The sequence below is a fragment of the Streptomyces sp. B6B3 genome (genome assembly GCF_039871525.1).
Classification (GTDB): domain Bacteria; phylum Actinomycetota; class Actinomycetes; order Streptomycetales; family Streptomycetaceae; genus Streptomyces.
The window spans coordinates 1-47800 of the sequence record NZ_JBDPLU010000034.1 but is presented as its reverse complement, the minus strand read 5'-3'; the positions used below and the strand labels follow the sequence as shown (position 1 = coordinate 47800).

Sequence of the window (47800 nt, the reverse complement as noted above, 5' to 3'; positions counted from 1 at the left end):
CGGGGGGTGAGGACCCGGGTCCTCACCCCCCGCCGCCCTGTGCGTGAGCGTGCGTCGAGTCGGGTGTGGAGATGTCGTGCGGTCAGGCGGCCGCGTCGAAGCCGGAGTCGCTCGCCATCCGCTTCAGCTCGAGCAGCGCGTGCTTCTCGATCTGCCGGATGCGCTCCCGGGTGAGGCCGTGCTGCTTGCCCACCTCGGTGAGCGTGCGCTCCCGACCGTCCTCGATGCCGTACCGCGCGCGGATGATCGCCGCGGTGCGCTCGTCGAGACGGCCGATCAGGTCCTCCAGACCCTCGCGCCGCATCATCACCAGCACCGACTGCTCGGGCGTGGCCGCGGAGGTGTCCTCCAGCAGGTCGCCGAACTGGGTCTCGCCCTCGTCGTCGACCGACATGTTCAGACTGACGGGGTCGCGCGCCCAGTCCAGCACGTCCTGGACCCGCTCCGCGGACGAGCCGAGCTCGGCCGCGATCTCCCCGGGCTCCGGCTCACGGCCCCGCTCCCGGTTGAACTCCCGCTGCACGCGCCGGATCCGGCCGAGCTCCTCGACCAGGTGGACGGGGAGTCGGATGGTGCGCGACTGGTCGGCGATCGACCGGGTGATGGCCTGCCGAATCCACCAGGTCGCGTAAGTCGAGAACTTGAACCCCTTGGTGTAGTCGAACTTCTCCACCGCGCGGACCAGGCCCGCGTTCCCCTCCTGGATCAGGTCCAGCAGGGGGAGCCCACTCCGCGGATAGCGTCGGGCCACCGCCACGACGAGCCGCAGGTTGGAGCGGATGAAGACATCCTTGGCGCGCTCGCCGGCGGCCACCAGGGCCGCCAACTCCTCGCGCGTCGCCGAGGCCGCGGCGCCGTCGGGCGACAGCTCCTCCTCGCCGGCCAGGATGCGCTCCGCGTACAACCCGGTTTCGATCGCGAGGGACAGCTCGACCTCCTGCGCCGCGTCGAGCAGCGGCGTACGGGCTATCTCGTCGAGGTACATCCCCACCAGGTCGCGCTCGGTGGCGTCGCCGCCTCCGGAGCCACCGCCTGTGGTTGACCGAACACTGCCCGTCGCTTCGACACTGTCGTCAGTGCCCTGACGCCGGGCGACGGCACGGGTTGCCATACGTGCTCCCTTGCGAGTGATCGAACGTAAGTTCTCATGCGAGTCGGATCAGTGCGATCCATCTGCGATGCGGAGGCCCCCTTGCTCCCCGTATCCGTAACGAATCAACGACGGGAACTCGGACAGAATTCCCAAGCAGCGCATCTTTTTTCTGTGATGCGGTATCCTGCCCGGCCGCAGCTCGCTCGGACGCGTCTCTCATCCGTGAAGACGAACGGCGCGCGCCGATAGTTGCGTCTCGCCGGCCCGGATCGCCGCACGTCCCGGGTACCCGCCGCCTCGTGGGTGGAACGCGGCCACCCGAACGCGTCATCCCGCGCGCGCCCGCCCGCCCCGCAGGCCCATCGTGGACGCCAGGATCCGGGCCGATCATGGAAGGGGCGACGGGCCATGCGCCATCCGCGCAGCGCAGCCGGCGATCCGGCCGGCAGTCCGGCCGACCGTGGCATACCCCACGCACCCCGCGTACCCCGCCTGGCCCGGATACGCCGCGGCGCACAGATATGCCGGATACACCGGACGCACCGGACGCACCGGATATCCCGCCCGGCCGGGGCCGCCTCCCGCAGCCTCGCCCGGATACGCCCGCTCCCCGCCCCACGCGCCCCGCTCGCCGCCGCCGGAGCCCTCGCCCTGGTGCTGGCCACCACACCAGGCGCCCCCGCGCTCACCGGCGCCCCGCTCCCCGCCACGCCCTCGCCCGCCGCCTGCGCGCTCCCGGTCGCCGACGGGCACGAGGCACACGGCGGACTCAACGAGGCGATACCGCTACCCGCCGCCGGCGGCGCCCCCGCGTACGGGGGGCCGGACTCCGGATCCGCGGCCCCGTCCGGATACGCCCCCACCACCGGCACGGTCCTCGCCCTCACGCTCTTCATCGACTTCCCCGGCTCCGAGGCCACCCTCAGCACCCACGAGCGCTTCGCCGAGTTCTTCCCGGCCACCACCCACTACTTCGCCGACAGCTCCGGCGGCCATCTGCGGTACCAGCCCGTTCCCGTGCACCGCTGGCTGCGGATGTCCCAGCCGTTCGAGGCGTACGGCATAGACCGCGGCACCGGCTGGTACCCCGACGACCCCCAGGGCTACAACCGGCTGATGGGCGAGATCGTCGCCGCGCTCGCCGGCGAGGTGGACTTCGCCGCGTACGACCTGGTCAACGTGCTGGCGACCCCCGAGGCCGGCCCGCCGGCCACCGAGAAGGTGCTGTCCGTGACCTTCCCGGGCCGCCCCCTCGTCCCCACGCCCAGCGGCCCGCTGCGCAACGTCAGCTTCATCTGGAGCCACCAGCCGGGGGAGAGCCCGCACCGGGTCCTGGTGCACGAGAACGGCCACGCCTTCGGCCTTCCCGACCTCTACTGGACCGGCACCGGCAGCGCCCTCCCGCTCACCGGCCACTGGGACGTGATGGAGCAGGACTGGGGCCCGAGCAACGACCTGCTGGCCTGGCACAAGTGGAAGCTCGGCTGGCTCGACCTCACCGAGGTCGCCTGCGTGCGCTACGCGGGCGTCACCGAGTTCGTCGTCGGCCCCACCGACGGGGACGCCGCTGACGGGGGCGGGGACGACGGCGTCGCGCTGGTGGCCGTGCGCACCGGCGAGCACTCCGCCGTCGCCATCGAGGTCCGCGCCCCCGGCGGCCTGGACCAGGTGGTGTGCCGCCCCGGGGTGTTGGTCTCCTGGGTCAGCTCCGAGACCCCCAGCGGCTTCGGCCCCGTCCGGGTCGCCGACGCCACCCCCGACAGCGACGGCTGCCAGGACGACCCCCACCCCCAGGTCACGGCCGGCCTGACCGACGCCCCGTTCGTGCCGGGCGAGGTGTTCCGCGACGACGACGCCGGCGTCAGCGTCGAGGTGCTGGCCGCCGAACCGGACGGCGAATACCGGATCCGCGTCAGTCGTTGGTGAAGGCGTGCCCTGCCGGCACCCCGTGCCCTGTTGGTAGGTTTCCAGCGGCGTCGGCGCGCGCGGGGCCCGGGCGGCCGCCCGGAAGCGCGCCCGGCGATCGGGACAGGGGGCGGGGACCGATGCGGAGTGGACGGGACAGGGCGGGCGTCGGCCCGCCCCGCGAGGTGCGGCGGTGGATCGCGCGCCGGCGCAACACGGAACTGGCCCTCGTCGTCTTCGCCGTGCTCATCGTCACCTTCGGACACGCCTCCGCCGGCCTCGCCATGCGGGAGGAGATACCGACCGGGCTGCTCGCCCACAGCGTCGGCCTCGGCATCCTGGCGATCGTCGCCCACCTCGCGGTGCGCCGTTTCGCCCGGCACGCCGACCCGTTGATCCTCCCGATCACCGTCCTGCTCACCGGCCTCGGCCTGGTGCTGATGGACCGCCTCGATCACTCCTACGCCGAGCAGTATGGCTCCGCCCCCGTCGCCTCCGACCAGGTGATCTGGACCGTCGTCGGTGTGGGCCTGTTCGCCGTGACCCTGGTCGTGCTCCGCCACCACCGGGTGCTCCAGCGCTACACCTACCTCGGTATGGCCGTCGCGATGCTGCTGCTGATGGCGCCCGCGTTCTTCGGCGCCGACCTGTACGGCGCCAAGCGGTGGATCACCATCGGTCCGATGTCGATCCAGCCGGGCGAGTTCGTCAAGGTCATGATCGTCGTCTTCTTCGCCAGCTACCTGATGACCAACCGCGACGCCCTCGCCCTCGCCGGCCGCAGGTTCCTCGGCCTGGCCCTGCCGCGCGGCCGCAACGCCGGCCCGGTGCTGCTGGTCTGGGCGGTCAGCCTCATCGTCCTCTTCTACGAGCGCGACCTCGGCACGTCGTTGATCTTCTTCGGCGTCTTCATCGGCATGCTCTTCATCGCCACCCACCGCACCAGCTGGGCGATCCTCGGCGTGCTGATGTTCGTGGTCGGCGCGATCGCCGTCGCCGCCACCCAGCCCCACGTCAAGGGGCGCGTGCAGGCGTGGCTCGACCCCATGGTGGCGTTCCTGCCGCCGGACCAACAGCCACAGGGATTCGTCTCCCCACAGTCCGCGCAGACGCTGTTCAGCTTCGCCGCCGGCGACCTCACCGGCACCGGCCTCGGCGAGGGCCACTCGTACCTCATCGGCTTCGCTGGACGCAGCGACTTCATCCTCGCCACCGTCGGCGAGGAACTCGGCCTGGCCGGCGTCACCCTCGTGATCCTGCTGTACGCGCTGCTGATCGAGCGCGGGATGAGCACCGCGCTGCGCGCCAGCGACCCGTTCGGCAAGCTGCTGGCCGCCGGCCTGTCCATCGTGCTGGCGCTCCAGGTCTTCGTCGTCGCCGGCGGCGTCACCGGCCTGATTCCGCTCACCGGCAAGGCGCTGCCGTTTCTCGCCCAGGGCGGCTCCTCGAGCGTCGCGAACTTCCTGCTGGTCGCGCTGCTGATCAGGGTCAGCGACAGCGTGGGCAAGGCCTCCACCGAACCGGAAGGCAACGCTACGATCCTGACACCGGTGATCCGGGTCTCCGACGTCTCCTCCGAAGACCGCCCGGATCCCATCTCCGAGGGAGGACGCCCGTCATGAACCTCCGCGACGACGCCATATCCCTGGCCGACGAACTCGTTCGCCTGCGCCGCTCGCTGCACGCGACCCCCGAGGTCGGCCTCGACCTGCCGCGCACCCAGGAGACCGTGCTCGCGGCGCTCGACGGACTGCCCCTGGAGATCAGCACCGGCGAGGGCCTCAGCTCCGTCACCGCCGTGCTCCGCGGCGGCCAGCCCGGGCCGACCGTGCTGCTGCGCGGCGACATGGACGCGCTCCCGGTCGCCGAACGCACCGGGCTGCCGTTCGCCGCGCCCGGCGACCGGATGCACGCCTGCGGCCACGACCTGCACACGACAATGCTGGCCGGCGCCGCCCGGCTGCTCTCCGCGCACCGGGACCAGCTCGCCGGCGACGTGGTGTTCATGTTCCAGCCGGGCGAGGAGGGCTTCGACGGCGCGGGGCACATGCTCGCCGAGGGCGTGCTCGACGCGTCCGGGCAGCGCCCCGTCGCCGCCTACGCGCTGCACGTCACGTCGGGCATGCACGCCTCGGGCCTCTTCACCGGGCGCGGCGGGCCGCAGCTCGCCGCCTCCAACGTCCTCGACGTCACCGTCCGCGGCGCCGGCGGCCACGGCTCCCAGCCGCACAAGTCACTGGACCCGATCCCGGCGGCGTGCGAGATGGTCACCGCCCTCCAGACCTGGATCACCCGGACGTTCGACGTCTTCGACCCGGTCGTGCTGACCGTCGGCGACTTCCACGCCGGCACCCAGGCCAACATCATCCCGGACACCGCCCGCTTCACCGCCACGGTCCGCAGCTTCTCCGCCGCCAACGCCGAACGGCTCCGCACCGGTCTGGTCGCCGTCTGCGAGGGCATCGCCGCCGCGCACGGCCTGGCGGCCGACGCCCGCTTCCTCGACCAGTACCCGGTCACCGTCAACGACCACGCCGAGACCGCCTTCGCCGCCCAGACCGTCCGCGAGGCCCTCGGCGAGGAGCGCTTCGAGCCCATGGCGAACCCGATCCTCGGCGCCGAGGACTTCTCCCGGGTCATCGACGAGATCCCCGGGGCGATGGTCTTCCTCGGCGCGTGCCTCCCGGACCGGGACCCGGAGACCGCCCCCAGCAACCACTCGCCGCTCGCGGCCTTCGACGAGGCCGTCCTCCCGGACGGCACGGCCCTCTACGCCGAACTCGCCGCCCGCCGCCTCGCCGCCGCGGCCTGACGCCCTTCACCGAATCCAGCCCGGAATCACTCCCCGGGCTGGATCTCCACATGCGTCACGCCGGCGTCCGTCGCCTTGGGCAGCCGCACGGTCAGCACGCCGTCGTTGAGGCGCGCCGTGGCGGTATCGCCGTCCACGGGCCCCGGCAGCGCCGTCTGGAACTCGAACCGCCCGGTCCGCCGGGTCCGCCGATGCAGGATCCCGTCGGGGCCCTGCTCCCGCATCTCACCCGAGATCGTCAGCTCCCGCCGGCCGATCTGGACGTCGACGTCCTCACGCCCGACCCCGGGCAACTCCGCCTCCAGCACGTACGCGTCGTCCGTCTCCGTCAGATCGGCCAGCGGCGCCCAGGCCATCCGGCCCTCGGACTGCAGCAGCGACCCCATCTGGTTGAAGAACTCGTCGAACTCCCACAACGGATCGCGCGCCCACATCCCCCGCCGCCCATCCGCCACCGGCCGGTGCCGCCGTATCGGAAGGGTCATCGCTCCTACACCTCCTGCAATCGCTCAAACCACCACAATTCACCCCGTCCTTCCATCGTAGGAGCCCCACCGCACGGACGCCCACCGCCCCACATCCGCTAACCTGTCCTCGGCCCCGGCCTCCGTAGCTCAGGGGATAGAGCACCGCTCTCCTAAAGCGGGTGTCGCAGGTTCGAATCCTGCCGGGGGCACCGACAGCATCCACAGAACGGCTCGTGATCTTCCTGATCACGGGCCGTTCGGCGTGCTGGGGCATGGTCGAGATCCTTTCGGCTGCTTGGGTGATCTCCGGTAGCCGCTCCGCGGGGAGCCTGATACTCAGAGTCACGTCGTCGGTGTTCTGGTGCAGAGTGATGGTGAGTTGGGTGATCTCGTACAGGCGTCGCTGAAGCCGCTCCGGCGCCTCGGCCAGGTGAAGGGCCAGGTGGGGCAGCGCGTCCAGCAGGTCGGCGCTCTCGGTGCTGGGCCGGGCAGGCTCGGCGGCGTCGGCCGCGTCCAGCTCGGCGACAAGGGCGAGGGTGGCGCGGTGCTGGGCTTCGAGTTCGTTGTAGGTGGCCCGGAGGCCGTCAGCGAAGGGGTCGCCGGGCTCGCAGTCCTGGGCTTGGCGCAGGACGTTGCCTTGTCGGCGGGCGAGATCGGCGAGGGCGCGTTGGTGGCGATGTCGCTCGGCTTCTCGTTGTCTCGCCGCCCGGTCGTCCACGCTCTCGATCTCCCTCGCCAGCAGCTCTCGCCTGTGCGGGCCGAAGACGTGGTCGGCGTAGAAGGCGCTCACGGCCTCCAGGATGGCTTTCTCGCCCAGGTAGACCGTCTTGGGGTGTCCGGCGTAGACGTCGGGGCGGCCCCGGTTGTTGGCGCGTGGCCAGCAGACGTAGTAGGTGGTTCCGTTGCGGTGGTTGCCGGACATCCGTCGCTCGCAGGCACACCGCACCATGCCGCGGAGCACATAGGTTCGTTGGGTCTGCGGGTGCCGGTTGGGTTCGCCGCCGTCCCGTGAGCCGCGTTTGGCGTTGCGTTGCTGGTTGAGCTCGTCGTACATCCACTTGGGAATCAGTGGCTCGTGTACGGGCTCCGGTGACCACACCCACAGGGCGGGGTCGTTGTGCGCGCCGTGCTTGGAGCGGGTGGCGCGGCGGTTGAAGACCTGGTAGCCGGTGTACTTCGGGTTCCGCAGGATGTCGCTGACGGCGGACTTGCTCCACTTCCCGCGGGCTCGTTGCAGGCCGCCCGGAGGGACAGGAGGCAGGTAGTGGTCGAGGTCGGCGTTGAGGCGGTCAACGATGGTGGCGTAGCCAAGACCCTCGTAGTAGCGCCACTGCGCCATCTGCGTGACGGACTCGCCCCGGACGCCGTCGGGCTCCAGGCGGGTCTTGGTGGCGCCCTTGTCGGCCTTGGTGGGGTTCGGGTGGCGGTAGCGCCGGGCGATGTAGCCGTAGGGCGGCTTGCCGATGTTCCAGCCTTCCCGCACGTGGGTGCACAGCCCGCCCCAGGAGGTTTCCAGGGCGTTGAACACCTCGTACTCGGCCACCGACTGGTTGATGCGGCGCTGGAGGATCTGCTGGGCCCGCCCTCCATCGAGCTTGAACGGCTCGTTCCAGGCGAGCAGCGGGACCCCAGCTCGCTCCAACTCGCGCTCGACGGAGAGGTTTTCGAACATCCGACGCGCGACACGTGAGGTGCTCTCGCAGATCACCACATCGAATCGGCGGTTCGGGTGGACGGCCTCGGCCAGCAGATCGGCGATCCCACCGTCACGGGCGATGGGGATGTCGAACCGTTCGTGCCCGGAGCCCATCCCGCGCCGATCCAGTTCCATCCGACCGGACTCGACGTCGTAGAAGTGGGCCACGATCGCCCATGCCTCCGGCACTGTCTCCTTGCAGCGGTGCAACTGCCGGATGAGGGACTGGCGCGGGTCCTGCTGGTCCTCGGTGGACGTCCGGCCCACCCACGCCACGCGCACTTCACCGCGCAGCAGTGCGGTGGGAGCGCCGAACGGAGAGACCGCAAGGTCTGACAGACCCGACGGACCCGACACAGGCACCGCGGCGGGCGAGCCCGGCTTCGCATGGCCCGACCACCCCGGGGCGGGCGGATTGGCGGGCAGAGCTTCCTGCGGGCTGTCTTGGTGGGGTGTGGTCATGCAGCTCCCCTGTCATCGCGATCTTCGGGAGAGTCAGCGGCCGTGTCCTGGTGAGTGGCGGCCCAGTCGAGCAGATCCCGTATCACGGGCGCCAACGCGCCGCGTAGGCGTTCGCCTTCACCGCCGCCGATATAGGTCACGTTGCCGGTGAAATTTCGTCCGCGGCCACGTGCGTCCCTCGGATGGTAACGCCACTCTCCCTCCTCCCGATAGATCGTCGACGAATCTTCAGCGGATTCTCCATCCTCGCGCTTCGGAAAGCGGATCACATCTGCGTTGTGATCGCCTTCGCAGGGATCTTGGTCACGGCGAGCAGGGTCCACGGTGTGCCTCCCGCTCCACGTGCGCCAGCAGCTGAGGCGTACGTGTCAGCGTGTGGGTAGAGGATGCCTTCACCATAAAAGACCGCTCAGAGGGCCTGTTTTGGACAGGGGGCGTCGAATCTTCACATCTTTGTTGCCAGCACAGCCGCTGATCCGGCAGTCGCGTCCCGTTCATGCCACGCTATTGCGTAGAGAACCTGTCTCATGGCAATGAGTCGGACGCCACATCGGTAGGAGACAAGGCCTGCCTGACCTGCGACAAGGTGCTGCGTGACCTCTACCTCTCTGGGAGGTACACAGATAGGAACCCGGATCGGCGAACGGATCGGCTATGAGATCGGAAACCTGAGGCTCATCGCTCAACTCCTCGACGACCCAACCACGCGCCATCGAAGTCAACGCCCAAGCAGCCTACTTCAGAGTACCTCTCACGTACTTGAGTCTGGGTAGCCATAGGAAGGGGGACAAGGCCATCTGACCTGCGACAAGAGGCCGCTCACCCCCTACCTGTCTAGAGGGAAGGGGGGTGGGAAGCCCGTCAGGTAACCCAGCCCCCAACGGCATCGGCGGTCGATCTCCGCAAGTGCTCTTCAGTCTTAACGCTTGCACCGACTGATGAGTACCCACGCTGTGAGTCGAGTCTGTCGAACCACCCCTTGTGAAGTACTTAAGGATCGATTACGCAGCGCTTAAGACCGCACGTCGGGCGCACGTAAGGGCAACAAGGGAAGGTGCGCAACGACGGCTCAGCCCTTGACCCCACGAGCGAGGCGAACCTCCGCCCGGAACGCAGCGGAGCTCCTTAGATTTCCGTGATTCTCGTTGTTCTGCGGCCGTACCGTATTGGATCAATCTTCAGGTGACAACGGAAAGGTGACAGTATCGGCCGTCACAGGCGTCGTGACTTCAAGCATTCCAAGAACACGGTCCAGGACTCTCGGGCGAACCCATAGGCTCCCAATTCTGGGGCTTTGCTGTCGCGGACAGCGACGTGCCCATCATTCGTCATCTGCGTCTCTACGCAGTCGTTTCCGCCAGCGGTACTGTAGGTGGACTTCACCCAGCGGTCTTCCGGGAGGTCGTAACGCATACTATGCTCTCAGTTTCGTTCAAAGGATCGCATGATGGAGGAGATCAACTCCCGGGAATCTTCCGTCGATAGCGCCTGATCTCGCAGTCGGTCAGACGAGCGTCGGAACGGTTCCACATCGGAATCCTCCTCCAGGAAGAGCCTACCCCTCTCGTATTCCACGAGCACCAGATCCATTGCAGATGGCTCCTTGTACGTGAATAGATGGAAAGAGCTGGAGATGCAGTGGTACGGGCCGCGGCGGAAGGGAAGTACCTGGATGTTGAGGTGAGGTGGGTTGCGGACATCGAGAAGCTTCTGAAGCTGGCCGGCCATCACCTCCGGCCCACCGACCTCGCGGTGTAGCGCGGCCTCGTCGAGGATCCAGAACGCCTGTGGCGCGTTTGGGCGGCTGAGCACCTCTTGTCGCGTCATCCGGACCTGAACCGCCTCGTCGACGGTGGCGTTGCCCACGAGAGGAAAGGCGCGGATCATCGCCGCCGCATAGTCGGGCGTCTGGAGCAGACCAGGGATAAACGCCTGGCGGTGCTCGAAGATCACGCTGGCCGTCTGCTCCAGGTCGATCGCCTCCTGGAGGTTCGGCGGGATCAGATCGCCCCGCTTCTGCCACCATCCCTTCTTGCGCCCCTGGGCGTTGAGCTCGGTCAGCCCGGCGCGGAGCCGCTGGTCAGTGATGCCGCAGGCGTCCAGCCAGGTGCTCAGCTCCAGCTTGCTGAGGACTGCCTTGCCGGTCTCGATGCGCGAGATGCGCGACAAGTCCGTCTGGAGAATCTCCGAGACCGCCTCCCGGTCCAGTTCCTTCTCCTCGCGCACGCGCTTCAGCTCAAGGCCCAGTCGCTTGCGTCGCATCGTTGCCAGTGGCTTGGCCATGGTCTCCCCTCCCGGTGATGCCCAGCGCACAGTATCCCGCTCATCGCCCCACAGTAGCTACTCTCCGTCATGCGTGCGCTCTAGAACTGAGGTGCCATCAGCGATTCTCGCACATGTGCAACTTGAGGGGTTGTGATCCGGGTCGGGTGGGTGCATCGTAAGGCGAGGCAGCACAGGGGCCTTCGGCGGCGCCTGTGCGGCAACCGACCCCTGGCTCAGACAGGTTGCTGCCGGAGCCCGTACCGGCGTCACCTGAGCCAGCGGCAACCAGTCCGCTTCAGCCGGAGGAGCCCGTGGCCATGACCAGACTGATCCCGACGTGCGGGACGGTAATAACTGACCGCGACTGGACGGGCAGCGATGCATGAGCGCGGGTATGTCGTGGCGGTCGGACGGTACCGCCGGGAGCCGCGTTCGGTGACGCTGGCCAGGAGCCGAGCAGCGCAGGCATATACCGCGTATCCGTGGATCGACGTGCCGCTCGTGGCGCTGCTGGTGTCCGAGGCGGCGACGAACGCCGTGCTCCACGGCGAAGGCGCTGACTTCTACGTGCTCTGCCACTCGCCCTCACCGGTGGACCGCAGCGTGCAGGTGGAGGTGAGGGACAGCGGCACCGACTTCCCACGACGGCGGCAGGCGACCGAACTGGACGAGGGAGGCCGGGGACTCGCGCTACTGGACATGTTGGCCGCCGGGTGGCGAGCCGAGCGGACCACCGACGGAAAGACTCTGATTTTCACCTTGGGGGGCAACACATGCCTGGCTTGACCCTCACGTTACTCAGCGACGCGGAGTTGCAAGCCGCTGACCATCCGGAGTTGACTGTTCTGCTGGCGGTCGAGGGCATCACTCACGATCCGACCGGCCGCCGGCCTCCGGAACGCCTTGAGGTACGACTGTCGCCGAAGGCACTGAGGAACCTGTACATGCAGATTCGCGCGGTGCAGAAGGCCCAGGTCGTCCAGGCCCGGGCACGGGCCGAGCAGGAGACCCAACGCGAACGTGCCCGCGCGGCCGAGGTCGCGACCGACGGCTCCCGCGCCGACACTGGCACGCTCCGGCGCGTGGTGATGGCCCTGAAAGACAAGCCGCCCGACCACGTCATGATCCGGACTTCCTCGCCGCCACCCGAGGCGGTAACGGTCCGAGTGGCAAGGCCCGCTGCCGGCTCGGTGGAAGAGGCGGTCGCGGAGGACGCGTGGGGAGAGGAACCCATCTCATCTCCCATGCCACGGGCCGAGGAGACCCCTCTCCCCGCGCGAGTGACATCACCGCTGACCCTTCCGAGTCGGATGCCGGAGCGGCCAGCAACGACGCAACACACACCCAAGGAGACAGCCAGGGTTCTGACAAGGACCTCAGTAGTGATTGGTGGTGAATCGGTCGTCGATATGACAGACGGGAAACGCGAATGGTGCGAAGATGCTCTCGCCAGGATCCCGTTTCCTAGCGCGCCGGAGTTATTGAAGCCGCTGAACCGGCTCCACGCAGTCAACAGCCGCCAATGGGAGGCCGAGGATCGGGTGCGGCGAGTTGCGGACGGTGATATTCCGTCCATCAAGCGGGAGATCGACGAACTCAACAGTCTTCGCCACAAACTCATCGAGCAGGTGGATCGAATCCTCGACGGGGCGTGGGATGCGAATGAAGATGTTCCTCCTCTTACGGAGTCAATCGGCTCTGCACTCGACCGCCTCTCGGTGCTGACGCTTCGGATAGTGCATACCGAGCGACTGGTCGGCGATGACGCTCGCGCCGTGGAGCGCGCCGCGATTCTGTGTCGTCAACGTGATGACCTGGTGTGGTCTATCGAGGTCGCTTGCGACGATCTTATATCCGGCCGACGACGTACGCCCCGGCCGGAACGTATGAAACTCTATGGCACGCCAAGGGAATGAACACTGTTAGTTACTCCTAAGCCCATTGGAGGCTGTGATGACACCTGATTTCTCCACGAACCGGGACGCTTTCACTTATTGGCGTGACGGCTTATTTCTTCGTTCCGACGGAAGCAACGCCGATACGCTGGTCGAGCTCATCCGACGCGCCCTCAACGAGGCGCTGAGCCAACAGGGTGCAGGGCCGGTCTATCCGCGCCGATGCGACGATGACGGGTACTCACCAGACAGCGATGGACATCTGCTTGAAGGGCCTGTCGCGTCGGAGATAGTGCTCGGCCAGCTGCGACGGTGGCTCGCTGGGTCGGTGAAGGTGCACCACCACATGTTCGCCAAGAACATCGTTCAACCACCGTCGTTCGTCAACCTGGCAGCCCTGTGCGCGGTGTCGTTGTTCATGCCGAACGGCGTCACCGGGGAAGATGCGGGGGAGACCCTTTCCGCTGAGCTGTCCTGTGCTCGGGCGCTGGCACGGTTGGCGGGGTACGACCCGGACCGGGCAGGTGGTCTGTTCACGTTCGGCGGCACTGCGACCAACCTGTACGCGATCAACGTCGGGATTTCCAAAGCGCAGCCTGACCACGCCGAGCGCGGGATCGATCCTGGGGCCGTCGTCGTCGGTTCCTGGCCGGCACACTATTCTCAGAAATCCGCGTGCGCGTGGCTTGGGATCGGCACCCAGAACTACGTAGCCGCTGCGTCGCTGCCTGATCAGACGACAGACCTGCAGTCGATGGAAGCAGCATGTCGCGAAGTTTTGGCACGCGGAGACCGACTTGTGTGCATCATGGGCGCGGGCGGGACGACCTCCAATATGGCTGTGGATGACTTCGTCGAGATCGCTGCGATGCGGGATCGGCTGGCGGCCGAATATCGGTTAGATTACATGCCTCATGTGCACGCGGACACGGTTGTCGGGTGGGCCTACCTCTGCTTCCTTGATTACGACCTGTCTCGCAATCCCCTCGGGTTCAGTCCAGCTGTGGTGGCCAAGCTCTCGCTGCTGATCGAACGCCTGAGAACCGTACGGCACGCTGACTCATTCGGTAGCGACTTCCACAAGACCGGCTACGCGCCGTACACGTCAAGCATGATCGTCATGCGGGACAGCCGAGATTTCTCGCGGCTGCGTCGCAGCGGCGGAGTCATGACGCCACTCTTCCATGACAAGGACGCCTACAATCCGGGAACCTTCACACTGGAGACGTCCAGGTCGGCGGCGAACATGGTCGCGACCTGGCTCGGCCTGCAGGCACTGGGAAAACAGGGAATGCGGCAACTACTTGGTCATGCACTTGAGACAGCCGAAACCCTGCGTCGCCACATTGACGTCCTCGGATCCGGCGACGCGACTGCCATCAACAAGGTTTCCTATGGGCCGGACGTGTTCGTTCGCTGTTATCCACCGGATGACAAAGCTGCTATCGGGGAGGACTTCAGCGACACCATCGCGGTCCGCCGGATCAACCAGTACACGTCAGACCTGTTCGCGTGGCTTTCGCGTCAACGTGTGCCGGAGGCCGATCAGATCGCGGTGAGTAAGACCTCTGCGGCGTTCTACACGCCGGATGGCGAGCCGGTCGGGGCTCTGCGGCTTTACTCCCTCAATCCATATTTCTCCGATACTCATGCCAGAGAACTGGTCATGCGCCTACTCAAGAGCAAGAGGCAGTTCGACGCCGTACATCCGGCCACAGCTGCATACGAGGGCGAGGGCACCCCATGAGCCGACCATCGATCAGGGGACGAGAAGAGCTGCCGACGCGGTTCTCCGTAGCCGACCTCTCTGTTCGCGATTGCGTCGAGTTGGTGGCTGGTCTGGCCAGCTACGCCCGGAAGACCGGACTCACCCACGTCGAGGTGACCGGACCATCAATGATCGGTGACCTCATCGATGAATTCGGCTTCGACGAGGTGCACTTTGTCGAGGCCCACGAGGAGTCCGCGGTAGATATTGCGGCGGCGCCGCAGACGTGGCGCTGCGGGCAACGTGGGCTGCGCTGCCTGAGCGACCAGCTGGTCGACACGGTCGGTGCTCTGTCACACGAAGGCACCCCTCCGTCAACGCTCCTCGACGGAGCCATGATGCTCTTCACCGTGCACAATCGCCTCGGTGATGCGCTGAGCATCGTCACTGGGCTGGAGCACTACTGCCGCGACAACGGCGTGGCGTCCGTTGTCGTCACCGGATCGCACGCCCTGGCTGGGGTCGTTGAGACTTTCGCATGCGAGCGGGTGAGCTATGTCGCTTCAACGTGCGAAGCGATCAGTGGCGACGCGATCTTCGCCCGATCTTCATGGAGCCTCCCCTGGCTTGACCGGTTCAATCACGCTGTCACCGACGCCCACGGGGGGCGAGCTCACTATCGAATACCACCACTTCCCCTTCGTGAGGAACCAGCGCCCGGTGCCCAGGAGGACGTGGTCTACTGCCAGTTCGACGCGCGTTCCACGACTCCACCGCCACGAGACCTCGCCCGACGGCTCCTGCGCCAGGTCTCCGCACACGGTGATGTCCGGGTCCTCGGCGGTCCTGACACCGCGGAGTACCTTGGCCCCGGCCTGACCTACGTACGGGCCGACCTTGTCGAGATGGTCGCCCGTCTGCGGTCATGTCGTCTCTTCGTGGGATGTGACAGCGGCTTGGGCCACCTCGCGGGGTGTCTCGGTGTGCCTGGCCTGATCATCGCCACCGACGATTTCGAGACGACCTGGTCGTTCTTTCGAGGCTACGCCAGCCTGAGTGTCATCCCTCTCGCGGCAACGGAACTGCTCCTGCAATGAGACCTCCGACCCAGCAGGACGTCCTGTGGGCGGTCGCTCGCTGCCTCCAGCAGGAAGCCGTGGCCGCGGGCCGCATCCCCATGGGCCGCAGTCACTTCGTGTTCGCGGTGGAGTTGGCGTCCGGCGAGGCCGTGATCGTCCGGATCACGCGACCGGACCGCGCCGAATGCTTCGCGGGATTCGCGTACTGGCGGACTGAGCTCGCCCGGGTGGGCGTTCCCGTGCCCCGCGTGCTCGCCATGGACCTGTCTGGAACGGCACTGCCCTGGCCGATCATGCTCCTTGAGCGAGCCGCAGGGGATGATCTCTGCAACGTCTACGCCGGCCTCACGGCCGCCGAGAAGCGGACCGTTGCCGACGACCTGATCGACATCCATCACCGCGTGAGCGGCCTCCCATCTGGTCCTGGATACGGCGGCGTCGCCACGTACACCGACCATCGCTGCCACTCCCGCTGGTCGGACGTACTCTGGGAGTACGTCACCGGCGCGGTAGCTCACATGCCACCTGCTCAGCGGCACCGGTCAGCCATCGAAAAAGTCCGCAGAACCCTTCGCGAACTTCACCCCGAGTTCGAGCGCATCGCTCCATCGCCCTACCTGATCGACGCCACTCACCAGAACGTACTGGTGAACCACGGCAGGGTCGCGGCGATCGTCGACCTGGACGAGCTCGGATTCGGTGACGCGCTGTACCCACTCGGGGTCGCCCGCGCTGGCCTGCTGGCCCGTGGGCCCGAGGCGTACTGCATCGAACGTGTTGCCGCGCCGCTGTGCGTTGGCCGCTTTCGACGGCGCCTGTTCGACCTGTACTCAGCGATCGCATGCCTCAAGATGCTCGCCCCCAGCCCCTTCAGCGTCACCGGCCCACCCTCGGCTGACAGCCAGATCGCCTCACGGCTCTGGAACCTGCTGGATACCTTCGCCACCGCCGCGGCCTGCCAGGAGTAACGCCATGCCAGGCATCCTCTTCGTGAACATCGACGACTTCACCCGCGAGGGCTTCACCAACGGCCTGTTCCTCCAAGTCCGCGAGCTGCTCAAACGCGTCATCGGCCGCGGCCATCCAGCCAGCCTCGCCTGTATCGCCGAGCGTAGGAACCCCGAAACCGAACGGAGAACCCAAACGGTCCAGGGCTGCATCGTCCACGAAGTCTTCGTCGATGCCCCGGCGCAAGCGAGCGCGTACCGGCGTGCTCTTCGGGATCTCCTCAACGACCTGGACCCCGACGTGATCCTGCTGAACTCGTGCGCTGTCCGCCTCAAGGAAGCGCATCCAGCCGTGCTGGAAGCATGCCTTGCGAGTGGCCGGCGGGTAGCGGTGCTCGTGACCGACCAGCTCTTCCCCACAAGCCGCGATCACTCCAGCGACGAGATCGGGCGCTACTACGACCTCATGCGGCAGGCCAGCGTGCACGCGGTCAGCCAGACCATCGCCGATGCCCTTCGCCACCAGGTCCGTGTGCCGGCGCGGGTACTCCCCAACCTCCTACCTGAGCGGCGAGTCAACCCGGCGCCCCCCGGCACGGCGGGTCGGTTCCTGACCTTAATCAACCACCACCCAATCAAGGGCCGACGCGTCTGGGACGCGCTCATTCGTCAGCGACCCGACGACGCCTATCTCGTCGTGGAGACCTGGCCCGACGTCCCGCCCTACGCGCCCCCCTCACCGACCGTCCACATGGCCCCCTTCACCCCGGATCCCAGCACGATCTACAACCGCACCAGGATTCTGCTGATACCGTCCCTCGGCCCGGAAGGCCTACCGCGGGTTGCGCTCGAAGCAATGGAGTCAGGAGTACCCGTCGTGGCTCATCGCATAGGCAGCCTGTCCGAACTGGGAAACGCCGCGATGTTCGTCTCCCCGCCACCGATCGCTGGCTATGAGCTCGACGAGGCCGGCGTGCTACATCCCGTGGTCTCTCCGACCGACCTCAAGCGAGCCGCGCGAGACCTCGAGCGGGCGATCGACACGATCGATCACGACCCGACATTCAGGACTCGACTGGTGTCTCAGGGCGAAGCGTTTGTGCGTGACTACCGCCATCAGGGCGAAACTGTCACCGGGCGACTACTCAACGCATGGTTCGGGACTGCGTGAGTCAGGTCACTCCAGCGTGCGGGCGATCTGGTCGAGCCTCCTCGGTGCAAGCCGCCGAGCAGCACAAACGCTGCCGCTGGCTGGAGCACTACTACACTAGTCGCCAGACTGACACATGCCACTCAAGGAGACACAGACCGTGACGGCCATCGTCGACGAGTTCGAGTGGCGCGGGCTGATCGCCCATGCCACTGACGAGGACGCATTGCGCAAGGCTCTCGCGGACGGCCCTGTCACGTTCTATTGCGGCTTTGACCCCACCGCGCCCAGCCTGCACGTCGGCCACCTCGTACAGGTGCTCACCCTCCGCCGACTCCAGCAGGCCGGGCACCGCCCCCTGGCCCTCGTGGGCGGTGCAACCGGCCACATCGGCGATCCCCGGCCGACCGCCGAGCGCACCCTGAACGATCCCGAGATCATCGCCGGGTGGGTGAACCGGCTGCGCGCGCAGATCGAGCCGTACCTCTCCTTCGAGGGCGACAACGCGGCGACCATGGTCAACAACATGGACTGGACCACGGGCCTGTCCGTGATCGAGTTCCTACGGGACGTCGGCAAGCACTTCCGGGTCAACAAAATGCTCACCAAGGACTCCGTCGCCCAGCGCCTAGCGTCTGACCAGGGCATCAGCTACACGGAATTCAGTTACCAGTTGCTGCAGGCAATGGACTTCCTTCAGCTGTACCGGCGGTACGGCTGCACCCTCCAGACTGGCGGCAGTGACCAGTGGGGCAACCTCACAGCCGGTCTGGATCTGATCCACCGCTTGGAGCCGCACGCCGAGGTGCACGCGCTCGCGACGCCACTGATGACGAAGTCGGACGGCACCAAGTTCGGCAAGACGGAGACCGGCACGCTCTGGCTCGATCCGGAGATGACCACGCCGTACGCGTTCTACCAGTTCTGGCTGAACACGGACGACCGGGACATCCCGCGGTACCTGCGCATCCTCTCCTTCAAGTCCCGCGAAGAGCTGGAGGAGCTGGAAAAGGCGACCGAGGATCGACCTCAAGCCCGTACCGCGCAGCGTGCGCTCGCCGAGGAGCTGACCACGCTGGTGCATGGCTCCGACCAGTGCGCCGCCGTGATCGCCGCGTCGAAGGCGCTGTTCGGGCAGGGCGATCTCGTCGACCTCGACGAGGCGACGCTGGCCGCCGCGGTTTCCGAGTTGCCGCACGCCCAGGTGAGCGAGCTTGGCCTGATCACCGATCTGTTCGCGGAGGTGGGCCTGGTGCCGAGCAAGTCGGCCGCCCGCCGCACCGTGAAGGAGGGCGGCGCCTACGTCAACAACGTGAAGGTGACCGCCGAGGACGCGGTGGCCACGGCCGACGAGCTGTTGCACGGACGCTGGCTGGTGCTGCGCAGGGGCAAGAGAAACCTGGCGGTCATCGAGGTCACCGGAGCCTGAAGCGGACCGGGAGACGGAACTCAGCCCCTGAACGGGAGGACTAAGTTCCGTCAGATGAGGAATCCTGCTGTGGTCTTCTTGGGCAGGACTATCTGAGTCCCCTGGGCTTCAAGGTCCAGGATCTCGGTGGGCGGTGCGCCCCAGGCGACCCGCCCCCGAAGCGCATCCGGGATCGATCATGTGGATGTCGGCGCGCTAAGCGGGTCATCGCACTATCAGTCACTCACCGAGTTCGGCAGGTAGGAGGGAGCCCAACTCGGGTGACCCGTAGGTCAGGAAGACCAGGTCGCTGTCGCTGCTGGTGTCCCAGACATCGCGGTCGAATGTCACGGGGACCGAGGCCGTGGCCGGCTGACCCAAATAGCACTCGACGGACGTTGCACCGTCGGACCGTCCGAAGGACACGCGGGCGTCGGCACGCGGACGGAGGAGGCTGTAGATACCGGGGCGTCCGTCGTCTGGGGTCAGCCAGTGGCCTGAGAGAAGGTTGTTCGTAAGCTTGGTGGCAAGGTCTGCCGGAGTGATGTCTCCGGTCAGCTCCGGCGGGGCCTTGATGGGGATGGCGTTCTCGGGGGTGCCGAGGTCGTCGGTGGTGACAGGTTGGTTGTTGATGTCGTCGATCTGGGTCCGGATGCCGGCGATCTCGCTGGCGATGACCTCGTCACTGAGGTTTGCGGCGAGGACGAGGTCTTCGATGACCTTCTCGACGGTGCCGAGGACCGGGGCGGCACCGCCGAGGATGTTGGTGAAGTCGTCGTAATCTTGTTTGATGCCCTTGTAGACCTGTTCCTCGACGGTGTCTTCGTAAAAGTAGTTGCTGATCTGGAGGCGCTTGTAGGAGGCGCCGATGCGGTCGATACGGCCGATGCGCTGCTCGACGCGCATCAGGTTCCAGGGCATGTCGTAGTTGATGAGGCGACCCGAGGTCTGCAGGTTGAGGCCCTCGCTCATCGAGTCGGTGCCGATCAAGACCTCGATGTCACCGTTGCGGAATCGGCTCTTGATCTCGGCCTTGGTGACCGGGCTCCACTCCTCTGCCACGGAATCGTAGATCTCGCCGCCGCGGCCGGAGTAGCAGCCGAGCCGGTAGTAGCCGGCGGCGAGGAGGCGCTCGCGGACGTAGTCCATGGTGTCGGTGTACTGAGTGAAGACCAGCGCGGAGTCGTACGTTTTGAATGACTCGGCCAGGTCCTCGACGAGCTTCTTGGCCTTGGTGTCCTCACCGGTGATATCGCCGAGGTCGTTGAGGAAGGAGCGGAGCTCGCCGAGTTCCTTCTTGAGGCGGTCGGCACGGACATCGAAGGTCTCGGGGTCGAAGAGAGAGTTTTCCAGGTCGACGCCGTCATCGTCGGTGAGGAGATCAGCCAGGCTCTTGCCCTGCTCGAGTACGTCGAGACGGCGTTGCAGGGACTGTTTGATCGCTTCGAAGGATGAGGTCAGCCGGCGCCGGTAGACGGTCATGATGAAACCGAGAGCCTTGGTGGCCTTGTCGGACTTGTAGGCGTTGTAGTGGCGGCGGATGTATTCCTCTATGCGGTCATACAGCTTCCGCTCGTTCGGCGCCAGGGCGATGAACTCGTCGGTGACGTGCCGGTACGGGATGACGATCGAGTCAGGGATGATGCCGGCCCTCTGGTAGTCCCGCATGGTCTTGCGGGTGTTGCGGAAAACACGATCGCGTATCGGAGTGTGGCGGCGAGCCCACTTGTCCATCCACTCGGATGTGGCGTTGGGGAACTGCGTCCTCAGTTCAGGAGAGGGTGGGTTGCCGGCCATCCCGGTCACCGTCAACGCTTCGGCCCATCCGAGTGCGTCGTCGACCTGCTGCTCCAGCTCGTAGTCACGTTCGGCGAGTGGGTCGGAGAAATAGTCCTCCAGCATGTCGCAGATGAGTTTCCAGCCGCGCCTCTCGGGCGGGTCGCCGAGGCAGGTGAAGTACTGCGTGAAGAAGAAGGCCCGTTCGCCCCACTTGCCCGGCAACCCGAGGAGCTCGATGAGGTCCCACGCCTCGTGGGGGTGCATCTGCATCGGGGTCGCCGAAGCGAGGTAGAGCGCATGCCACAGGCCGCCCTTCTTCATCTCCTGGAGCAGCGCGAGCAGCGAGTTGGGAGTGTCGGTCGCCTTGGAGCCGCGGCGGCGGGCGTGGTGGGCCTCATCAACGAGGACGACATCCCACGGTCCGGCGTCGAGGATCGCGGTACGACGGGCGCGGCGGCGAGCTAGGTGGGAGGAGGCGAGCACGATCGGGAAGGCCGACCACGGGTTCGCCTTCAGGTCGGTCGCGATGGGCCGGTCGAACCGGTCGACGAAGCCACCCCTGTCGTAGCGGGCGACATCGAGGTTCATCTTCTCGTGCAGCTCTTCCTGCCATTGCTTCATCACCGAGGCAGGCACCAGGAGCAGGGCCTTCTTCGCCCGGCCGGAGGTGAACAACTCGCGTAGCACCATGCCTGCCTCGACGGTCTTGCCGAGACCGACCTCGTCGGCGAAGAGGTAGCCGCGCGGGTACGTCGATACCACCCGGTGGATCAGCTCCGCCTGGTGCGGCAGCGGCTGAGCCCAAGCCGTGCCCACGCCGGTCCATGCCGACTGCTTGGGTGCGTCCCGGAGGGCGACCAGCTCGTCCCAGGCCGCCTGAAAATCCTCGTCCACGTCGACGGGCGGTACCCCGTGATCGGCCTCCCAGGGCCTCGGTTGCGGCACTGGCGCGTTGAAGGGGGCCGGCGGAGCGTCGGGAGCGTGCGCTATCAGGTGTTCCCGGACGGCGGTGGGCAGGTCGATGATCGCCCAGCCCTCGTCGGGGTTGGCACGCCAGTGCCGCTCGAAGGCTCGCTCCTTGGGCTCGCCGTAGTCCTCCCAGGACTCGGTACGCCAGGATCGGTAGGCGTCGAAGGTCTCGTGATTCTTCACCCATGCGGTGACCGAGGCGTTGTTCGAGCCGCTGAATGCCACCTTCTGGCCGTAGCGGTCCGTGAATATGCCGTATTTGGTGTGGAAGTAACGCCCCGACTCGTGGTGGGTGAGAAGGCGGCCCTGTTTGTCGACCGGGATGCCGACCCGGATGTGGAGCCGGTCGTTGGCGACCATCCAGGCCAGCACGCTGAGGTGCTCGCTCCGTACGATCTTCGCGCCCGCCAGGCCAGGATCAGTCAGTAGACGCTCGGCGACCACCTCGTCGAGCGGGGTGCCGGAGAGCACCGCGTCGACGTCCTTCTTGGCGAGCTGAGCACCGACGATGAGTCTCATCACGCCGCCACCGGCGATGAAGTATGCCGTGCCCTGCGCGGCAAACTGCAGCTCTGCCCCGGACCAGTACCCGACCGCGCGGTCGTAGGCAACGGCTCGGGAGAGCAGCGGCTCGTAGAAGGTCTCGAACGGCGCGTCGTCGGGCGAGTACATCGCCTTCAGCGGCACGCTGCGAAACGAGCCATCGGCCGTGGCGGGGTTGTGGTCAAAAAGACCATCCTGCGCCGGCGCCGAAGGCTTGGTGGCGGCACCGGGAAACATTGCATCGTCGGGCTCGGCCAACTTCACTCCATCTCGAAGAGCGCTTCAGGCTCGTCCTCGACCAGCGTGGCCACGTCGGTGGCGTCCGGCAGGGTCACGTCGGGGAAGTAGAGCGTGCACAGGGTGTCGAGGCGCCCTGCCTCGGCCACGACCCACTCTCCCTTCACCTTGGTCCGCGGCATCGCGTTGACCAGACCCTGAAGGGTCGAGATGAACCCGGCGTCGTTGATGTAGCCGTGCTTGTCGAGGAACCGCTTCGCCGCAGGCATGCCATCGTGCTCGGCGATGTACAGGGTCGTGTCGACCGCATCGATGATGTAGCCGAACGAGGCGGCCTCGGGTCGTACGCCAGGGGCGTCGGAGCCTCCGCCTCGTCGCACGCGCTCGCTCGGGTTGAGTAGCCTAACCTTGCCAGAGGACTTCGAGACCACCTTGGCCCGCTCTAGTTCGTCGATGTCGAGCCCGCCGACGGCGAGTGCCAGGAGGCGGGCAGTGTCGAAGGAGAATTGGCGGGCAGCGAAGGTGTCCCAGGCCAGCAGAACGAAGTCGGTCAGCGTGTCGACCTTCGGCGCTTTACCGACCAGACGGGAACGGCGCAGCTCCACGATCTCCTCGCGTGCCAGGGCGAGGGCTTCCTCGGGGCGCAGGAGCTTGTCGCGGCCGTCCTCGTCCGGGGTCGAGGAGTAGACCGGCCAGTTTTGCGAGATGACCGAGAGCGTCGGACCGTACGTCGAGAGCAGCAGGTCGACGCCGTCGATGCCGTCATGCTGGAACCGAGTCGCTGCCTCGCGGGCCGCACGTCGGATGTCGTGTTCGATGTCATCGAGATAGACCTTTACGTCATCGTCCCGATCATCGCGCTTGCGACAGACCAGCATGATTGTCGACGCCGCTGAGTTAACGTTGGTCTGGTGCGATGACACCTCGGACTCGGTGTTGACTGGCCAGGACGTTTCGATCGTGAAGCCAGCCTGCATCAGGCCCATCCCAAGGGTGTCCCACGCCTCAGCTCGCTTGTGGGTGAACATCACCGACAGGATGCCCTCATCGGCCAGCACGCGACGCGACTCCTCGAAGATACTGGTCATCTTCGTCTCGTAGTCAAGGTCGGCGAGTTCCTTTCGACGTCTTCCCATCGCCGCGAAGCGCGCCGGGTTGGCGACGGCCTCGTTCTGTTTGTCGGTCAAGTCGTCGCAAAAGTACTCGGGGATGAGGCGCCCAAGAGTTCGTTTTTCCCAAACATAGAAGTAGTCAGCCAGCTCAGCGTACATGACATTATCGTAATATGGCGGGTCCATGCATATGTGGACTACTGAGCCGTCCTCAAGATCAAGGCTCGCGGCGCTGCCCTGCAGGACGGATACGTTCCTCCTCAGCCGGTTTTCGAGGTCGCCGTCAGGTGCTCCAGTGTTGTCGAGCAACCGAGCGATACCGCTGTAAGCGTCGAGCAACTGGTCCAGAGCCCAAGAGTAGAGCGCGGTGGCACCATCGAATTCGGCGAATGTCCACTTGAAGGAGAAATTATGCTTCTCAAAGACGCTACGCATCTTCTGGCGCGATACGTCCCACGTGGAGGCCCGGGAGTTCCAATTGAGTGCTTTGCTCTGCATCAGGGCAAGCTCGAAGAGGACGGCGTCAGCCGACTCGACGAGCGACTCCTGAACCTCAGGAACGATGCGTGCAAACTCTTCGCTGAAGGCCCCATGCGCCAGGGCTTGGCGCGGCGTAAAGAAGTCGAGCCACGTATCGATGCCGTACATGCGGTGACCGCGGTCATAGTTGGCCTCTGCGGGGATCTCCTCGGAAGGCAGAATGCCCGTCGCTTGCCACAGTTCCTTCTCCTCCTCAAGCTTGACTTCTGCGGCAGCGATAGCATCAAGGTCGGTCTGAGTGGGGGCGCGGAAGGTGCGCTCGCCGGACGGCCTGCGGATGGCGACGGCGTAGAGTATTTGCTTCATCTGGCCGACTCGGGCGGCCTGCTTAATGTAGTCGCCGTCGATGACGAGATTGTCATAGGGCGAGATGGCCTTGCCGCGGGCGGTCGTCCCGGTGGCGGCATCGGTCTTGTCGACGTTCATGCCCAGGGCCAGCTCGAAGATCGGTTCGGGGAGCTTGACGCCGCCGTACTCGGTACGCATCCGGACGGCGGCTTCCTTGCCCGCGGCCTTGCGGAGCCACTTGTCGGGCAGGAGCGGTACGAGGCGGCCCGTGCGAGGGCAGGGAATGGCATTCGCCCAGATGTAGGCGATAATTCTCTCGCCGCTCTGGAGCGGGAAGTACTCCTTGAGGCGCTTCTCAACGCGCTTGACGAGGATTCGCCCCCACTTCTTCAGCTCCGGAACCAAGTCGAGCCCTCTGGTCGCGGGGATCTCTACGCCAGCCTTGAGTACGCTAGCGGCGACCCCGTTGAGGTCGTTTGCGACCACAGGGAGCCCGAGACGGGACGCCGCCCAGGGGATGCTGCCGCCACCGGCCGTGGGGTCGGCCAGCGTCGGGAGCTTGCCCCAGGTATGGATGAGCACCGCGTGGAGAAGGTCGATGTCTTTGCGCGGGACCGGATTACGGAAGGCCTGCTTGTAGCCGTAGCCATTGCCCTTCAGCTTCACGCCTGCGGCGTTAGCTGCGTCGATGACCTTCCGCCCGTACACCGGATCACCCCAGATACCGACTAGGTGGAGCAGCCAGCCGCGGTAGGTGGCCTCGTCCTGGAGCTCGACGGCATTGGGGAATGCCTTGGGCAGTTCCTCGGACCACGCAGGAAGGACACCCGCGAGGACGACGGCGGCGGAGGCGACGAGAGGGCGGCGGGCCCACCAGATGTGGAGGAAGGAGAGCGGTGGGAGGGCCGAGGCGGCGCCTCGTTCCCGACGGGATTCGATGCCGAGTTCGGCGACGGGGAGCCAGTCCTCGATGAGTACACGCGGCTTGGTGCTGCTCAAGGCGGATTCTTTCAGTCGTCAGAGAGAAGCGTCCGGAGGGCCTTGCGGGCCCGCTTGGCGTCGACGCCGATGCATTTGGAGTACCAGTAGTAGGTCTCCTCGGTGCTCATGGCGTTGATGCCGGCGATCAGGGCTCGGACGCGCTGGTGCTTGGCGATGGGCTGGGTGGCCAGCAGGATCAGGGCCAGGCGTACGCCGTCGGGTTCGGTGAGTCGTATGGGCGCCTTGCGGGTGAAGGTCAACACGCTGGGGCGGTGGCCCGATCGCTTCATGGCGGCGAAGAGGGCGTCGACGACGCGGCCCGTCTGCTGCGGGGTGAGGGTGACGACGGTCGTGGCGAGGACGGCGCCGGCCCCGCCGTACGTTTCCTCGATGGTGAGGCCGTAGGTTTCGCCGCGGCCGGGCTGCACGATGAGACGGAAACCGCGGACGCCGTCGACGGCAGCGAGTCGTCGGCTCGGGACGGGCATCGCGCGCTGTTGCGCGGTCATTTGGTTACCTCGGCGGTCATCGTTGTGCTCTTCATGCCTAGCTTCTTGATCACTTCATGGATCTGGGCGAACTGCGGGTCGTCGACGTCGAGTGCCGGGTTGAACCGGAACGTGAGGATGACGTCGCCGACGACCTTGGTGGCGGCGGTGAGCGCCTTCTTGGCGTGGCCATAGGCCATCTGGAAGGCGGTGCGCTCGGCCGTGCCCTGGAACTGGATACCGCCTCCGGTGAGCCCTTTGTACTCGGCGCGGATGGTGGAACGGACCGTGATGGTCTGCTTCTGCAACATGCCGAGCGAGGCGACGGCGAGGTCGAGGTCACTCGTGCCGGACGCGGAATCCGCGCTCACCTTTAAGGTGAGGGTCGAGATGGTGCGGATGGTGTAGTCGGAGACGGCGTCGAGCAGGGTTTGCATGGCTGCTCCGCCAGGACCGTTCGCGGTGAAGGTCTTGGAGGTGGTCGTGCGAGCGGGGACCTCGACTCCGATCTCGTCCGCTGTTTCGCGGGGCAGGATGTGGAGGGTGTCGAGGCCCTTGTCCTTGATCGCCGAGGGTGAGAGCGCCCGGACGCCGGCGGCAGGCTTGGTGTCGGTGACGACGAACCAGCCGTACTCGCTGGACTGGACGGCGGTGGCCAACAGGCCGAGGACCTCGGTCTTCGAGGGCTCGCCGCCACAGACTGTCTCTAGGCGGGCGCGGAGGTCCACGCCGGCGAGCTGATCGCTGGTGAGCACCGAGCGGAGGTCGGTCTGGGTCGGTTTGCGGACCAGGAGGCCGCGCTTCTGTGCCTCGGCCATGGTCATGACTTCGGTGTCGGCGCTGAAGGTGATCGACATGCCGGCCTGGTTGTTGGCCGTGTATGCCTTGCCGCTGGCCGAGTCGTAGTAGACCCAGCCGTCGTGGTTGACCCCGTTGACGATCGCGTCACGCAGCAGGGAGGTGTTGCGGACGATGGAGGCCTTGTGGTCGGACCAGAAGTAGTCGGCGATCGCGGCGGTGGTCGTGGCCTCTTTGTTGGCCCAGGTTCGATTGCGCAGGAAGGAAGCCGTGAACGGGCTGGTACGGATCTTGTCCTCGTCGGTCAGCAGTGTGATGACTGCAGAGGTGGCATTCTTGGGGTCGCCCTGGGCCTGGGCGGGAAGCTCGCGGTGACGCAGGTAGCCGGTGGCTTTCTCGTCGGCCGGGTAGTAGATGTGCTTGAAGCACCGGGTGACCGCAATGCGTGCCTGGAGGCGGGCCTCCTTGTCGTAGGTCTCGACCTTCTTGCGGACCTCCTCACTGAACTGCCCCAGCCGGTGGGTATCGGCGGCGAGGTTGTTAGAGGCGATCAGGGCACGTGCTCGGTCCTTGAGTGCGTGGACCTGCTCGGCGTCGGCGAGGGCGAAAACTAACGAGTTGCGGTGCTTGCGCGGCGTGCCGACGGATCCGACCTTGTCGAGCATCTCCACAATCTGTGTCGGCGGCTGGTCGGCGTGGCGCGGGTCGATGGTGACAACATCGTGGTCGAGCACGACTACGCGCAGCCCGTCCTTGTCTGGGATCGCGGCAGGACCTGACGGGAAATGGATCGCAGTGACGCCACCATCGTTGGCGAACGCCTTCTGTATCAGGCTATCGACTTCCGCGGCCACCGCGGTGTTTGCGACGTTGCGCTTCTCGGTCTCGATGATGGCGTTGACGTTGGGCTCGATGTTGAAGCGCCAGCGAGCACCGTCGTAGGACAGGTGCCAGAAGACCTTCTCCGACTCGGTCAGTGCCTTCTCGAAGATGGTGGCGTCCTCGCCGGGGCGCAGGGTGCCGACGAGCCAGTCGTTGCGGCCCGCCCCTGCGGTGGAGACCATCTCCAGGGAGTGCGTGAACACGGTGCGGGCCACGCGGGCCGAGTACGCAGGCTTACCGGGGAAGACGTCGGCGTCGACGACGGCGGCATGGGAGGCGTGGGAGGCGAAGTCGCCCTTGGCCACGCTGGCGTACTCGGCTCGACTGAGGCCGTCGGTGAGGTGGTTGAGAACCGGCTCGTTGGAGTAGTCGATGTCGCCGACGTTGATGATCGCCGTGTCGTCGTTGGTGGCGTAGATGTTGGCCACGACCTCGGCCAGGAGCTTCAGAGCGCCGCGGGCGCGCTGGAACTCGGAGATGTTGCCCAGGCGCTTGTCGAGGACACGGACCAGCTCGGGGTGGAACGGGTAGGTCTTGGTGACCAAGTGGCCGTAGGAAGCCGGGTGCTCGGCGCCGCCGGCGAGTTGTTCGGTCTTGGCGAGCTGTTCGTAGAAGTCCCTGTAGGCATCCCCGGCTGCCATGGCGGCGTCCTTGTCGACGGAGGCGAAGATGCGCTTCTTGAGGATTTCGCCGATCTCGTTGTCATCGGCCGGCGTGATCACCGCGCTCGGCCGCACCGCGCGGGTGAGCACGTCACCGGTCTCCTGGGCGGCCTTGACTGAGGCGGCGTTGGCGGCGTCGGCCTTCTCCTTCTCCTCACCGGTCAGCTCACTGATCTCGGTGGTCTCCGCACCGAACGCGTTGGTGGTCGCGGCCAGGGTGATGATGACCGAAACCTTGTTGGTCGGGTCGGAGGCGACCTCGAAGAGATTTCCGAGGAAGACGGGTATCGCACCGGCCATGCGGCGCACGTCCTCGCTACCGGAGGAGGCCACTGCCCGCAGGTACTTGGCGATCTCATCGACGATCACCACCGTCGGCTTGCCGCCGAAGGCGGCCTTGATCGTAGCGGTGCCCGGAGCGGTGCGCTGGGTGTCGTTCGCGGCCATCGTTGCGAACGCGTCATCGCCAACCTGGGCGGCCATCTCACCCCACATCGTGTAGGTGCGATGGCCGCTGGTCTCGATGCCTGCGGTGGGGTCGAGGGCGTCGCCGACTAAGGCCGCGACCTGGACGGGACCTTCGGGAAGCAGGCTCGGGTCGAGGAACTCGGTGACGTTGGACGGCCGCGATCCCCTGGCGAGGTGGTAGACGGCGGTCAGGCCATGGGTCTTACCGCCACCGAACGAGGTCGTCGGGCGAAGCACGCCGTTTTCCCCCGCGACACCCTTCGCTCCGCTCAGGCGGCCGAAGGTCTTCGTGAGCAGGGTCTTCAGGCCGCTGGTGGGGTAGGTCTGCGCGAAGAACGCCTCCGCGTCGCCGTACACCGGATAGTGCTCCGCGTCGCGGACCACCTTGTCCAGTTGTGCCGCGAAGTGATTGTCCGCTAAGCCGCCTTCGAGTACGTCCTGCCGCGGAACACAAACCTTTCGCAGAGCCACCAGGCTCAACGCTGCCATACCTATCCTGCCCCCACTCTCGCACGCGGCGTCACTCCCCGAACTTCGCATCATGTTATGAGGCGAGATGCCGAACTGGCGCGCATGTGATCGAGTTGAGACAGCGTCAGGCGGGCTTGCAGTCGTCGGGGCCCGCCTTCTTCGGGCTCACCGCTCCGCCAGCCTCTGCAGCGATCGCAGCGCACGACGAGCAGGAGGCGTCCAGAGCCCAGCTCGGGCTGGGCATCACGTGCAGCGATGAGAGTGTCGCCATCCGGTGATACTGCTGTGTCTCCGCCCGACCTCCCGCTTGGTAGACCGGCTCTGACCTCAGCCGACCCGTAGCGCAGAGATCCGCGTCTCCCGTCCACGTGTTGCCCGGGTTACCGACCAGGCGATCACACCATCGGGGAGGCGGCGCACGGCCCGGCCCGGCCGTGCGCCGCCGAGCGGCTTCGGGGGTGCACGTCGCGGCCGGCGGAACCGAGCAGGCGAACTTGCCACCGACTGCTGTCCTTCGCAGCCCGCCCGCAATCGCCAGTCCTCTGACCCTTGCGCGGCTCCCGTACCAGACGGACCACGAACGGCGATCCTTATAAGACGCGCACCGCATTTGAGGTAGAGTCCTTATAAGCCTGCTGTCGACTCCCGGAGGTTCCTTTGGTTCTGCCCCTCGTGAAGCCGTCCCCTGAACCCGATGACGTGCGAGCCCAGTTGGGCGGCATGGGGACCAGGTTGGAGTTCCTGCACGACGTACTGCGCGCAGGAGAGGCGGCGAGGCGCACCGCCGTCCCCAACGACCCAACCGGAACGGCGGGCCGACGGGCCTACGAGGCGCACGTACGGATCATCCGTGAGCTGCACATCGAGCAGGAGGGATGGGCCCGGCTCGTTCACGGTCGCCTCGAACTTGTCTGCAACGCGGACCGGTCGGTCGCGATGGGTGTGATGGTCGGCGACGCCGCCACAGGGCAGGCAAGCCTGTTCCCGAAGAACGCCCGCCGGCGTGGACCCGCTACCGACATGGTGACTCGCGCCAATGCTGGCGAGAGCGCCCCGCACGTACAAACGGCTCTGTTCGTAGCCGGGGCCGGCCCTGATGGGGTGGCGCTGAGCGAAGAAGAAGCCTGTGCCCTCAAGACGTGGTTCCTGCTGTCCTACCGCACCAAGAACGGCGACACGGTACGGATCGAATGCGAACTGTCGCAGCCAAAGAGGTTCGAGGGCGGCTTCGTGGTCGAATGGGGTAGGCGGATTCCGCTTCCCGCCCTCGTGATGGACGGAATCGAACCTGTGAACGATGATGGGCCTGGAGAGATCGACATCCCCGTCGACTTCCGCTAAGGCCCTGGTGGGGCGGCGAACCTCGCCGCCCCACCATGCACCACCAATAGCTGAGGCAGCCCCACATGGTGACCCCGTCCCGTATCACACTCGCCCGCAAGCGCAGGGGACTTACCCTCGCTGAGCTGTCCGACCGGGCCGGGATGTCACTGCAGAGCCTGTCGAACTACGAGACGGGACGCACCACACCACGCTCCGGCACCCTCGACAAGATCGCCTCAGCGCTGGACTTTCCCGCAGCCTTCTTCGAAGGTCCTGCGCTGGACGAACTCCCCACCGAAGGCATCTCCTGGCGGGCGCGCACCAAGACGTCGGCAAGGGTTCTCGAGGCCGCTCGGGCCGCTGGCACGCTGGGCGCGATGCTGTACGACTGGATCGACGAAAGATTCCGCCTCCCAGCAGCGAACGTGCCCTCACTGGGCAAACCCGACCCGGAGACAGCCGCTGGCATGGTTCGCACCCGCTGGGGTCTGGGAGAAGCGCCAGCGCCCAACATGGTGCACGTTCTGGAGGCGCATGGGGTTCGAGTGTTCTCACTGGACCCCGACCACGCCGAGGTCGACGCATTCGCGGTATGGCGCGACGGCGTTCCGTTCGTGTTCCTCAACACGCTCAAGTCAGCCGAGCGGGGCCGCTTCGACGCCGCCCACGAACTGGGCCATCTCGTGATGCACGGTAGCGAGCATGCCTGCTCAGGGCCCGAGGCCGAACGGCAAGCGAACGAGTTCGCCTCCGCGTTCCTGATGCCGCGATCGAGCGTTCTGGGGCACATGCCGTCGGGCGCGCACATCGACCAGATCCTTCGGGGCAAGCAGATCTGGAACGTCTCCGCCATGGCGCTGACCTACCGGATGCACGACCTGGGTCTGCTGTCCGATTGGCAGTATCGGTCCACATGCGCCGAGCTGAGCCGTTTGGGGTACCGGTCCGGCGAGCCTCAGGGCATGGGCCAGCGCGAAACGTCGCAGGTGTTGACGAAGGTCTTCACCGCGCTGCGTTCGAGGCGGCTTCGACCCTCATCCGTCGCGGCTGAACTCGGGCTCACCATTGCCGAGATGAACCGGCTCCTGTTCGGGCTCACCTTCACCACCTTCGATGGTGAAGGCCGACGCATGGCGGCTCCCGCGAAGCGCAGCCTGTCCATCGTGCCCTGAGGGGCCGCATCTCAGCTCCGCTCGCTCCCACGCGAACTGCAGTCGTAGGCAGGCGCGTCTGTCCCCGAGGCGGGCGTAGTCAAGATCAGGGAAGAGTGGGCCTCCGTTCCGCTTGTCCCGGTGTAGGCGCAAGTCGTCCGGTGCGGCGCCAGCGGGCGAGGACGGCGCGGCCGTAGTTGTTGGTGCCGGCGATTCGGTCCAGTTCGGCGCCGGTTGGTGTGCGGCCGGATGCGCGTTCGTGTCGGAAGTGGTCCCACATCACGTCCTCGGCCTTCGGTGGACGAGACGGCCGAGAGTTCTGCGAGAGTGGGGCGAGAGTGATCACCTTCTCGTTCTCGGGCCTCTCGGCGGTGGCGAGACTTTCCGCTGAGACCTCCGGCCGGCTCTCGGCGAGGGCTCCTGAACGGTGGCGGTGGGCGAGCAGCTCTACCGAGAGCAGCAGCGCGACCGGGGGCCAGCCCGCCACCACGATGGGTTGCCAGGACAACGACGGGGCGGCGGCGATGTTGGCTGCGAGGGAGACCGCGATGCCCAGTAGGAAGCCCAACCAGACTGCGACTCGTGTCCGGCGGCTGGCAGCTCCGCGTGGCTTCAACAGGGCAGCTGTGGTCAGCAGTAGAAGACCGTCCACCGACAGCGGCCACAGTGCCGCGCTGGTCGGGTCGGCGCCGCCGTGGAGGGCGAAGTCGCGCTGGTGCTCGTAGGAGGCGTAAGCCGCCACTCCCGCAACCACGAGGGTGCAGACCCGTCGTACCCACACGTCGCTGCGCGTGTGCTCGGGCTCCTTGGTTGGCGTCATCGCCGCTCGCCTTCCACAGCGTGACTGGCGCAGGCGAAGACCTGGGAGCCGGTCAGCGACCGGCCCACGGGCACGTGCCGCACCGGGACGCCTAGGAAGTCGACCCCGCAGACGATGCAGGCCAGGCCGTCAGCCTGGGACGGCGACAGGCCCGTGAGGATCGGCTCGCAGTTCATCGGGGATCACCGCCCCGACGACCGCGGCGCCGCTTCGGGAGCGTTACGGTCGCGGAGACGACCAGCTCACGAGGCGTGCGGGTTCCTGTGGATGCTGTCGGAGCCGCGCCGGGGGCACCGCGCACATGGGAAACGAAGCCCCACCGTCCCGGACGGTGGGGCTCATCGCTGTCTCGGCGGTGGCTGCGGTGGCGTCGAGAGTGTCGTCATCAGATGATCACTCGGCATCGGGCACTGTTGCCCTTGACACCGGCGCAGGCCTTCCACCGGCTGGCGTCGCCCAGGACGGCGGCTCCGGGCGTCTTCGCCCACTACTCAGCGATCAACTCCTCGGGCTTCCGTGAGCTGTGGGAGGGCCAGACCGTGACGTTCGATGTCACCCAGGGCCAGAAGGGCCCCAGGCGAAGAACATCAGCCCGGCCTGATCTTCCCCACCCGTGCTCGTGGCGCCGCAGCACCGCGCTCGAAGCGCACGGCTGCCTCGCGCGGCCCGCCCCGTACGGCCGGCACCGGGGCTCTGCGCGGGCGGTGTGGGATCAGCGGAGGAGGTGATCAGGGCCCGCGTGGCAACAGCCGCGCGGCTCTGATCTGCGACAAGCCCGACGTACGGGACGATGGGCGGCGTCGGTAAGGTGCACTGCCCCGCACCGGAGTGGCGTTTCACGACGTCTCCCGATGCGTGAGGCGCGTGCCGGTGACTCTGCGCTCCCGGCAGGCCAGTATCTATGACCGCGAGGTAAGAATTTAAGGCGCGGCGCGGGAAGAGTATTGCCGCGACGAACAGCATGCAGTTGATTCGGGCGCACGCATGCGGATGCGGCATGCTAGTGTCGATCTCAGTTGCAGTCGTGGTTCCCAAACTTGAAGCGCCTCCAGTCGGCTCCGTGCCATACGAGAGCGCCTTGTATTCCCGGGTCATTTTCCGGGCGGGGCATCATCGCGGCGACACGGTGTCCGCGCAGTGCGGATGCTGATGTACTGCCCCAAAGGAGATTTGACATGGCATCTGGCACCGTGAAGTGGTTCAACTCGGAAAAGGGTTTCGGCTTCATCGAGCAAGACGGTGGCGGCGCCGACGTGTTCGCCCACTACTCGAACATCGCCGCCCAGGGCTTCCGCGAGCTGCTCGAAGGCCAGAAGGTCACCTTCGACATTGCGCAGGGTCAAAAGGGCCCGACGGCCGAGAACATCGTTCCCGCCTGACGCTGACGCGCACCTCGTAGCTGGGGTCCGCATCCCTCGGGGTGCGGACCCCAGCTGCACGCATTTCCCGAATTCCTCCACTTGCAGGATGACCGCTATCCACGGAGCCCCGCCGGGACGCAGACCGCTTCGGACCTGCGCCCCGCCGATTTCCTGAATTCGACGTTCGCTCGACGTCATCCCGTTTCAGCGTCCGCGCCGACACCGGTTCCTGTGGGCCGGGTGCGCTTTCGCATTTCACTCGGCCCGTTCTTGTGATTCCCCGCACCGCTCTTTCTCTGCGGGAATTCCTTGATGCGCGCCGTATCAAGGAAGGTTCTGAATGAACCCCACACGTACGAACGGCCGCTCCTCACGCACCCGCCGCCCCACTGGCGGCTCCGCTTCCGGCTCCACTGCCGGTTCGGTCCGGGGCAGTCGCTCCGGTTCGTCCGCCTCGCGCCGCTCGGGCGGCTACAGTCGCCGGCCCGCCGCTGTGCAGGGAGAGTTCGCCCTGCCGGAGACCATCACCCCGGCGCTACCCGCCGTCAAGACGTTCGCGGACCTCAACATGCCCCGGCAACTCCTGGCCGCGCTCACCGCGCAGGGCGTGTCCGTACCGTTCCCGATCCAGGGCGCGACGCTGCCGAACTCCCTGGCGAGCCGTGACGTCCTGGGCCGAGGCCGGACCGGTTCCGGCAAGACCCTCGCTTTCGGTCTGGCCCTGCTGGCCCGCACCGCCGGGCAGCGCGCCGAGGCCCGTCAACCGCTGGCCCTGATTCTGGTCCCCACCCGGGAACTCGCCCAGCAGGTCACCGCTGCCCTCACCCCTTACGCCCGCGCCGTGAAGCTGCGCCTGGCCACCGTCGTCGGCGGGATGCCGATCGGCAAGCAGGCGGGTGCGCTGCGTGGTGGCGTCGAAGTCGTTGTGGCCACCCCCGGACGCCTCAAGGACCTCATCGACCGTGGTGACTGCCGGCTCAACCAGGTCGCGATCACCGTTCTCGACGAGGCCGACCAGATGGCCGACATGGGCTTCATGCCCCAGGTCACCGCTCTCCTGGACCAGGTACGTCCCGAGGGCCAGCGCATGCTGTTCTCCGCGACCCTGGACCGCAACGTCGACCGCCTGGTCCGCCGCTACCTCGCCGACCCCGTCGTCCACTCCGTGGACCCCTCCCAGGGTGCGGTCACCACCATGGAACACCACGTCCTGCGCGTACAGAACGTCGACAAGCACCGGATGACGACGGAGATCGCGGCGCGCGAGGGCCGGGTCATCATGTTCCTGGACACCAAACACGCCGTGGACCGCCTTACCCAGGACCTCCGCGACAGCGGAGTCCGGGCCGCCGCCCTGCACGGCGGAAAGTCACAGCCGCAGCGCACCCGCACCCTCGCCCAGTTCAAGACCGGGCATGTCACCGTCCTGGTCGCCACGAACGTCGCGGCCCGCGGCATCCACATCGACAACCTCGACCTCGTCGTCAACGTGGACCCCCCGACCGACCACAAGGACTACCTCCACCGCGGCGGGCGTACGGCCCGCGCTGGCAAGTCCGGCAGCGTCGTCACCCTGGTCACCCCCAACCAGCGCCGCGACATGACCCGCCTCATGGCCGCCGCCGGCATCGTCCCCCAGACCACCCAGCTCCGCCCCGGCGATGAAGCCCTCAACAGGATCACCGGAGCCCGGACCCCCTCCGGCGTCCCCGTCACCCTCACCGCGCCGGCACCCGAGCGGCGCAAGCGCAGCGCGGCCTCCCGCGGTCGACGCACTGCCGCTTCGGCTGACCGGCGTGCGAGCGTTCGGCACTCCGCCTTCGACGCGGCGGCCTGAGCACCACGTGATCAGGAAGCCGACCCATCTCCGCAGGCGGAACATGGTGACGCTGATCCAGACGCAGCCGCGCTCCGCGAGGGCCACCCCCGCGCTGAGCGATGCCCATGCGCTTCGCGCCGATCACGTGGGCGTCCGCCAAGGTCTGCACCCGGTGCTCCACGGCCTTGAGGGCGTGTACCACCGCATCCAGCGGGAAGTGCGGCGGTCGGCCTCGACGTACCGAGTGCGGCAGCAGTGCGCGGAGGCGACGGCGAGAACACGGCAACCGGCTCAGGTAGCCCTCGAGTCCTCGCCGACTAGGAGCGGCCTCACGGCAGTGCATGTCATCGGCCACTTACATTTCCCGTTCCTTCCGTGCCCGCCGCCGCTGTACGACTGATCACGGACCACCGTCTGCGGCGCGGATGAGCGGCCAGCGTCAGTGAGCCCGGAGGGGAAGCGTCGCGTCCGCGGTCACGCGTCTGCCGGGAACCCGCAGGTCGCGCCCTTTTCCATCGGTGTGGTGCCCCGCCGGGGGCACCAGCCGCAACGCCCCGGAGCGATCATGCTCCGGGGCGTTTGACATCCACGTTTGACATCAACGGGCGGTGGTGATCAGTGGCAGTGACCGGCGGAGAGGCGCTCAAGCGGCTGACGTGTATGGCGGCAGCGCGGGCGTTCGGTCGACACGTCGGCTCGGACCGCCTCATCCAGGCCGCCCTCGACGCGCTCCTGGCCGACGTCGACTCACCGTCGCTCGCGTACCTGGCAGGACTCGGGCGTCGTGAGGAGCACGAGGCGCAGGAACTGTTCGACCGGGTGACAGAAGAGCTGGGCATCGGCATCGAGGTGCCCAAGGAGCGGACCGCGGCCGCATGGGCCCTGGCCCACTGGCTGGCCGCCCGGGTCGCCGACGGTTCCATGGACCCAGCCACCGGCGTGGACCTGATATGGGCCGAGGCGGCGATCGACCTCGGCTATCCCGACGAGTTGCAGCCGATCGTCACCTCCGCGATCCAACTAGCGGATTGGGACGAGCACCGGGGTACCTCGCTCCGGGAGCTGAAGGAAGAGGCCTTCCGCGCCGCCCGAGAACTCGTCGAGCGTAGGACGGCAGAAGGAGCCCCGTTGCCGACCACAGTACGTGGCTCCACGTCTCGCACGGACGTCACAGACGCCGTTTGAGTAGCCGGTCCATGTGGCTGATCGCCTCCCGCTGGGTGTCCTGGACGACGTGCGTGTAGACGTCCATCGTGATGCTGATCTGACTGTGCCCGAGGATCTCCATCACGACCCGAGGAGCCACCCCGGCGGCCGTGAGGAGCGTGGCGCAGCCGTGCCGCGCGTCGTGCAGCCGCCAACCAGGTGTACCGGTCGCCGCTCAACGGCATCGGTCCCGGCACGACGACGAGCGAATCCGTGTCGAGGTACCGGTACGCCAGAGGTTCGGTGCGCTCGGCGGTCAGCATTCGTTCGAAGCGGTCCCGCGAGCCCGGCGGGAGCAGGAACCCGACTTCTCGCGCCGACCAGTCGGCCATCACCGGGCCCAGGGGAAGTCCGTGACGCTCCAGCTGATCGAACGTCTCCACGCCGATCCGCTGCTCAACCACCACGACGTCGAAGCGGCGCCCGACCGTGAGCGCGTAGGGCCGGCGCGGGTCGTCCGCCCACTGCTCACGGCAGCGGTCGGGCAAGTCCGCCGCTTCCGACAGCCAGGCGACGCCCCGCCGCGTCATCCGCACGCCCCTCACCTCCGCACCGCCGCTGCGTCGACCGGACGGCCGCCGTACAACCACCATCGGGTCCCAGGCACGGCGCCCGGGAGATGACGACAGGTGACGAGGGATGACGCGCCAACGCGCACGACGTCATCAGCGCTGAGCCGAAGGTCTCGGCAGTGAGCTGCGTGATCTCGTACAGGCGTCGCTGTAGCTGCTCGGGCGCGTGGTCGAGGGTGAGCCGAAGGAACGGGAGCGCGTCCAGCAACTCGGCGGTGTCGGCACGAGGGCTGGCGAGCTCGGTGGCGTCGGGCTCGTGGATTTCTGCCACTACCGCGAGGTGGCCTTGTGCTCGGTTCCGTCTCGTTGTAGCTGCGGCTCAGACCCTCGGCGAACGGATTGCCCGGTTCGCTGTCCTGTGTCCACGTCGAGCCGGTGGTTGGGGGTGGGCGAGCTCGGCCAGCAGACATGCGAAGCCGCCGCCGCGGGCGATGGGAGGTGGCGCCGCTCATGCCCACAGCCCAGCCCCAGCTCTATAGGTCGTGGGTTTCGGATTCCGCATCGCGCATCGGTCGTGCAGGTACCCTTGATTGCATCATCATCGCGGCCCGACGGGCTTCCGCTCCAACTCCGATGGAGTCGTGAAGGACATGCCCCCACCCGCACGAGTCATTTCGTGCTGCCTGGGGGAAGCCCTTGTTGTTCCGCGCGTCCGCCCGAACGGTCGCCGCCATGGCGCTCGATGGGTCACTCTTCCTCCATCTCACCGAACAGTTCGTCCACATGCACGGCTACCGCCCCGGCTCCTCCGAGATCCGCTCGTGGGAGCGGAGCATCCCCGCCCTGACAGCCGTACTGAACGACGCGGGCCTCGGCGATGTGGAGGTCATGATTGAGTACGCGCTACCGCTGAATAGCAAACGAGCCGATGTCGTGCTCGCCGGATTGCATCCGGTCACGGAGGAACCATCGTACGTCGTGGTCGAACTGAAGCAGTGGAGCCAGGCAACGCCGGCTGAGGATGACCCGGTCCTCTGCCATGTCGATTCCTATGCGCACCCCGTCCTCAATCCCATCGAGCAGGTGCGCCGTTACTGCGAGTACCTCGTCAACTTCAACGGCGCAGTCGCCGAGCACCGGCAGCGAGTCAGCGGAGTGGCCTTCCTCCACAACGCGACCGAATTCGGGGTGAGCGGACTGCGCGAGATCGAACTTGACGAACAAGGACAGTTGTTCACCGCCCAGTGCCGAGGGGAGTTCCTCGAATATCTCCGTACCAGGCTGAGCGACAGGTATCCGGGCGCCCGAGCAGCCGATGGGCTCCTCGCCGGCAAGACAGTCCCGTCCAGGCAGCTGATGTCCGTGGCAGCCCAGGAGGTACGCGATCGCGAACAGTTCACCCTGCTGGACGAGCAGTACGTCGCATACCGCATCGTGCTCAACGCCGTCCGTAAGGCGAAACGGTCCGATCACAAGGAAGTACTGATTGTCACCGGAGGTCCAGGGACTGGTAAGAGCGTGATCGCGCTATCCATACTTGGTGAGCTGTATCGGCAAGGGATCCCGGCCCTGCACGCCACCGGCTCACAGTCGTTCACAAAGACCATGCGCAAGGTCGTGGGAGCCCGCAAGCGTGAAGTACAGGATCTCTTCAAGTACTTCAACAGCTTCATGACGACCGAGAAGAACTCTCTCGACGTACTTGTCTGCGACGAGGCCCACCGAGTTCGCGAGACCTCGGCCAACCGTTACACTCCAGCCCTCCAACGCACAGGTAGACCGCAGATCGACGAACTCATCGATGTTGCCCGCGTCCCTGTGTTCCTCCTCGACGAACACCAGGTGGTGCGCCCCGGCGAAATGGGCACGGTCGCCGAGATCGAGGCAGCCGCCGCCCGTAAGGGGTTGCACTGCCATGTCGTACCGCTGGAAGGCCAGTTCCGCTGTGGCGGCAGCGACGCCTATCTGCGATGGGTGGTACGGCTCCTCGGCCTGGAGCCGGGTGGTCCCGTGGCCTGGGACCCCGACGACCGCATGCAGCTACTGGTCGCCGAGAGCCCACTGGAAATGGAGTCCTTCCTGGACGACCGCCGCACCCAGGGCTACGGCGCCCGTATCTCCGCTGGCTACTGCTGGCCCTGGTCCCCGGAACCCAAGCCCGGCCACGCACTCCCCGCGGACGTGGTTATCGACGACTGGGCCCGCCCATGGAACCTGCGCGGCGAGCGCGGCGTTTCGGGTGCGCCCCCATCGGCACTGTGGGCGACCGACCCAGCGGGATTCGGACAGATTGGCTGTGTCTACACCGCGCAGGGCTTCGAGTATGACTGGTCTGGCGTGATCTTTGGCCCGGACCTGGTCTGGCGAGGGGACCGCTGGGTCACGGTTCGCGCGGCATCGAAGGACCCTGTGTTCAAGAGGTCCACGTCGGACGCTGACGTGGACCGCCTGATCCGCAACACCTACAAGGTGCTGCTGACGCGAGGCATGGTTGGCACGGTCGTGTACTCGACGGATTCGGAGACACGAGCGAAGCTGCGCGAGCTGGTCGGTGCCGAGCGGGAGCTCATCATCTGACGGCAGGGACACGGGCTCGGGCGGATGGCTGAATCCGTAGGGCCGTGGCCTCGAAGCGGCGGTGGCATTAGCGGAGGTCGTCCGCGTGAACGAATGACTCTCTAAGATCGTCCGAACCGGTTGCGGCCCGACGGGCTTCCTCACGAGGACACGCCCCCACCCGCACGAGTCATTCGTGCCCTGGGGGAACCACCTCGTGTCCGTGCTCCTGTTGAGACTGTCGGCAAGGGACCTGCTCACCCTCAATTTGAGGCGCCGAATGGTGCCCCATCTCGCAGCCAGGTGGAAGCATTTCCGAGGTACCGAGGCGTCAGAGTCCGAACGCTCCGCGTGGGCCGAGAGCCTGGTCGATCTCGCCAATGACCTGGTCGCAGCGGGCCGAGGAAACGTGCACATGATCGTCGAGTGCGCGGCGACGCTGGACCAGCCGGAGAACCCCAACGATCTCCGCCTCATCGACGTCGTCCTGATCGGCAAGCGTCCGGACAACCTCGGGCTGGCCGTCCAACTCGTCGAACTCAAGCGCTGGTCCACGGTGACCAGGGTCGAGGCTGCCACAGCCGAGCTGGTGCGTGTACCGGGGATGAAGGATGCGAAGAAGCATCCAGCTGTGCAACTGCGGGAGTACTACGAGCTCTTCACAGGTGCCAGAGGACCGCTGAGCGGACTCACCTTCGAGTGCGGTGGCTTCGCCTACCTACACAATGCGACGGACGAGTCTGTGAGGCCGCTGACGGACCTCGGCGCGCCCACCGGCGCCTACGCCCGCGTGTACACGAACGACGGCCGCGATCGCCTGATCTCCGATCTGCGCAGGCACTTCGCCGAGGAAGGCGGTGCCTCTGCGGCCGAGATACTCATCCGTGGCATGAACTTGCGGAACACCCCACTGCTTGATGCCATGATCATGTCGCGTGGTGAGGACACGGTCTTCACTCTGCGGGGGGCGCAGCAGCAAGCCGCCGAAGACATCTTGGACACCGCGTCCCGCATCCTCGGAGACCGGAAGCAGCCCGCCCTCGTCCGGGACGAGAGACGGGTCGTCTTCCTGGTGACGGGCGGTGCCGGCACGGGGAAGAGCGCCATCGGCCTGCAGGTTAAGGCGAAACTCGAGGCCGAGGGACGAACGGTCAAGTACGCCAGTGGCAGTCGGGCCTTCAATGGCGCGATGCAGGAACACGTCGGCTACGGTGACAGGGAGTTCAAGGAGAGCTTCACCTACTTCAGCAGTTTCGTAACCCCACCCGATCCTCCTCTGGACGTACTGATCTGCGACGAGGCACATCGCCTCCGAGACCGCTCGACCAACCGTTTCTGGCAACCCCAGCAACAAGGCACACAGCCCCAGGTGGACGAACTGCTCGACGCCTCTCGCGTGACGGTGTTCTTCTTGGACGAGAGCCAGACCGTGCGGCCGAACGAGGTCGGCACGGTCAGGTTGATTGAGGACGCTGCGAAGCGGCGCGGTGCTGAACTGGTCCGCTACAAGCTGCGTGAGCAGTTCCGCTGCGGAGGCAGCGACGCCTACGTGCGCTGGGTACGAGCCGTCCTGGGCCTGTCGGAGGAAGAACCGGAGGTCTGGACGCCGGACGGACTGATGCACATCGAGGTCGTCGACAGCCCAGAGGAACTGGAGCGGATCATCCGTGCCGAGGCTCTCGCCGGCGCCTCCGCGCGCATGGTCGCGGGCTACTGTTGGCCGTGGACCAAACCTCAGGGCGAGGAGAAACGACTTGAGGCCGACGTCCGCATCCGCGGCTGGCACCGCCCATGGAATGCTGACAGCGAGGGCTTCTGCGAAAACGGCGCACCACCTTCGAAGATCTGGTCAGTGCATCCGGCCGGTATCGACCAGATCGGATGCGTGTACACGGCGCAGGGCCTCGAATGGGACTGGTGCGGCCTGATCATGGGCGACGACATGGTGCGTCGTGACGGGCGCTGGGTGTTCCGGCGCGGCAAGGAGCGCAAGGACCCGGAGACGGGCGTCAAGCGAGTCTTGGAGCGAGGGTCGTTCGATCCCAGGGTCCGAGTGAGCAGCCTCACCGATGACGACTTCGCCCGATGCGTCCGCCACGCCTACCACGTGCTCATGACCCGCGCGAGTCGCGCTACCGTGCTCTACTCAACGGATGAAGAGACGCAGACCTACCTGAAGGATCTCGTGGGGGAAATTCAGATTCACGGGCTTCGACCCACGTGGGAGAATCTACCGCCCGAGGCGCGCGTGTCCCATCTTCCCCGCCCCCGACGCGGTGGCAGCCGTTCACGTAAACGGAAGAGGCGGGCGCAGCCCGGTCAGAAGCCACTCTTCTGAGGACATATGAGAGGGGAGTGGCGGGCTCGCCGGGCCCGCCACATGCCCGTCTCAGACGAGCAAACGCGCTGCCACAGCCAGCACCGCCAACAGCAGGTTGGACACGACTCCGGCTGTGGCGCCGATCAGGACCTCACGGATCCAGCTTCGGCGCGCAGGCTTGTACTCGACAGGATTCACGAGGGCCACTCCTCGGTTGTGGATTTCGGAATGGCAGGGATCGCCCTACCGGGCATCCGCCCTCACACAGGTGAGGTCCACTTGGTGGCTCCGCCGTTCGTCATCCACGAACCGACGAACCGGCTCGCGAACCCGTTCTCGTACCCTCCGGGAAGGTACGCAACGCAGAGTCACCTTATCGCACGACGCGGTTGAGAGCAGGTTGCTCCACTCGGTCAGGCACCCCTCATTGAGGTCGTTGTGGAGAAAAGGCCACGCTGGACAGCCAGCCGCGTCGCAGCGGAGACCAGACGCCCTCGACCGGGCTGAGGTCGGGCGCGTACGGCGGTGGGTGGAAAATGGTCAGCCAGTCCCGGTCGTCGGCGAACTCGCGCAGGTCAGCAGCCTTGTGGGTGTTTGGGCATGCCCCAAACCGGGAGAATCGGACCGTAGAGTTGCTGATGGGCGGCGACCAGCGACGGTGGTCGGAGTGATCGTCAGCCGGTCGCCTTGGTGATGATGTGCTCCATCTCTTCGCGGTCGAAGGCGCGCAGCGTGGTGGAACGGACGTTGCCCACCGCGTCCAGTTGGAGGAGTGCGGCCGTGGCGGTCTCGTCGTCGGGTGCCTCGAGGATGGCCACGGCGTCGTAGGGACCGACGGTCCAGTAGATGTTCAGGAGCTTGGCCTTGAGCTTCTTCAGCGCTGAGCCGAAGGTCTCGGCGCGCTTCGCGGTGGCCTTGTAGTTTCGGACCCCCTGATCAGTCCAGTTCAGCAGCGCGAGGTACGTCGGCATGTTCTTTCGCCTTCGCTAGGAGACACATCATGAGGTCAAGCCTGGTCACCTCGGTGAGGGTCCGCACGAGATAGGCATCCGAACGGGCAGGCGGTCCCCGCCCGAGCGAGGACCGCCCTGCGCCGGCTACGTGGTGCGGTAGGCGTCGATGATGGTCTGCGTGGTGGCGTTGCCGTCCGGGTCGGTGACCGTGGCCCGGAAGGAGACGGTGCCGCCGGCGGGTGGGTTGGGGATCTCGATGGTGCCGGCGCTGACCGGTATCTCATGCCAGGTCTCGCCGCTGTCGTAGGAGGCGGAGACGGTCAGTGCGCCGCCGGCGCCCTGCACGGTGACGGGCACCGTCACCGTCTGGTTCGCCGGGCCGGTGCTGTCCGGCGCCAGGTCCGGGGCGAAGCGGATCGCGCTCGCGGGCAACTCGGCGACCTCGCCCTCGCCCGGGTGGGCGGAGGCGAAGGAGTAGGAGGCGGTGACCTCGCTGCTCACGTTCGCGGCCGCGCCGTCGCGGCTGAGGGTGGTGACCAGCTTGTACTCCGCCTCGTCGGCCGGGACCTGGAACTCGACCGCGTCGATGACGCCGTCGGCCGTCGCGTACTCCTCGCCGTCGCGGTAGCGCGTGGTGCTGGCGGAGGTGTACGGGATACCCCCGCCCTCGTGACCGGCGCCGTCGGCGAGCGGGTTGACCCGGCCGCCGATGGTGTCGCCCGTCCGCAGCAGGCCGTCGCCCTCCCGCAGCATCGGGCCGAACACGCCGACGCCGAACGACTCGTGGTACCGCTGCCCGGCCTCGTAGACCGCGGGGTCGGCGAAGTAGGCGCCCGCCGCGTCACCCTCGGCGTCCGCCTGCGCGGCGGTGAACTCCCATCCGGCGCCGGTGTCCGCCTGGAGGAACAGCTCGCGGGTGCGTGGCGTCGGTTCGTAGCTGTAGGCCATGGTCGATATGCCGGTGAACGAGTCGGCGGCGAACAGCACTCCGGTGCTCCCCGGCAGCGACGAGCCCTGATCGACGGTCACCCGGGCCAGCGCGTCCCGCGTGACGTGCTGGCTCAGCCCGGTGTAGAACCCGTCCTGAAGCGCGGCGGCCGTGTGGTATCCGCGGTCGCCGTGGTGCCAGATGCTGCCGACCGCCGATGTCATTCGCCAGTCCTCCGGCAGCTCGCCGAGCAGGGCGGTGCGCATGCCCTGCGGCACCGGGCCCGCGTACCAGCCGGTGACGATGTCGCCGCCGCCCCCGCCGGCCGGGGAGACGGTGGTGGTCATGTTGAGGTCGGACATCTCCGCCCGGGCGTCCGGCACGGTGACGTCGATCGGTTCGGCGTCCCGAGCATCGAAGGTCAGCGTCGCGTCCTCGGTGAGCGACATCCGAGGCTGGACCAGCCAGTCGAGGCCGGCCGGGTCGGTGGCGTCCTCTCCTCCCTGGAAGATGGTCGCGTCCACCAGGTAGTCGCCAGCGGGGACCCGCATGGAGGTGGCGGTCTCCGGCGTGAACTCGATCCATTCGCCGGTCTCCGCGTCGACGAGCTGGATCCACCACTCCTCGGACGGGGCGCCGTTGCGACCGGTGGTGTGGACGGTCAGGTCGTAGCTCTCCACCTCGCGATGGACGGTGCCGGAGGTGCGGACGGTCTGCTCACCGCCGGTGGTCGTGAGGGTCACGAGGTACGCGCCGTCGAGTCGGGGAACGGTGGTGTCGGCGGTGACCTCCACGGTGGCGCTGCCGCCGGCCGGCACGGTCACCTGATCGGCGCCGAGGGTGAACATGCCGGACGGCGCTGGCTCGCCCCGGGGGTCGGTCGCCTCTGCCGTCAGCTGGAGGGTGACGTCCTCCTCGCCGAGGTTGCGGTAGGTCAGCTCGCGGGTGATCGGCTCGTCGTCGCCGTGCGGCCACTCGGCCAGGCCGAAGTTGAGCGACGCCTGGTCGGCGACGATGGGCTGGTCCATGGCGGTGGGCACGTCGATGCGGCCGGCGCCCTGCTCGAACGGGGGGTGGTCGCCGGGCTGGGCGGAGGCGACGAGGGCGCCCTTGAGCCGCTCTCCGGTCCAGCCCGGGTGCTGCTGGAGCAGCAGGGCGGCGGCTCCGGCGGTGTGGGGGGCGGCCATCGATGTTCCGTCGAGGCTGACGTACCCGTCGGCGACCGGGGCGCCCTCCTGTTCGACGACGCTGCCCGGGGCGGCCGCTGCGGCGATCGCCACGCCGGGGGCGGTGACGTCGGGCTTGATCGCGCCGTCGCGCGTCCGGGGGCCGATCGAGGAGAAGTCGGCGAGCTGGTCGGACTTGTCGACCGCGCCGACGGTGAGCGCGGCGTCCGCGGTGCCGGGGGAGTCGATCGTGCCGGGGCCGAACGCGCCCGAGTTGCCGGCGGCGACGACGAAGAGCGTGCCGGACTCGGCGGAGAGGGTGTTGACGGCCTCCTCCATCGGGTCGATGCCCGTTGGGTCGGCGATGCCACCCAGGCTCATGTTGACGATGTCGGCCCCCTGCTCGACGGCCCACTCCATGCCTCGGATGATGTCGGAGTCGGTGCCGAAGCCGAGGTCGTCGAGCACCTTGCCGTTGAGCAGTTCGGCACCGGGGGCGACACCGGTGTAGCGGCCGTTGGAGTGCGCGCCGGTGCCGGCGGCGGTGGAGGCGACGTGCGTGCCGTGCCCGAAGTGGTCCTCGGTGTCGGCGGCGCTGGAGAAGTTCTGCTCGGCCACGACCTGCTCGGAGACGTCCTCGTGGTTCGAGGAGATGCCGGTGTCGAGTACGGCGATCGTGGTGCCGGCGCCCTCGTAGCCGGCGTCCCACGCCCGCGGGGCGCCGATCTGCCGCACGCTCTCGTCCAGGCTGGCCCGGACGACGGCGTCCAGCGCGATCGACTCGACGCCGGGCGCGGCGGCCCGTGTGCTGTCGTCGGGTCGGTCGTGCCCGGTGAACGCCTGCCAGGTGGCGGCCGTGTCGTCGGGGGCGACGGTCATCGCCTCGCCGTTGATCGACTCCAGCTCGGCGGTGACCTCGGGCGCGTCCCCGGCGGCGAAGAGGTCGGCCGGGGTGTCGTTCGGCCGCGCGCCCTCCTCGTAGGTGACGATGAGCGGCAGGCCCTCGGCGGTGTCGTACTGCTCGCGGCTGAGCTCGGTGACGTTGAACAGGCGGCGGTCCAGCGACCCGTCCGCGATCAGCGGCTGCGCGTCCCGCGGGATGACGTAGGTGGCGCCCTCCTCCTCGCCCACCCGGACCGGAACGTCGTCGCGGCCCTCGGCGCGCATCAGGCCGGTGACCTCGCCGTGGCCGTCGAGCACCACACGGTCGCCGGTGACGAGCGTGATGACCTTCCCGGCAGCTCCGGCAGCTCCGGCAGCGGTGTTTCCTGAGGAGGTCGTCAGGGCGGTGGCGTCGTTCCCCGGGTCGGGATCCAGGGTCTGGGCCAGGCTCGGAACGGCGAGCCCCGCCGTCAGCGCCAGTGCCGCGACCGCCGACACGGTGGCCGCGCTCCCGCGCCGTGGATTCGTTCGTCGTCGTGTCATGCCGGGTAGAGACCTCGCTGCGCCGGCACGGGTTGTGTGGAGCGCGTGAGGCTTTCGTGGGGTCGGCAGGCGCACGTGCCCGGGCGTACGCGCCGATTGGCTTTGCCATTTCTTTGCAACCTGGCGGGCTGCCGGGTCGTCTCTTCGCCCGATTCGCCTGATGCACCACTCATCTCGCCGCATGGTTCCGGCGGGTGGGTTGGTCCAACCGGTCAAGGAGACACCTCCCATGCGCACAGCCCTTGTTGCCGCAGCCATCGCCTGTACGGCCGTCCTGGCCGGCGCGGCTCCGGCATCCGCCGACTCCGGCGTCCTGTCCCCGCAGGCCGCGCGGTTCGAGTCCGGGGACTCCGACGCCCCGGTCGACGAGACCCCGTCCCCGGAACCGACGGTGGCTCCCGATGATCCGGCCGAGGAGGACACGGCCGAGCCGACCCCCGTGCCGGAGGACGAGTCCCAGAGCCCCGAGCCGGAGGAGGAGTCGCAGAGTCCCGCGCCGGAGGAGGAGCAGGTCTCCCCGAGGCCGGAGGGGGCGCCCGACACCGGTGAGGCGACGTCGAACGAGGAGTCAGGGCTGGGCTCCGTGCCGGTGATCGCCGGTTCCGCCGCCGTGCTGCTTGCGGCCGGCGGTGCCACCGTTCTCCTCGTCCGGCGCCGGGCGAACGAGGCATGACTCGCCTCTCCAGGCGCGCCCTGATCACGGCGGCGACGGCCGTGGTGCTGGCCGGCTGCGGGGGTCCCGGAGGGAAGGGCCACCCGGACGCCGCTGACGCAGCCGCCGCCGGTCCGCGGGGGCGCCCGTCGTCGCAACCGGAGCCAGGGGATGGGCACGCCTCGGCGCCCGAGCGGCTGAGGATCCCCGCCATCGGGGTCGACACGCCGGTGATGCGGCTGGGCCTCGCCGCGAACGGCACGGTGCGGGTGCCGCCGATCGCCGCCGACTCCCCGGCCGGCTGGTACGAGCATTCGCCGGCGCCCGGCCAGCTCGGGCCGTCGGTGATCCTCGGTCACGTCACCGTCGGGGACTACGGCGACGGGGTCTTCCGGGACCTGGAGCGGCTGCGCCCCGGCGACCGGATCGAGGCGCGCCTGGAGAACGGCGACGTCGCCGAGTTCGTCGTCACCGACGTACAGACGGTCGCCAAGGCGGACTTC

35 protein-coding genes, 1 tRNA gene and 4 pseudogenes are annotated in these 47800 nt (G+C 67.2%); 24 read left to right on the top strand and 16 right to left on the bottom strand.

Annotated elements, in window-relative coordinates; all coding sequences use genetic code 11:
* Positions 1–82 precede the first annotated feature (82 nt).
* Positions 83–1111: a sigma-70 family RNA polymerase sigma factor gene (locus ABGB06_RS37180; RefSeq protein ID WP_347599307.1), complete on the bottom strand. Its 1029-nt coding sequence runs from the start codon at positions 1109–1111 to the stop codon at positions 83–85.
* Positions 1112–1501: 390 nt separating this feature from the next.
* Between ABGB06_RS37180 and ABGB06_RS37175 the strand changes: the two genes are divergently transcribed.
* The 3 genes from ABGB06_RS37175 (at position 1502) to ABGB06_RS37165 (ending at position 5810) form a co-directional block, all read left to right on the top strand.
* The gene (locus ABGB06_RS37175; RefSeq protein ID WP_347599304.1) at positions 1502–3019 is read left to right on the top strand and encodes a M6 family metalloprotease domain-containing protein; all 1518 of its coding nucleotides are present in this window, start codon (positions 1502–1504) and stop codon (positions 3017–3019) included.
* 119 nt (positions 3020–3138) lie between these two features.
* Positions 3139–4620, top strand: a complete 1482-nt coding sequence (locus ABGB06_RS37170; RefSeq protein ID WP_347599301.1) for an FtsW/RodA/SpoVE family cell cycle protein — start codon at positions 3139–3141, stop codon at positions 4618–4620.
* Positions 4617–5810 carry a M20 family metallopeptidase gene (locus tag ABGB06_RS37165; RefSeq protein ID WP_347599299.1) on the top strand — a complete coding sequence of 398 codons (1194 nt, stop codon included), beginning with the start codon at positions 4617–4619 and terminating at the stop codon, positions 5808–5810. Before ABGB06_RS37170 ends, ABGB06_RS37165 begins: the two co-directional genes overlap by 4 nt.
* Before the next feature lie 26 nt (positions 5811–5836).
* Here ABGB06_RS37165 and ABGB06_RS37160 read toward each other — a convergent pair whose 3' ends face one another.
* On the bottom strand, positions 5837–6295 hold the full coding sequence (locus ABGB06_RS37160) for an Hsp20/alpha crystallin family protein (RefSeq protein WP_347599296.1): 459 nt from the start codon (positions 6293–6295) through the stop codon (positions 5837–5839).
* A 118-nt stretch (positions 6296–6413) separates the two neighbouring features.
* On the opposite strand from ABGB06_RS37160, the gene ABGB06_RS37155 reads away from it, so the two are divergent.
* The 4 genes from ABGB06_RS37155 (at position 6414) to ABGB06_RS37140 (ending at position 8309) form a co-directional block, all read left to right on the top strand.
* A tRNA-Arg gene (locus ABGB06_RS37155) sits at positions 6414–6486 on the top strand.
* 170 nt (positions 6487–6656) lie between these two features.
* Positions 6657–7289 carry a hypothetical protein gene (locus ABGB06_RS37150; protein WP_347599294.1) on the top strand — a complete coding sequence of 211 codons (633 nt, stop codon included), beginning with the start codon at positions 6657–6659 and terminating at the stop codon, positions 7287–7289.
* Between the two features lie 252 nt (positions 7290–7541).
* Entirely contained in the window at positions 7542–7967 is a 426-nt protein-coding gene (locus ABGB06_RS37145) for a hypothetical protein (RefSeq protein WP_347599291.1), read from the top strand.
* 39 nt (positions 7968–8006) lie between these two features.
* Positions 8007–8309, top strand: a complete 303-nt coding sequence (locus ABGB06_RS37140) for a hypothetical protein (RefSeq protein WP_347599288.1) — start codon at positions 8007–8009, stop codon at positions 8307–8309.
* Between the two features lie 122 nt (positions 8310–8431).
* Here the strand turns inward: ABGB06_RS37140 and ABGB06_RS37135 are convergent, their stop codons facing one another.
* The 3 genes from ABGB06_RS37135 to ABGB06_RS37125 form a co-directional block, all read right to left on the bottom strand.
* The gene (locus ABGB06_RS37135; protein WP_347599285.1) at positions 8432–8758 is read right to left on the bottom strand and encodes a hypothetical protein; all 327 of its coding nucleotides are present in this window, start codon (positions 8756–8758) and stop codon (positions 8432–8434) included.
* A gap of 889 nt (positions 8759–9647) precedes the next feature.
* Positions 9648–9848: a DUF397 domain-containing protein gene (locus tag ABGB06_RS37130; RefSeq protein ID WP_347599283.1), complete on the bottom strand. Its 201-nt coding sequence runs from the start codon at positions 9846–9848 to the stop codon at positions 9648–9650.
* 9 nt (positions 9849–9857) lie between these two features.
* Positions 9858–10718: a helix-turn-helix transcriptional regulator gene (locus tag ABGB06_RS37125; RefSeq protein WP_347599280.1), complete on the bottom strand. Its 861-nt coding sequence runs from the start codon at positions 10716–10718 to the stop codon at positions 9858–9860.
* A 417-nt stretch (positions 10719–11135) separates the two neighbouring features.
* Between ABGB06_RS37125 and ABGB06_RS37120 the strand changes: the two genes are divergently transcribed.
* The 7 genes from ABGB06_RS37120 to tyrS all read left to right on the top strand — a co-directional run bounded on the left by ABGB06_RS37120 (position 11136) and on the right by tyrS (position 18908).
* The gene (locus tag ABGB06_RS37120) at positions 11136–11486 is read left to right on the top strand and encodes an ATP-binding protein (RefSeq protein WP_347599277.1); all 351 of its coding nucleotides are present in this window, start codon (positions 11136–11138) and stop codon (positions 11484–11486) included.
* Positions 11483–12616: a DUF4254 domain-containing protein gene (locus ABGB06_RS37115; protein ID WP_347599275.1), complete on the top strand. Its 1134-nt coding sequence runs from the start codon at positions 11483–11485 to the stop codon at positions 12614–12616. Before ABGB06_RS37120 ends, ABGB06_RS37115 begins: the two co-directional genes overlap by 4 nt.
* A 37-nt stretch (positions 12617–12653) precedes the next feature.
* Positions 12654–14342: a pyridoxal-dependent decarboxylase gene (locus tag ABGB06_RS37110; RefSeq protein ID WP_347599272.1), complete on the top strand. Its 1689-nt coding sequence runs from the start codon at positions 12654–12656 to the stop codon at positions 14340–14342.
* Entirely contained in the window at positions 14339–15400 is a 1062-nt protein-coding gene (locus ABGB06_RS37105) for a glycosyltransferase family 9 protein (RefSeq protein ID WP_347599269.1), read from the top strand. Before ABGB06_RS37110 ends, ABGB06_RS37105 begins: the two co-directional genes overlap by 4 nt.
* Positions 15397–16350, top strand: coding sequence for an aminoglycoside phosphotransferase family protein (locus tag ABGB06_RS37100; protein ID WP_347599266.1), 954 nt, complete (start codon positions 15397–15399; stop codon positions 16348–16350). The genes ABGB06_RS37105 and ABGB06_RS37100 overlap by 4 nt, the downstream gene beginning before the upstream one ends.
* Before the next feature lie 4 nt (positions 16351–16354).
* Positions 16355–17500 (top strand): glycosyltransferase, encoded by a 1146-nt coding sequence (locus ABGB06_RS37095; RefSeq protein WP_347599263.1) that lies wholly within the window; start codon positions 16355–16357, stop codon positions 17498–17500.
* Between the two features lie 139 nt (positions 17501–17639).
* Positions 17640–18908 carry a tyrosine--tRNA ligase gene (gene tyrS / locus ABGB06_RS37090; protein ID WP_347599260.1) on the top strand — a complete coding sequence of 423 codons (1269 nt, stop codon included), beginning with the start codon at positions 17640–17642 and terminating at the stop codon, positions 18906–18908.
* 219 nt (positions 18909–19127) lie between these two features.
* On the opposite strand, the gene ABGB06_RS37085 is transcribed toward tyrS, so the two are convergent.
* From ABGB06_RS37085 to ABGB06_RS37070, 4 genes are read right to left on the bottom strand one after another with little or no spacing between them, the layout of a single operon-like run.
* Positions 19128–22436 (bottom strand): helicase-related protein, encoded by a 3309-nt coding sequence (locus tag ABGB06_RS37085; RefSeq protein ID WP_347599258.1) that lies wholly within the window; start codon positions 22434–22436, stop codon positions 19128–19130.
* A gap of 2 nt (positions 22437–22438) precedes the next feature.
* The gene (locus ABGB06_RS37080; RefSeq protein ID WP_347599255.1) at positions 22439–25354 is read right to left on the bottom strand and encodes a DUF1156 domain-containing protein; all 2916 of its coding nucleotides are present in this window, start codon (positions 25352–25354) and stop codon (positions 22439–22441) included.
* Between the two features lie 11 nt (positions 25355–25365).
* On the bottom strand, positions 25366–25845 hold the full coding sequence (locus tag ABGB06_RS37075; protein WP_347599252.1) for a hypothetical protein: 480 nt from the start codon (positions 25843–25845) through the stop codon (positions 25366–25368).
* Positions 25842–29123, bottom strand: coding sequence for a DUF499 domain-containing protein (locus ABGB06_RS37070; RefSeq protein ID WP_347599249.1), 3282 nt, complete (start codon positions 29121–29123; stop codon positions 25842–25844). Before ABGB06_RS37070 ends, ABGB06_RS37075 begins: the two co-directional genes overlap by 4 nt.
* 714 nt (positions 29124–29837) lie before the next feature.
* On the opposite strand from ABGB06_RS37070, the gene ABGB06_RS37065 reads away from it, so the two are divergent.
* Both ABGB06_RS37065 and ABGB06_RS37060 read left to right on the top strand, forming a co-directional pair.
* A complete protein-coding gene (locus tag ABGB06_RS37065) occupies positions 29838–30446 on the top strand; it encodes a hypothetical protein (protein ID WP_347599246.1) in 609 nt (202 codons plus the stop codon).
* Between the two features lie 65 nt (positions 30447–30511).
* Entirely contained in the window at positions 30512–31600 is a 1089-nt protein-coding gene (locus ABGB06_RS37060; protein ID WP_347599243.1) for an XRE family transcriptional regulator, read from the top strand.
* Positions 31601–31685: 85 nt separating this feature from the next.
* Here the strand turns inward: ABGB06_RS37060 and ABGB06_RS37055 are convergent, their stop codons facing one another.
* A complete protein-coding gene (locus ABGB06_RS37055) occupies positions 31686–32399 on the bottom strand; it encodes a DUF2637 domain-containing protein (protein ID WP_347599240.1) in 714 nt (237 codons plus the stop codon).
* A gap of 451 nt (positions 32400–32850) precedes the next feature.
* Between ABGB06_RS37055 and ABGB06_RS37050 the strand changes: the two are divergent.
* The 4 genes and pseudogenes from ABGB06_RS37050 to ABGB06_RS37035 form a co-directional block, all read left to right on the top strand.
* Positions 32851–32977, top strand: a pseudogene (locus ABGB06_RS37050) (cold shock domain-containing protein); the annotation flags it as partial.
* Positions 32978–33574: 597 nt separating this feature from the next.
* Positions 33575–33778, top strand: coding sequence for a cold-shock protein (locus tag ABGB06_RS37045; protein WP_093766428.1), 204 nt, complete (start codon positions 33575–33577; stop codon positions 33776–33778).
* Between the two features lie 322 nt (positions 33779–34100).
* The gene (locus ABGB06_RS37040; protein ID WP_347599237.1) at positions 34101–35597 is read left to right on the top strand and encodes a DEAD/DEAH box helicase; all 1497 of its coding nucleotides are present in this window, start codon (positions 34101–34103) and stop codon (positions 35595–35597) included.
* Between the two features lie 642 nt (positions 35598–36239).
* A complete protein-coding gene (locus tag ABGB06_RS37035; RefSeq protein ID WP_347599309.1) occupies positions 36240–36764 on the top strand; it encodes a hypothetical protein in 525 nt (174 codons plus the stop codon).
* Here the strand turns inward: ABGB06_RS37035 and ABGB06_RS37030 are convergent.
* Both ABGB06_RS37030 and ABGB06_RS37025 read right to left on the bottom strand, forming a co-directional pair.
* Positions 36748–36936 (bottom strand): annotated as a pseudogene (locus ABGB06_RS37030) (tyrosine-type recombinase/integrase); the annotation flags it as partial. The gene ABGB06_RS37035 and the pseudogene ABGB06_RS37030 sit on opposite strands and share 17 nt — an antisense overlap.
* Before the next feature lie 40 nt (positions 36937–36976).
* Positions 36977–37378, bottom strand: a pseudogene (locus tag ABGB06_RS37025) (hypothetical protein); the annotation flags it as partial.
* Between the two features lie 615 nt (positions 37379–37993).
* Between ABGB06_RS37025 and ABGB06_RS37020 the strand changes: the two are divergent.
* The gene (locus ABGB06_RS37020) at positions 37994–39874 is read left to right on the top strand and encodes a DUF2075 domain-containing protein (RefSeq protein WP_347599234.1); all 1881 of its coding nucleotides are present in this window, start codon (positions 37994–37996) and stop codon (positions 39872–39874) included.
* A 394-nt stretch (positions 39875–40268) separates the two neighbouring features.
* Positions 40269–42191: a DUF2075 domain-containing protein gene (locus tag ABGB06_RS37015; RefSeq protein ID WP_347599231.1), complete on the top strand. Its 1923-nt coding sequence runs from the start codon at positions 40269–40271 to the stop codon at positions 42189–42191.
* Positions 42192–42242: 51 nt separating this feature from the next.
* Here the strand turns inward: ABGB06_RS37015 and ABGB06_RS37010 are convergent, their stop codons facing one another.
* From ABGB06_RS37010 to ABGB06_RS36995, 4 genes and pseudogenes are all read right to left on the bottom strand, one after another.
* On the bottom strand, positions 42243–42371 hold the full coding sequence (locus ABGB06_RS37010) for a DUF6408 family protein (protein WP_347599228.1): 129 nt from the start codon (positions 42369–42371) through the stop codon (positions 42243–42245).
* Between the two features lie 244 nt (positions 42372–42615).
* Positions 42616–42826: pseudogene (locus ABGB06_RS37005) on the bottom strand (transposase); the annotation flags it as partial.
* A 21-nt stretch (positions 42827–42847) separates the two neighbouring features.
* On the bottom strand, positions 42848–43144 hold the full coding sequence (locus tag ABGB06_RS37000) for a GYD domain-containing protein (protein WP_347599226.1): 297 nt from the start codon (positions 43142–43144) through the stop codon (positions 42848–42850).
* 126 nt (positions 43145–43270) lie between these two features.
* On the bottom strand, positions 43271–46645 hold the full coding sequence (locus ABGB06_RS36995) for a S8 family serine peptidase (protein WP_347599223.1): 3375 nt from the start codon (positions 46643–46645) through the stop codon (positions 43271–43273).
* A gap of 229 nt (positions 46646–46874) precedes the next feature.
* Here ABGB06_RS36995 and ABGB06_RS36990 point away from each other — a divergent pair, with 229 nt between their 5' ends.
* Positions 46875–47318, top strand: a complete 444-nt coding sequence (locus ABGB06_RS36990) for a sortase-dependent protein (RefSeq protein ID WP_347599220.1) — start codon at positions 46875–46877, stop codon at positions 47316–47318.
* Positions 47315–47800: sortase (locus ABGB06_RS36985; RefSeq protein ID WP_347599217.1), on the top strand; the 486-nt coding region annotated here is incomplete at its 3' end. The genes ABGB06_RS36990 and ABGB06_RS36985, both read left to right, overlap by 4 nt.

Bases quoted from the DNA above. Each gene is read 5' to 3' on its own strand.
- ABGB06_RS37180 (WP_347599307.1), bottom strand. From the start codon at position 1,111: ATGGCAACCCGTGCCGTCGCCCGGCGTCAGGGCACTGACGACAGTGTC.
- ABGB06_RS37170 (WP_347599301.1), top strand. From the start codon at position 3,139: ATGCGGAGTGGACGGGACAGGGCGGGCGTCGGCCCGCCCCGCGAGGTG.
- ABGB06_RS37035 (WP_347599309.1), top strand. From the start codon at position 36,240: ATGGCGGCAGCGCGGGCGTTCGGTCGACACGTCGGCTCGGACCGCCTC.
- ABGB06_RS36995 (WP_347599223.1), bottom strand. From the start codon at position 46,645: ATGACACGACGACGAACGAATCCACGGCGCGGGAGCGCGGCCACCGTG.
- ABGB06_RS37165 (WP_347599299.1), top strand. From the start codon at position 4,617: ATGAACCTCCGCGACGACGCCATATCCCTGGCCGACGAACTCGTTCGC.
- ABGB06_RS37000 (WP_347599226.1), bottom strand. From the start codon at position 43,144: ATGCCGACGTACCTCGCGCTGCTGAACTGGACTGATCAGGGGGTCCGA.
- ABGB06_RS37160 (WP_347599296.1), bottom strand. From the start codon at position 6,295: ATGACCCTTCCGATACGGCGGCACCGGCCGGTGGCGGATGGGCGGCGG.
- ABGB06_RS37100 (WP_347599266.1), top strand. From the start codon at position 15,397: ATGAGACCTCCGACCCAGCAGGACGTCCTGTGGGCGGTCGCTCGCTGC.
- ABGB06_RS37130 (WP_347599283.1), bottom strand. From the start codon at position 9,848: ATGCGTTACGACCTCCCGGAAGACCGCTGGGTGAAGTCCACCTACAGT.
- ABGB06_RS37070 (WP_347599249.1), bottom strand. From the start codon at position 29,123: ATGGCAGCGTTGAGCCTGGTGGCTCTGCGAAAGGTTTGTGTTCCGCGG.
- ABGB06_RS37055 (WP_347599240.1), bottom strand. From the start codon at position 32,399: ATGACGCCAACCAAGGAGCCCGAGCACACGCGCAGCGACGTGTGGGTA.
- ABGB06_RS37045 (WP_093766428.1), top strand. From the start codon at position 33,575: ATGGCATCTGGCACCGTGAAGTGGTTCAACTCGGAAAAGGGTTTCGGC.
- ABGB06_RS37175 (WP_347599304.1), top strand. From the start codon at position 1,502: ATGCGCCATCCGCGCAGCGCAGCCGGCGATCCGGCCGGCAGTCCGGCC.
- ABGB06_RS37095 (WP_347599263.1), top strand. From the start codon at position 16,355: ATGCCAGGCATCCTCTTCGTGAACATCGACGACTTCACCCGCGAGGGC.
- ABGB06_RS37060 (WP_347599243.1), top strand. From the start codon at position 30,512: ATGGTGACCCCGTCCCGTATCACACTCGCCCGCAAGCGCAGGGGACTT.
- ABGB06_RS37040 (WP_347599237.1), top strand. From the start codon at position 34,101: ATGAACCCCACACGTACGAACGGCCGCTCCTCACGCACCCGCCGCCCC.
- ABGB06_RS37105 (WP_347599269.1), top strand. From the start codon at position 14,339: ATGAGCCGACCATCGATCAGGGGACGAGAAGAGCTGCCGACGCGGTTC.
- ABGB06_RS36990 (WP_347599220.1), top strand. From the start codon at position 46,875: ATGCGCACAGCCCTTGTTGCCGCAGCCATCGCCTGTACGGCCGTCCTG.
- ABGB06_RS37075 (WP_347599252.1), bottom strand. From the start codon at position 25,845: ATGACCGCGCAACAGCGCGCGATGCCCGTCCCGAGCCGACGACTCGCT.
- ABGB06_RS37015 (WP_347599231.1), top strand. From the start codon at position 40,269: ATGATCGTCGAGTGCGCGGCGACGCTGGACCAGCCGGAGAACCCCAAC.
- ABGB06_RS37110 (WP_347599272.1), top strand. From the start codon at position 12,654: ATGACACCTGATTTCTCCACGAACCGGGACGCTTTCACTTATTGGCGT.
- ABGB06_RS37125 (WP_347599280.1), bottom strand. From the start codon at position 10,718: ATGGCCAAGCCACTGGCAACGATGCGACGCAAGCGACTGGGCCTTGAG.